The organism is Streptomyces scopuliridis (genome assembly GCF_042790125.1).
Taxonomy (GTDB): Bacteria; Actinomycetota; Actinomycetes; order Streptomycetales; family Streptomycetaceae; genus Streptomyces; species Streptomyces scopuliridis_A.
Genome location: NZ_JBHTZS010000021.1, coordinates 54,238 through 107,351, shown reverse-complemented (window position 1 = coordinate 107,351; position 53,114 = coordinate 54,238). Strand labels below are relative to the sequence as shown.

Below are 53,114 nucleotides of genomic sequence, written 5' to 3'. Positions count from 1 at the left end.
ACCGCGCGCCCGGTCCACCCACTCCCGGCGGCCCCACCGGCCCACACCCCCCCGCCGCCCCCCCCCCCGCCGCGCCGGGCCCGGCGCACGGGCCCCCCCCCCCCCCGAGCCGCGAGATCACGCCATCGGCCGGTCTCGCGGCGGACCGACCACGCACAAGACCCCATCCACCTGGCCGGACTCCGCATCGCCGACGTCTTCCTCTGGTCCGCTCGGCGTTCGATGGATCTCGCCGTCTTACGAAAGAAATGCACATGTCCACATCCCCGCGTGGCCGCCTCTGGACGGTCGTCGCCTCCAGTCTTGCCGTCGTCTCTCTGCTCGTCGGCGTGAACTTGAGCGCCAACGCCGCACAGCGGGACACCGCGACGAACGCACAGGCTCAGACCTCGGCGAAGTGCGCGATCCAGCTGTCCTCGCCGCTCCCCATGCCGGCCCCGAAGGCCGACGGCCGTGGCGCGGTCATGGACGGGATGCAGCCGGACTACGCCCGCTCCTACGCCCGCGATCCGGAGCTGGCCGATGAGGTCGTCGCCTACCGGCGCTGGCAGTGGAGCACGATGTACCGGTCCCTCGACGCCCGCCAGAAGGCGGCCCCAGACGACCTTGACGTGTACCGCCTCCAGGCCGACGCTTACCTGGTGAACAGCTCGTACGACCAGGCCCTGGCCCAGCTCGACCAGATCGTGCGACGCGAACCCGATGACATCCAGGCTCTGGCGGTCACGTCGCTGATCCAGTCGTTCATGGGCAACGGCGACGACGCACGGTGCCGCGTCGCCCACCTCAAGAGGCAGTCGGCGGCCGCGGCAGACGATCTCAGCCGCTTCATCAAGACCACCGACGCCAATCAGTACGCGACCTACGGCTCCGAGCCGTCGGCCCATGCCGTCCCCGACGCGATCGCGGTGTTCGGTCAGTCCCCGAACGCCGACGGAACCCCGTCCGAGGGATTGCTCACGCGACTGACGAAGACCAAGGAGATGGCCGACCGCTTCCCCGACGCGTGGATCGTCGTCAGCGGGGCCGCGGTCCGTACCCAGTACGCCGAGGCCGACGTGATGTACGACTGGCTGGTCCAGCAGGGCGTCGACCCGGCACGCATCATCAAGGACGACCGGGCCCGGGACACGGTCGGCAACGCCATGGGCATGGTCGCCGCCTTCCAGCAGTACGACCTGCACAACATCCTCGCCGTCGGCACCGTGCAGCACCTGCCCCGGGCCGTGACGACGCTCAAGGCCCTGGCCGACCGCTACCAGTGGAAGATCAAGGTCGACGCCGCCGGAGGGGGTACGGCGCCCGAGCCGTCGACCCAGGTCGGCGAGCGCCGCTACACCTATGTCACGGCCGCCCGAGCCGCCGGCCTGTTCGAGCTCGACGACTTCGCGAAGTACACCAAGCGGTGAGCCCGCGGCGAGATGCAGCGCCCGAGGTGTGACGGACAGCCGACGACAGGCAGTTGATGAAGAGGGTCCTTCCTCGCAGGAGGAAGGACCCTCTTCGTGCGGAGCGCCGGGCCTGTCGGCCCAACTCGCTTCTCTCGACGGGCGGCACGCGCGAACTACCTGGAACCGATCCGCCCGCGGTCGTCGAGGTCGATGGCGCACCGTAGGTCGCAGCTCCGGAAGCGGGGGAGGCTGTCCGTCACGCGGGGAGCCGGCCGTTCCTCAATCCGTGTTGTGCGGGGCGTCTCTTTGGGTGAATAACTCGTCGGACTCGCCCGGCGCCCCTCGGGCCACTCCATGGTGAGGCGGAGGAACCACCAACAGGGAGGAACGGAATCATGCATTCGATGCGTATCGGAGCGATCGTGGGAGCGGTGGCGCTCACCATGGTGACCGTCCCGGCGAGCGACGCGCAGGCGGTGACGATCGCCTGCGGCGGGGGTGCGTCGACCGGTCGCGTCTCTGTCCACGGCTGTATCAGTTCGGAGACGGGAACCATTGACCATCCCTTTCGTCACGTGACGGCGTACGTCAAGCTGAAGAACACGGGAAACAGGGCGTTGACCGTCTCGTACGAGGCGTTCGGGATGGTCGAGGGTGCCACCGACTGGACGAAGATGGGCAACAGTCGCACCAACGTCGCGCCGGGCCAGGAGTTCGGCCCCGAAGCGGTGGGGACCGTGACCCGATGGGTGTGCGCACCGGGCAAGAAGGTCACCATCCGCGTACGTGCCCAAGCCGCCGGAGCCGCCTGGAGCGCTTGGTCTCCCGCGTCCACGAAGCAGTGCACCACTTGAGCGCCTGATTCAAGGAAACCTTCACATCACCGACGACCGGAGCTGGGCGCTAGCCGGAGCGTGAGGCCGGCGCTCGGACTCACATGATCGCGAAACGGACGGCACGCGACTGCGCCAAAGCCCTGACACCCCGTCAGGGAAGCATTTGAGCCATTGCCGTACCAGCGGCTGATTCGCCTTGGTCGCCGAGATGTAGTGGGCGTTTTTGTCCTGGAAATGGAGGCGGCGTGGGGCGGGGAAGCGCTGAGGCGGGAAAGTGATTCAAGCCAGACACATGTAAAGCGCAGCAAACTGACCTGCTCACACTCGGGCAGGTAAGGGAGTTTGTATATCTTTTCGGCCAAGCCTTGATCGCCCCCGCTGGACTCCAGTGTGCTGGCGGGGAACTGTCCGGCGCGAAGAACTCCGTCGGCAGGACCATGGTGATCGCGAACGGTGGCTCCCGCGGCACCGGTTCAGTCATCCCGCACCGCCACATGGGCGCCGCATTGCCCGTATCCGCTAATTCTCAGACCGAATCGCGCCCGCTTCGGGTCGATGCACCCGACGAGGCAACGCTCACCCATGGCCAATTCGGAGAATTCGGGATGGGGAATTACATGACACTCAAACCACCCAAGCCGGGGAAAGTTTGATCGTCGAAACCGAATCGAGAGCAGCGTGAACATCCACCGGTGCTCCTCGGTGCCGGGCTTGATTCCAGCCAGCTCGCACCGCATCGTTGACACGATTGGAGGACTTCACCCAGACTCAATTCCGGTAGGGCGGATTCCGGGTATGCGAACTCGGTGCAGCATACCGGTAACCTGTGATGATCCTGGATGATCACGGGCTTCTGTTCTCAACCTCCATGTATCGAGAATTCACTGCACGGCGAAGTGGAGCAGGAGGTCAAGAGGTGTGGTGCCGTGTATACGGCATGCTCAGCACATCCACGAGTGTTTATTGGTTCAATTCACGAGCGACGGGCTGTCGATGCGCCGTCAACCTCAGGCCTGAGCTGTGACCCCTCCGCGAATTTCGGAAAATCGGAGCTGAGTCACGATGAACCCTGCCCGGGCGCCTGGTATTCGTTCTCCGGAGCGGAGAAACTTCATGGCTGAATGGACTGGTTCGATTGAGTGGATCTAACAGATGGGTTGTGCTCATCGGCTCGTTCGTGGCCTACATGTTCGACGCGCTGGAAATCTTGCTGCTGTCGTTCATGTTGCCTGTGATCCGCGCCGATCTGGGACTCACGACGACACAGGGCGGCCTGCTCGCCACTGCGACATTGCTCGGGATCGGGGTGAGCAGTGTGACAGTCGGCTGGCTCGCCGACAACTACGGCCGCAAGCGGGCGTTGATGGTTTCGCTCGCGGTGTTCGGCGTGTTCACCGCGGCGATCTGGGTGGTTCACGGTTTCACGGTGTTCCTGGTGCTGCGTTTCGTGGCGGGTCTGGGACTCGGAGGGGTCTGGGGTGTGGTGTCGACCTACGTGGTCGAGACGTGGCCGGCTGCGCAACGGGGCCGTGCGGTCGCGTTCGTGCTCAGCTCGTTCCCGATCGGCGGGGTGGTTGCCGCGGTGCTGTCGGGCGCGTTGCTGCCCAACTGGCGCCTGTTGTTCTTCATCGGCGGGGTGGGCGTGGTGATCCCGCTGGTCATTGTCGGACTGTTCTTCCGTGAGTCGGCAGAGTGGGCTGAGCAGAAGACCACGCCTGTGAAGGTGACGGAGATCTTCGCTCCGGAACTGCGCAAGAACACTTTGCTCGGTGCGACCGTGGCAACGCTCGCGATGTTCGGGGCGTGGGGCGCGTCCACGTGGCTGCCCACTTATCTGCAGGCCGACAAGGGCATCCCGGCCGCGACGGTCGCGGTGTTCATGACGGTGCTCAATCTCGGGATGTTCGTCGGCTACAACGTCTTCGGGCTGATCGCCGACCGGATCGGCCGTAAGTACGCACTGGTGCTGTCACTGGCCGGTGTGGCGCTGACCTTGCCGCTGTACGTGGTCGCCGCTGACCGCACGACGTTGCTGTGGCTGGGGCCGATGTTCGCCTTCTTCGCCGCCTACGCAGGCGTCTTCGGTGTGTACATGGGTGAGTTGTTCCCGACCAGAGTGCGGACGACCGGTGCCGGATTCTGCTACAACATCGGGCGTGGTGTGTCCGCGTTCGCTCCGCTGACGCTGGGTGTGTTGGCTGTCAACGCGGGGTTCGGTGCCGGTCTGCTGGTGTGTGCGGGCTTCATGGCTTGCGCGGCGATCGCCATGACCTTCCTGCCTGACCTGCGCGCGACCCAGTTGCGAGCCCCAGTGGCACACGCAGCTGACAGTCGGCCGTGAGCCCAGCCGGAAGCGGGTGGCGAAACCGGCGTTCGTCGAGCTGTCGAACGCCGGCGTCGCGCACGTACGACCAGCACTGGCGCCTCGTCAGCCGAGTGGTTCAACCGGCTTCTTCTCCACTGTTTCGTCCGGGTGGGGGTCGCCTGCGCGGAACAGATGAGCCGCCACTTCTCGCGGCGGCTCGACCATCTCACTTCCGGTCCACCGGATCGTTGTCACCGGTCCGCCACAGGTAACTGCGCACCGAGAGCGACGCGGCGCGCATGGCCGCGCGGATGTCGTCGAGGTCTTCGCCGGCGAGCTCGCCACGCGCCGGGGTGAGTGTGGGCAGCATCAGCCTGGCCGCCTCCAGCAGGCACAGCGTCGCGTCCAGTTGTGCGCTGGCCGGCAGTCTGCTCAGGTCCTCGTACAGGGTCTGGATCAGGGCGTCCGGTTCTGCCGGTGCTGCGGTCTCGGTATCGCGCGCGAAGTTCGTCACGGCTGTTCCTCGAAGCTGCTCCACTGTGGACACAAGTCTGAGTCTCCTCCCCGGGGTTGGATGCGCGGGAACTGATGGTCTTCATTTCTCCGGTTACGGTCCTGGCCTAGCCGGCTGGACGGAATGGATGGGTGCCATGGATAATGATCAGAACGGCTACGAAGCGTCCCAGCCGGTCGGTGGCTGGGTTCTCAGCTCGGTACAGGCCAGGATCCTGGAGGGTGTTGCGGCCGGCTTCTCCAGCGGGCGACTTTCGAGAGAGTTGCACCTCAGTTCGAAGACGATTGATTATCACGTCCGCGTCATGTCCGACAAGCTGCAGGCGCCGAATCGTGTCTCATTGGTTTCGAGGGCGTTCGTCCTCCAGATTCTGCGCACGGATTCATGGCCCCCGCGCATTTCGTCTGAAACCGTGGATTAACGCTCGGTGGTTCGCGAGATCGTAAGTAATCCGTACGTCCATGCGCGAACTGTATTTCGTCTCATGTTTCCTGGGCGTTTAATTTATCTCGCCCCTTCGGGCACCTCTCGTCGTCGGACCGGGCGCGGCCGGTCACGCCTCGACGTCCACGCCCATCTCCTCGGCGATGCGTACGGCCTCGGCCAGGAGGGTCTCCACGATCTGTGACTCGGGGACCGTGCGGATCACCTTGCCCTTGACGAAGATCTGGCCCTTGCCGTTGCCGGCGGCGACACCGATGTCGGCCTCACGCGCCTCGCCAGGCCCGTTGACGACACAGCCCATCACCGCCACCCGCAACGGCACCGGGAACCCCTCGAGTGCCGCGGTGACCCGCTCGGCGAGGGTGTGCACATCGACCTGGGCCCGGCCGCAGGACGGGCACGACACGATGTCCAGCCCCCGTGGCCGCAACCCGAGCGACTCCAGGATCTGCGCGCCGACCTTCACCTCCTCGACCGGTGGTGCGGAGAGCGAGACGCGGATGGTGTCGCCGATGCCCTCCGCGAGCAGCGCGCCGAACGCGACCGCGGACTTGACAGTGCCCTGGAACCGGGGGCCTGCCTCGGTCACGCCGAGGTGCAGCGGGTAGTCGCACCGGCCGGCGAGCTTGCGGTACGCGTCGATCATCACCACCGGGTCGTGGTGCTTCACCGAGATCTTCAGGTCGGTGTAGCCGTGCTCCTCGAACAACGAGCACTCCCACAACGCCGACTCCACCAGCGCCTCCGGGGTGACGCCGCCGTGCTTGTGCAGCAACCGCTTGTCCAGCGACCCGGCGTTCACGCCGATCCGGATCGGGATGCCCGCGTCCTTGGCCGCACGGGCGATCGCGCCGACCTGGTCGTCGAACTGGCGGATGTTGCCCGGGTTGACCCGTACCGCGGCGCAGCCGGCGTCGATCGCGGCGAACACGTACTTCGGCTGGAAGTGGATGTCAGCGATCAGCGGGATGCCCGACTTGCGGGCGATCACCGGCAGCGCGGCCGCGTCGTCCGCCGACGGCACGGCGACCCGCACGATCTCGCAGCCCGCCGCGGTGAGTTCGGCGATCTGCCGCAGCGTGGCGTCGATGTCGGCGGTGGACGTGGTGGTCATCGACTGCACCGACACCGGCGCGGCGCCGCCGACCGGCACCGTGCCCACCATGATCTGGCGGGACGTCCGCCGTGTGGCCACCGAGAGCGGGACCTCGTCCTTGCGTGGCGAGGGCATCCCCAAATCGACGGTTGTCAATGTTCCTCCCCTGAGTGAACCGGCCAGGTGCCGGGGTCGTCGATGCCTGCCGACGCCGGTGCGGCGTCGAGGCCGGTCAGCAGCTCCACCACGACCCTGGTGATGTTCTGCGCGGTCAGCCCGCAGGCGGCGAGTACCTCGGCCCTGGAGCCGTGGCTGAGGAACCGCCTCGGGATGCCGAACTCGCGCAGCGGGGTGTGCACGTCGGCGTCCCGCAGCGCCTGCGCGATCGCGGAACCGACACCACCCGCACGGCTGTTGTCCTCGACCGTGATCGCGAGCCGGTGGCGGCGGGCCAGGTCGGCCAGCGCGGGGTTGACCGGGGTGACCCACCTCGGGTCCACCACCGTCACCCCGATGCCCTGTGCCCGCACTCCGTCGGCGACGGTGAGCGCGAGCCCGGCCAGCCCACCTACCGCGGTGATCAGCACGTCCAGCCGGCCGGAACGGCGCAGCACGTCAATCCCGTTGAACGTGGCGGTGGCGGGCAGGTCCTCACCGGCGGGGCCTTTGGGGAACCGCAGCAGTGTCGGACCCTCGTGCCACGCCACCGCCTCAGCCAGCAGTTCGGCCAGCCGCGTGCCGTCCCGCGGCGCCGCGATCCGCAGCCCCGGCACCACCTGCAGCACCGACAGGTCCCACATGCCGTTGTGGCTCGGCCCGTCGTCGCCGGTCACCCCGGACCGGTCGAGGACGAACGTCACCGGGCGGCGGTGCAGCGCGACGTCCATGAGCAGTTGGTCGAAGGCGCGGTTGACGAACGTGGAGTAGATGGCCACCACCGGGTGCGCGCCGCCCATGGACAACCCGGCGGCCATCGTGACCGCGTGCTGCTCGGCGATGCCGACGTCGATCACCCGGTGCGGAAACCTGCGCTGGAGCGGCAGGAGCCCGGTCGGCTCGGTCATCGCGGCCGTGATCGCCACGAGGTCGTCGCGCTGCTCGGCCAGTTCGACCAGCTTCTCGCCGAACACCGACGTGAACGACGGGGGCGACGCCTTCAGCGCCTGCCCGGTGTGCGGGTCCATCGGTTTGACGGCGTGGCCGAGGTCGAGGTCGTTGGTCTCGGTGTGCCGGTATCCCTTGCCCTTGGCGGTGATCACATGCACCACCACCGGCCCGCCCAGTGCGACCGCGTGGCGCAGGGAGTCCTGGACGGCGGAGAGGTCGTGACCGTCGACGGGGCCGAGGTAACCGAGCCCGAGTTGTTCGAACACGCCCGGCCCGCGCCCGGCGCGCAGGCCGGCCAGATGCTCGGCCAGCCCGCCGACGGTCGGCGCGTAGGAGCGTTGGTTGTCGTTGAGCACGATGACGAGCGGCCGCTCCGGCCCGCCCGCGATGTTGTTGAGCGCCTCCCAGGCCATGCCGCCAGTCATCGCGCCGTCGCCGATGATCGCGACGGTCGCCCGGTCGCGTCGGCCGAGGTGGGCGTCCGCCCTGGCCAGCCCGTCCGCATAGGACAGCGCGGTGGACGCGTGCGAGTTCTCGACCAGGTCGTGTTCGGACTCCTCCCGGCTCGGGTAGCCGGAGACCCCGCCAGACGTACGCAGCCGGTCGAACCCGGCCTGGCGGCCCGTCAGGATCTTGTGCACATAGGACTGGTGCCCGGTGTCCCACAGCAACCGGTCCCGCGGGGACTCGAACACCGTGTGCAACGCGATGGTCAGCTCGACCACACCCAGGTTGGGCCCGAGGTGTCCTCCGGTCGCGGAGACCCGCTCGATCAGGAACGCGCGGATCTCCCCGGCGAGGCGGTGGAGTTCCCCGGCGGTCAGCTCACGCAGCCGCGCCGGGTCGCGCACGGTTTCCAGCAGCGCCATGTCGAACAGTGCTCCTCACCCGGTGTGATGGGCGGCCGCTGCCGCCCTCTCGGTCAGTACGGGCCGACTGCCCGGCGCGATGCCGGTTCGGCCGGCGGCCTCGTGTGGTGGCTGGCACCTGGAAGGACCCTCATGGCATGTGGTGGCCGCGACTGGTCGGACACGTCGGAACGAGGGCCGACGCGGCTCACCGACGGCGCGCTCTCGCCGGCAGAGTTCTTGCCGGCGCCATCAGCGACAGGGGCCGCCCGGTCTCGATCGGTCACGGCACGTCCGCCACTCCGGTCAGCCGCGTGGGCGGGGAGAACACGATGTCCTCGGTCGCCACCCGTTCCACGGACGTGTCCGCGTAACCCAGTTCGGCGAGCCGGTCGAGCAACTGGTCGACGAGGATCTCCGGCGCGCTCGCCCCGGCGCTCACGCCGACCGTGCTCACGCCGGCCAGCCACGTGGGGTCGAAGTGGGTCACGTCCGGCACCAGTTCGGCCCTGCCGCCGAGCCTGCGCGCCACCTCGACCATCCGGATCGAGTTGCTGGAGTTGGTCGAACCGACCACCAGCACCAGGTCGCACCGGTCCACGATGGCCCTGATGCCGTCCTGGCGGTTCTGGCTGGCGTAACAGATGTCGTCGGTGGCGGGCCCGCGCAGGTCGGTGAACCTGCGCTGGAGCACGGCGATGATGTCCCTGGTCTCGTCCACCGAGAGCGTGGTCTGGGTGAGGTAGGCGACCGGCGCGTCGGGGGAAAGGTCCAGTGCCTCCGCGTCGGCAACCGTCTCGACGATGACCGTCTGGTCGGGGGCGTGCCCGTAGGTGCCCTCGACCTCCTCGTGGTCCGCGTGCCCGACCAGCAGCAACGTCCGCCCGTCGCGGGCGAACCGGCGGGCCTCCTGGTGCACCTTGGCCACCAGGGGGCAGGTCGCGTCGAGGACGTCCAGCCCGCGTGCGTCCGCGTTCCGCCGTACCTGCGGGGAGACACCGTGCGCGGAGAAGACACACACCGCGCCCTCCGGCACCTCCTGCTCGGAGTCGACGAACCGGACACCCCGGCGCTGGAACTCGCGCACCACGTAGTGGTTGTGCACGATCTCCTTGCGGACGTAGACCGGCGCGCCGTGCTGTTCCAGCGCGAGGTCGATGATGGCGATCGCTCGGCGTACACCGGCACACAAACTCCGCGGCTCGGCCAGCAGGACCTGCTTACTGTCACTCATTCCCACTCCGTTCCGTGCCATGACGTCCGCGTCGGAGCGCCTGGCCTGCGTCGCCGAACAGGGCATCCGCGCCGGTCGGCAGAAACCGAGTCCTTCTCAGGAAGTCTTGTCCGCCGTTGGGTGTCGGCTTAATAGCCGGACTCGAATACGGCCTTGGTGCCGTCCAGCAGCCATCATTCCGCAGGGTGGTCCAATCCAGGCCTTACGCCGTCTTCTTTGGGGTTTTTCCTAAAGTCGAAGATGCTCACGCCGCGTCGTTGACACGATCAGGGTTTTCCTCCAGGCTGGAATCCAATAGCGGCCACCCAATTTCAGGGCGACTCAGGATTCCGGATCATGAGGGCGGCTCTGTATTTCCTGCCTTGGTTCCGGGTGACTCCCGTATGTGGGAGGTGCCGGCGCGGCAGATGAACATGGAATCCGGTCCGGCGATAGCCGACGTCGTCGGCATCCGAGCTCTGGAGGAGTGACTGTGTCGAATCTGGATGAAATCTCAAGCTCACCTCAAACAGTGCTGGAGTTTCAGGATGAGGTGAGAACAGTTGGCCAGTACTACGACGACAAAACGGCCAGGCTTGTTCGTAAATACGGGCCTGGACCCAGGGTTCACTATCATGTGGGTTACTACACTTCCTCCGAAACGCCGCTGTACGCGGACGATGTGACGCCGGATGATATTCGCCGCAGCATACGGCTTCATCAAGAGGGTCTGCTCCGGTACGCGGCCAAGATCTGGGGCGCTGAACACCGGCTGGCGGGGAGAATCCTGGACGTCGGCTGCGGTCTCGGCGGGGGCTCGCTCTTCTGGGCACAGGAATACGGCGCCGACGTCACGGCGGTCACCAATGCGCCGGAACACGCGCCGATAGTCGACGGGTTCGCACAGGAGTGCGGTCTGGGCGGGAGGGTCCGGACACTGGTCAGTGATGCGATGCGTCTCCCCTTGGACGGCGGCCCGTACGACGCGGCGGTGGCAGTCGAGAGCAGCGGATACTTCGACCGTCCGGTGTGGTTCGAGCGTCTGGCGCGCGTGCTTCGTCCGGGCGCGAGTGTGTGCGTCGAGGAAGTATTCACCACCCGCCCGCACGGGGCCGATGTGTGGGCCGAATACTTCTACACAAAACCGGCTACGGTGCTCGACTACGCGGAAGCCGCGGAGTCCGCCGGTTTTGAATTGGTCGATGACGTCGACGCCACGTCGGAGACCTCGCCGTTCTGGGATGAGAGTGCCGCCTGGACGAAGGCGGTACTGGACAGTGACAGCACCCTTTCAGCAGTTGACCGCAGGCAGCTGAGGATATCTCTGCTGGCGAACCAGGCGCTTGGCGCTGAATGGCGAGCAGGGGGCTTGCGGCTGGGATTCTTGCGCTTCGAGCTCAAGTGAGCGAAATGGCGCAGGATACCGGAAAATGACGCACGTGGTCGTCAGTGGATCACCCAGGCGCTCGGCCGGGGTTGCCCAGCCGAGCGCAGCCGGTTTCCGCCCGCCTTTCGACTCGACGCGGCCGCCGACTTCCCGCCACGTTCACTTTCACAGATACGGATTTTCTCATGACGCTCGATCAGTTTCCCGCTCCCAGCGACGTAGCCGGCATGTACGACGGGATCGGTCAGATCTACGGTTCCGCGTGGGGCCCCAACAAACACTACGGTTACTGGGAGAACGACGCCGACGACAGCAGCGTCGAGGAAGCCACCGACCGTCTGACCGACATGATGATCTCGGGCATCGCCGCGCGGGCCGGCCAGCGGGTCCTGGACATCGGCTGCGGCATCGGCCACCCCGCGCTGCGGCTCGTCCGCGCTTGTGACGTCGAGGTGTTGGGCATCTCCGTCAGCCACGTCCAGGTGGCGCGGGCCAAGGAACTCGCGGCCGCGGCTGGGCTCGCCGACCGGGCCACGTTCCAGTTCACGGACGCGATGGACATGCCCTTCCCCGACGGCTCGTTCGACGCGGCCTGGGCGTTTGAATCGATGTGGCACATGCCCGACCGCGGCCAGGTGCTCTCCGAAACCGCCCGCGTCCTGCGCCCCGGCGGCCGCCTCGCCATCGCCGACGTCATCGAGCGCGGCCCGGTCAGCCCTGAGGGACGCGTGGTCCTGGACCACATCTGCGAGAACTACGCGGTGCGCTCCTTGGGCACTGTGGACGAATACCGGACGGCGTTGGCGGCCAACGGTTTCGTCGACGTGGAGATCCGTGACATCAGCGACAACGTCTCCCGTACCCTCGCGGTCATGGCCGACGCCGTGGAGACCGTCCGCGACAAGCTGGCCGATCTGGTCGGCGAGGAACAGGCCACCTCGCTCATCGACTTCATGCGGTTGTCCGCGGTCACCCCGGAGAGCGGCTACCTCTTCCTGACCGCGGTCCGCGAGTGATGACGCCGGACAGGCCCTGGGTGCGGCGGCCCGCCAGTTGAACTGACGGGCCGCCACGAAATGCCGAGGCGAGCCGGCATCCTGATCCGCGGAACCCGGGGTCCTCACCCTCAATGCCGTCGGACACGTGAGTCACGTGAGTTCCGCAGGGGTCAACGTGTCGTCCAGGTCTCCCGACGACCGCCCCGCTGTCCGTCCCCGCTGCCGCACCCGCAACTCGGTCAGCGCCCGGAGCGGAAACACTGGCCGGTGACGCGGCGGCGGCCCTGGTGCCATAGCCAGATCCGGCATCCTGGTGGCGATGGCCTGTATCGCGATCTCCAGCTCCAGGCGGGCGAATCCGGCTCCGAGGCAGAAATGGATGCCGTGCCCGAACGCGAGATGCGTGGCAGACCCACTGCCTGGACTGAACCCGGCCGGACATGTCCGGGAGCGACTGTCCCGGCCGGCCGCTCCGTACAGCAGAAGCAGTCGGCTCCCCGCGGCCAGGTGGACGTCGCCGACCACTACGTCATGGAGCGCGGTCCGGTACATGCCCGCCAGTGGACTGTCGAACCGCAACCCCTCCTCGACAAGGTCCCGTGGGGCGATCGTCCCGTCGACCACCTCGGCCCAGCCGCCGGGTGACCGAAGCTGCTGGAAGAGGATCGTGCCAAGTGCCTCGGCGCAGGTCATGTGTCCCGCGAAGATCAGCGTGGGAATCTGGACAGCGGCCTCGTCGGCGGTGAGCGTGTTGCCTGCCTTGCCGTCGTGGAGCAGTTCACTGATCAGGTCGTCCTGCGGCGAGGCGAGTCGCTCCTGTACGAGTGATCGGGCGAACGCTCCGAAGTCCACCAGCCCGCGGGCGTATTCACGCAGCCGGTCAGGATCGGTGTCGCGCTGCAACATCATGAGCTCGATGCGTTGCTCGGACCAGGTGCGGCAGCGGTCGAGGTACTCGTCCGGGATCCCGAGGCGCCGGCAGATCACCTCAAGGGCGTACGGCACGGCGAACTCCGTGATGAAGTCGAACTCCGCCGTGACCGCGGCCCGTTCGACGAGGTCGGTGGCGATCGCACGGATCGTGGGTTCGAACGCTCGGAGGCTGGCCGGCGTGAACCCGACGTTGAGCACTTCCCTGATCCTGGCGTGCTCGGGAGGGTCGAGTGAGCCGACGGCCAGAGCACCGGCACCACGCCATGTGCGGAGCATCCGGCTCACGTCGTCGGGCAACGCGACCGTGGAGCGGGGGTTGTGGTCGCGCGCCGTGAAGTTGCGGTCGTCTCGTAGCACGGCGACCATGTCCTCGCGCCGGGTGACGCACCACGCGTCGAGCAGGGGGGCGTAGAACACCGGCTCCGTCGCGCCGATGTCGGCCAGAAATGAATACGGGTCGTCGCGATGTGCGCCGTACGGGTCGAACGTTCCGCTTGCGTGCGATTGCCCAGAATCAACTGACATAGCCGTTCTGCCTCTCAAGCCTTCCAGTGGACCATTGAGCGGTCTTGGTACTTGCTCTGTCGTTGGGTGCCGGCTTAATGGACGGACTCAAAAACGGCGTTGATGCCGCCCCGCAGCTACCATTCCGCAGAACAGTCCAATCCAGGCCCTACTTCGTCTTCTTTGGGGTTTTTCCTAAAGTCGAAGAGGCTCACACCGTGTCGTTGACACGACAGGAGAGGGTCGTTCAGGATGGCGGTCAGAACGGTCATCAGAACGGTCACGCACATTCCAGTGCCTTCGTCATCGTCGGTTCGCCGAGGTTTCACCGCACGGCGAGGTGAGGCAAGGGCTGAGAAGACATTTACGCAACATATCCCGCGCAGTGATTTTCAGTGGTGCAATTCGCGAACCCCATGCGCATAGTTCTGACCAGGAATTGGGAAGGCGTGCGACCGGAGGAGAATCTCGATGAGCGCACTCGACACCTCGTCGACCGGGCTCCAAGCCTTCCTCCCGCCGAGGATGGTGCAGTCCACGGTATTGTCCGTTATGCGGCAGCGGGTTTCCGCACTGGAGCCGACTCTGGCCCGGATCTGCTCTTACCACCTCGGCTTCATCGACGAACACGGTGACCCCAGCGGTGCGGCGCGCGGCAAGCTGACCCGCGCCGCCCTCATGATGGCGGCGGCTGATGGAGTCGGCCTGCGGCCGGAGGACGTGCGGTGCCAGGCGGCAGCACTGGAGTTGCTGCACAACTCGACCCTGATCCACGACGACATCATCGACGCGGACGAACTGCGCCGCGGCCGTCCGGCCGCGTGGAAGGTGTTCGGCGCCAGTCTGGCCATCCTGGCCGGGGACGCGTTGCAGGCTCTTGGGCTGCGGATGGTCGTCGACGATCCCGGCCCCGGCCGTGCGGAGATCTCCAGTGTGTTCACCGAAGCCCTCAGTCTGGTTCTCGCGGGCCAGGCTCGCGAGCTCACCGTCCGGCTGGGTCCGGGCACCGGCATCGCGGAGTACGACCGCATCGTGGAGGAGAAGACATCCGCGCTGCTGGAGTGCGCACTGGTGACGCCCGCACTGCGGGCGGGCGGACCGGAGCACGTCCTGGCTGCCCTGCGCGGCGCGGGCAGGCATCTGGGCCTCGCTTTCCAGATCTCCAACGACGTCGAGGACATCTGGGGCGACCCCGCCGTGACCGGCAAGCCCGTCCGGAGCGACATCCTGCGGCGCAACCCGAGTTTTCCGGTGCTGGCGGTCTTATCCGCCGACAGCCCGGCCGGCGAACGACTGCGCCTGCTGTGGCGCGCCGACGGCACCACGGCAGCGCACCTGCGGGAGATGGCCGACCTCGTCGAGGAATCCGGCGGCCGGCACACGGCCGAGCAGCTGTCCCGCAAACATCTGGACTCGGCCCTGGAGTATCTCGGACGAGCCGCGCTGTCCCCGGCCGCGTCCACCGAACTGACCGCGTTGTTCGACCGCATCGTCCATCGCAGCAGGCCCACGACGTGACCAGGACCCAGGACCCGATCAACCCGCCGCTGGGCGACTTTCTGCCCCGACAAGGTGGTCCGAACCTCGATTCCGGCGGAGGCCGTCAGTGAGTACCCCAGCTCAATTGCCTTTCGAGCAGACGAATGTGCTGCGACTCGCGCCAGAGCTGCGCACGCTCCAATCCCAGGGCGCGGTCCATTGGGTTCGTACCGCCGAGGGCGACGAGGCGTGGCTGGTCACCGGTCATGCCTGGGTGCGGCAGTTGCTCGACGACGACCGGCTCGGCCGCTCCCATCCCGATCCGGAGGCCGCGGCGAAGGACAGCGGGTCGGCGCTTCTCGCCGGCCTGCTGGGCGGCTTCGCCACCGACCACGCCCGGTTGCGTGCGCTGCTGGAGCCGCACTTCTCACCCGAGCGGATGCTGGCGCTGCGGCCATCCGTCGAGAAACTGACCGGGCAACTCCTGGACGGACTGGCCGGGCAGAAGCCGCCGGTGGACCTGCGCCAGGCGTTGGCGCTGTCGCTGCCGATTCAGGTGATGTGCGAGTGGCTGGGAGTGCCCCAGGAGGACAAAGACCGGTTCGGCGGCTGGACCCAGGACGCCGCCAACGTCGGGGACCCGGTCAGATCCAAGCAGGGGATGGGCGAGTTGTTCGCCTATTGCAGGCAACTTGTCGCTGACAAACGGCGAAGTCCGGGCGATGACGCGATCTCCAGGATCTGCGCGACCGAGGGGATCAACGACAACGAGGTCATCGGGCTGACGGCGTTGTTGCTGTTCGGTGGTTACGAGACCACGGTGGCCCGGATCGGCACCTGTGTGTCGCTGTTGTTGGCCAACCCCGACCAGTGGCAGGCGTTGCTGCACGACCCGAGTCTCATCCCCGGCGCGGTCGAGGAAACCCTGCGGATGTCGATGCCGAACCCGCACAACGGCGGCATGCCCCGTTATGCGCTGACGGACTTCGAGATCGACGGGGTCACCATCCGAACCGGCGACTTCGTCCTGCTGAACATCATCGCGGCCAACCACGACGAGACGGCCTTCGCCGACCCCGGCCGGGTCGATGTCACGCGCGACACCACGGGCAGCCTCATGTTCGGGCACGGTGCGCACTACTGCGTCGGCGCGCTGCTGGCCCGGATGCAGCTGCAGGTGGTGCTCACCCAACTCGTCGCGCGATTCCCGACCATGCGTCTGGCGGTCGGTGTGGAGGAGCTGAGGCTGCGCCACCACACGCTGATCGGCGGGTTGATCCAACTTCCGGTGACATGGTGATTGGATCCTGATGCTGTACAAGATATCTACGGGCGTCGTCACGAAGAGCCCGGATTCGATCCGCGCGTATCTCCTGTTGATGCGACTGGACAGGCCCACAGGGTACGTGCTCTACCTGCTTCCGGGGCTGTGGGCCCTCGCCCTCGCCCCCGGGCAACGACCGGACCCGCTGACGGTGGTGGTGGTCGCTGTCGCCGCGGTGCTGGTGCGCGGCGCGGCCTGCGCGGTCAACGATGTGGTCGACAAGGACGTCGACGCCCGGGTCGCCCGCACCGTGTCGCGTCCTGTCGCGTCGGGGACGATCAGCGTCGGGAACGCGCTCCTGTTCGCCGCCGCACAGGCCGTGGTCGCACTGCTGGTCCTGGCGGTGGCGAACGTGGAGACGGCCCTGGTCGCCGGTGCCTCGTACCCGTTGATCGTCGCGTACCCCTACATGAAGCGCGTCTTCTTCTGGCCCTCGGCGTTCCTGGCCCTGGTGATGAGCGTCTACGTGCTGATCGGCTGGACGGCGGTGACCGGGAGCGTCGACTACCCGCCCGCGGTGTACGGCCTGTACGCCGGCGGGGCCTTCTGGACCCTGATTCACGACGCGATCTATTCCCATCAGGACAAGGAGTACGACCGGAACATCGGTGTGAAGTCTTCCGCCCTGCTCTTCGGCAGAGCCACGAAGGCGTGGCTGGCGATTTTCGTCGTGCTCAGCGTCGGCGGCGTGCTGTGGGCCGGTTCCCGGACGCCGATGGGGTGGGCGTTCTACCTGATCGTCGTGGTCGCGGGAGTCTTTCTGTCCTCTCTGCTCGTACGTGTGGACCTGGATGATCCGAAATCGTGCTGGGACGCCTTTGTCGCCAACACCTACTTCGGCTGGATCGTTCTCGCGGCCGTGGTCGCCGGGCAGTTCACATGAAGGATGAGTCACGTGTGACAGATTCGATGTGGCGGGGGAGTGGCGTCGACCTGGACGCCTACCTGACCCGCGTGGGCTACCAGGGCGCCGTGGCTCCGGACCTCTCCACCCTGCGGGGCCTGCACGCCGCCCACGTCGACGCGATCGCCTTCGACAACCTCGACGCGGTGCTCGGGCGCACGGCGGTGCCGCTGGACCTGGAGAGCGTCCAGGAGAAGATCGTGCGGCAGGGCCGCGGCGGCTGGTGCCTGGAACAGGTCGTGCTGATGGCGGCCGTGCTGGACCGCATCGGGTTCACGTTCTCGGCGTTCGCCGGCCGGACGCGGATCCGCACCGGGAGCAAGTTCGGGCCGGCCCTGCACGTGGCCCTGTGCGTGGAGCTCGACGGCGAACGCTGGCTCCACGACGTGAGTTTCGGGGGCTACGGGCTGCACGAGCCGATTCGGCTCGCGGAGAACGCGCGGCTGGACGGCGACTGGCCGTTCGATCTCGTGCGGGAGCCGACCGGTGAACACGTGCTGCGGTTCCTGCGGCCGGAGGGACCGGCGGAGCTCTACGGCTTCACCACGGACGTGCGCTATCCGTCGGACTTCGAACTCCTCCACCACTTCTGCCTCACGCATCCGCGCTCGCCGTTCAACCACCGGATCGTCCTCCAGCGCACACAGCCCGAAGTGAGGCACCTCCTCGTCGGCAGCACTCTCACGGAAATACGTCCCGCGAAGCCCGCGACCTTCCGGGAACTCGATGTGGACGAGATGCTCTCCGCTCCCGGGGAGATCTTCGGGATCACCTTGGAACCGGGCGACGTCCAGGCGCTCTGGAAAATCTTGGACGGTCCATGATGCGTACCTTGCTGCTGGACAACTACGACTCGTACACCTTCAACCTGTACCAGTTGATCGCCGACATCAACGGCCAGGAGCCCGTCGTCATGGTCAACGACGATCCGATGTTGTCCACCCTGCGGCTGGAGAACTTCGACAACATCGTGATCTCACCCGGCCCCGGACGGCCGCAGAACCCGCGTGACGTCGGCCTCCTCGGCGATCTGCTGCGCCGCGCCACGCTGCCCGTGCTGGGCGTCTGCTTCGGCCATCAGCTGATCGCGCACCTGGCCGGAGCGTCGGTGGCCGCCGCGCCCGAACCGAAACACGGGCACCTCGCCAAGGTCTCCCACGAGGGAGATCCGCTGTTCGCCGGGATTCCAGGTGAGTTCGTCGCGGTTCGCTACCACTCGCTGTGCGTGCGGGAGCCTCTGCCCGAGGAATTCGTCGCCACCGCGTGGGCCGACGACGGTGTGCTCATGGCGCTGCGTCACCGCGATCTGCCGCAGTGGGGCGTGCAGTTCCACCCCGAGTCGATCGCTTCCCAGTACGGGCGTGAGATCCTGCGGAACTTCGCCGAACTGACCCGCCGGACGCGGCACGGACAACGGCCGTCCGTCACCGACATCGACACCGTCACCGCACTGTCCGAGGAGACGCCAGGCGCGGTCGAGGGACTGGGAATCATCAGCACGGTCGTGTCGACCGCCGCCGATTCCGAGGCCATTTTCCTCAAGCTCTTCGACAACATCCCGTACTGCTTCTGGCTGGACAGCAGCCGGGTGGAGGAAGGCCTGTCCCGGTTCTCGTTCCTCGGCGACACGTCAGGTCCGCTCAGCGAGGTCCTGACCTACCGCACCGGCAGCGGATCAGTGGAAGTGCGCGATGCGAACGGCGTCCGCCGCGTCACCGGCAGCGTGTTCGACGTCCTCGATCAGCGGCTGCGCGAACGGCGCATCCCCGACTCGGACCTGCCCTTCGACCTGACCGGCGGCTACGTCGGCTACTTCGGCTACGAACTCAAGGCCGAATGCGGGGCCACGGCCCGCCACACCGCCGAAACGCCAGACGCCATCTGGATGTTCGCCGATCGCGTCATCGCGATCGACCACCAGGAGGGACTGACCTACCTGGTGGCCGTTCACGACGAGAAGACCCGGCGCGACGCGCAGGAGTGGGTGGAACGGACGTCCGCGCTCCTGACGGGCCCGAACCCGGCCGACGCCGAGCCGCCGCGCGAACCTGCCGCCGGCCCGCCCCCGAACACCGAGAAGTACCTCGGCCGCGGCCGGAGCCAGTACCTGGCGGACATCACGGAGTGCCAACGGCAGCTGAACCGGGGCGAGAGCTACGAGATCTGCCTGACCAACACGTTGCACATGCCGTTCCACGACGACGACACGTCCTTCTACCTCAGGCTGCGCCGGGCGAACCCGGCACCGTACGCCGCGCTCCTGCGCCTCGGCGACATCACGGTCTTCAGCTCCTCGCCGGAGCGGTTCCTGCGCATCGAGCGAGACCGCACGGTCACCAGCAAGCCGATCAAGGGCACAGCCCCTCGCTCCGCCGACCCGGCGCGCGACGCCGAACTGGCGGCCACCCTCGCCTCGAGCGCCAAGACTCAGGCCGAGAACCTGATGATCGTCGACCTGTTGCGCAACGACCTGGGCCGGGTGTGCGAGGTGGGCAGCATCGAGGTCGACCCGTACCTGGCCGTCGAGAGCTACGAGACCGTGCACCAACTGGTCTCCACTGTTCGTGGACGGCTCAATGCCGGGGTCAGCGCGATGGACTGCGCCCGGCAGTGCTTCCCGGGCGGGTCGATGACCGGGGCGCCGAAGCTGCGCACCATGGAGATCATCGACCGCTTGGAGACGGAGGCCCGGGGTGTCTACTCCGGCGCCCTCGGCTACTTCGGCCTCTCCGGCGGCACGGACCTGAACATCGTGATCCGTACCGCGGTCCGCGTCGGTGACCGGTTGACCATCGGCGCCGGCGGGGCGATCGTGCTCGACTCCGACCCATGGGAAGAGTACGAGGAGATGCTGCTCAAGGCGGCAGCGTCGCTCCGCGCCTGGCGTGCGCCGGCGGTGTCGGACGTGGGCGGCTCCCAACGATGAACACAGCGATGAGCACAGCGACCGCCCAGGGCGTCCGCCGGTGGTGGGACGCCGATGGCGGATGGTCGACGGCCGACGCCGCCGGGACGGTGCTGGCCATCGACTCCTGGCTCGTGGACGAAGGGCGGGTGCGGGGACTCGACCGGCACGCCGAACGCTTCGGTTCGGCCTGCGACCGGCTCTCCGGACCGGGAGCGGAACAGACGAACCGGTTCCTGCGGGCGGTCGCCGAGTCGTTGCCCGCGCGAGGCCGATGGTTTCCTCGCGTCGAACTCGTGGAGACCGGGTCGGGAACGCGGCTGCGGATGTGGCTGCGCCCCGCGCCACCGCGCACCGCGACCGTCCGGTTGTGGACCGTGGCAGGACCCGACCGTCGTCGACTGCCGGCCGTCAAGGGCACCGACCTGGACCATCTGGCTTCCCTGCGCGCTGCCGCGGCTACGGCGGGAGCTGACGAGGCGCTGCTGGTCTCGACGGAAGGGCACGTGGTCGAAGGGGCGTCCACGAGCATCGTCTGGTGGCGGGGCGACACGCTGTGCGGGCCACCCCCCGGCCCCGGCCTGCTCCCCGGGATCACCCGCGCCCTGCTCGGCGCGCTCGCCCGTACGGCAGGGCACCAGGTCGTCACCGAGCAGGCCACCGCGCCGGATCTCGCCGGCCTGCCCGTCTGGACGCTGAACGCCCTGCACGGCATCCGGCCGGTCACCGAGGGGCTGGGCCGGTTCCAGGACACGGACGCCGCAGTGGCCGAGCGCTGGCAGTCGCGCCTGGCCGCGCTCGCCGTTCCGGTCGGCGCCTCCCTGATTCCTGTGGTGCACCCATGAAGGAGGTTTCCCGATGACCTCGGCACGTGAAGTGCCCGAGTTCGAGCGTGACTTGCTGGTGCGGTTGACGCTCCGCTGGGGGAAGCGGGTGGCCGTCAAGAAGGACGAGCTCGACCTCGACGGTCACTTCGACGCGGCGCTGCCGGACTTCCCCGAACACCTCGTCCCGGTGCTGGGCCTGCCGGGCGCCGACCGGCTCGACCGGGACGCTCGCGGGCACATCCTGTCCGCGGCGTGGATCGCCTACAACGCCAAGACCGCGGCCATCGAGGACGAGATCATCCTGCCGGCCTGCCGGCTGATGCTCCAGGAACGGATCCCCGTCCGCCGCGACGACGTCGCCGTCGACGCGCTGCACCAGACGATCATCGATGAGCACTACCACATCCTGATGTGCCACAACGCCGTCGGCGTCACCCGCAGGCGGCGCGACCTGGCGGACATGCGGTTCGCGCCGGGCGTCTGGTCGGTCGTCCAGGGACTGGACGCGGTCCGCGCCGGGCTGTCCGGGTTCGACCGCGACATCGTCGACATCGCGTTCTCCCTGGCCGCCGAGACGACGATCAGCGGGTTCCTCTCCGCACTCGCCACCGCCCAGGAGATCCAGCCGATGAACCGGATCACCACCGATCTGCACCGGCGGGACGAGAGCGGACACGCGGTGGTGTTCCGCGAGTTGTGCGGCTCGCTCTACCGGAACCTGGACGGCGCGCAGCAGCGGACGTTCCGCGAAGCACTCGTCACCGGGCTGACAGCGTTCCGCTCCCCGGACCTGGACCCCTGGGTGACCGTGGCGGCCCAGGGCGGCTTCGAGATCGACACCGGTCAGCTGAGCGAGTGGGCCGCGTCCCGTCCCGTGCCCGCGCGGGACACCGGACCGTTGCAGCTGCTCCTCGACGACCTGGGCATCAGCCACGACCTCGTCGAGATGGTCCAGCGCTGACGGCCCCGCACCGTCGAGCCATGAGAAGCGGACGGAGACCACGTTGACCCTCACCGGCGAAGCCGCCGCGCACTGGCGGACACTCGTCGCCCACCAGCGGCCGGAGTGGCCCAGCCTGGCTGAGCTCGGCGACGTGGCGGATCACCTGGCGGCCCTGCTCCCGTTGGTCACGCCACAGGAGTGCGACACGCTCACCGCACGACTCGCCCAGGCGGCGGAGGGCAAGGCGTTCCTGCTCCAGGGTGGCGACTGCGCCGAACGTTTCGACCGCCTCTCGGAACAGGCGATTCACAGCAAACTGCGCCTCCTGCGGCAGATGGCCGTGATCCTGACGTACGCGTCGGCGGTGCCGGTGGTCACGGTGGGCCGGATGGCCGGGCAGTACGCGAAGCCCCGGTCCCGGCCGACCGAGACCGTCGACGGGCGCACGCTCCCGGTCTACCGGGGCGACGCGGTGAACGGCATCGGCTTCAGCCAGGCCGAACGCCGGCCGGACCCGGCCCGGCTGCTTCGGATGTACGACGCTTCGCGCCACACCCTGGACGTCATGCGCGCATGCGCCCGCGGCGGCACCGATCTACTCCAACTGCACAAGGAGAACCAGGACTTCGTCTCACGCTCGCCTGCCGGTGAACGCTACGACGCACTCGCCGGCCGAATCGGCCGGGCACTGTCGTGCGAAAACGCGTGCGGCGGCGGCGATCCGTCGCGCACCACGGAGTTGTTCGCCAGCCACGAGGGACTGCTGCTCGACTACGAGGCCGCGCTGACCCGCTACAACCCGCGTTCCGGCCGAAGCTGTGCGAGCAGCGGCCACATGCTGTGGATCGGCGACCGCACCAGACAGCTCGACGGCGCCCACGTCGCCTACTTCGCGACCATCGACAACCCGATCGCGGTGAAGCTGGGCCCTGCCGCCACGCCCGAGCAGGCACTGGCCCTGATCGACCGCCTCGACCCCGACCGGCGGCCGGGCCGGCTCACGTTCATCGTGCGCATGGGGGCGCACCGCGTGCGGTACCTGCTGCCGGAGCTCGTGCAGAAGGTCACGGCTTCCGGCGCGCCGGTGGTGTGGGTGTGCGATCCGATGCACGGCAACACCTTCGAGGCGCCCAGCGGGCACAAGACCAGGCGGTTCGACGACATCCTCGCCGAGGTCGCCGGCTTCTTCGAGGTGCACGCGGCGCTCGGCACCCACGTCGGCGGACTGCACGTGGAGCTGACCGGCGAGGACGTGACCGAGTGCGTCGGCGGCGGCGCCGAACTCGGTTTCGACGACCTGCACCGCAGGTACGAGTCGGCGTGCGACCCGCGCCTCAACGGAGACCAGGCGCTTGACCTGGCCTTCCTGGTCGCCGAGATGTTCAACCCAGGGGCGACCGGCGCCGTGGCGCCGGACGCGGCGGTGAATGCCGCGGCCTGGCGCGCATGTCACAGCAATTCTCCCGCCTCGTCCGGCGCGTGAACCCAACAACATAATCGAGGATGCGCCCATGGATCAGGACTCCACCCCTCTGGAACTCGACGACGCGTTCGTGCAGGACCCTTACTCGGTGTACGCGAAGCTCAGCGCCGAAGGCTCCGTGCACCGGGTGAAGATGCCTCCCGGAGTCCCCGTGTGCGGCGGACTGCCGGTCTGGCTCGTCATCGGATACGAGCCGGTGCGCTCCGCACTGGCGGATCCCCGGTTGAGCACCGATCTGAACAGGATGGACAGGCTGTTCGCGCAGAACGAGCCGGACAGCAACAGACGCGCCGGTTTCTCACCGGTCATCGCCAGCCACATGCTGAACGCCGACCCGCCGGACCACACCCGGATGCGCAAGCTCGTGAGCAAGGCCTTCACCAGTCGCGCCATCGAACTGCTCCGGCCGGAGATCGAGCAGATCACCGGCGGGCTGATCGATGCCCTCTCGGACGACGACACGGTGGACTTGCTGGACGCCTTCGCGTTTCCGCTGCCGATCCGGGTGATCTGTCTGCTGCTGGGTGTGCCGATCGAGGAGCAGGAGAACTTCAAGTCCTGGTCCAAGGCGCTCGTCTCCGGCGACTCCCCCGAAGCGGCCGCCGCCGCCACGACCGAGGTGGTCGCGTACCTCGGCGAACTCATCGAGCGCAAACGCCGCGTGCCGACCGACGACGTGCTCGCCGCCTTGGTCTCGGCACACGACGTCGACAACCAGCTGACCGGGCTCGAACTGGTCTCGACGGCCTACCTGCTGTTCATCGCCGGTTTCGAGACCACCCTCAACGCCCTGGGCAACGGCACGCTCCACCTGATGCGGAACCTGGACCAGTGGGAGGCGCTGCGCGAGGACCGTTCCCTTCTCCCCGGCGCGGTCGAGGAATTCCTGAGGCTGGAGAGCCCGCTGAAGCACGCCTCCTTCCGGTGTGCGACGGAGCCCCTGACCATCGGTGACGTCGAGATCCCGGCCGGCGACTTCGTGCTGCTGGCGATCGCCTCCGCCAATCGTGATCCACAGCGCTACGCCGATCCGCATTCGCTGGACGTCCGCAGGCCCACTGACGGCGGCCATCTGGCCTTCGGACATGGCATCCACCACTGCCTCGGGGCGCCGCTGGCCAGGGTGGAGGTGCGGGCGGCGTTCGGCGCCCTGCTCGACGCGTTCCCCGCCATGAGGCTCGCCGTCGACCCTGAGGAACTGCGGTGGCGTACCAGCACGATCATTCGCGGGCTGGACTCACTGCCGGTACGGCTGAACAGCCGCCAGTGGTAGCGGTCAATACGACATTCCAGGCTGCTATGCGGCCAGAAAGGTGTGGCTGACCACATGCTCATATGCGGGATCAAGGCATCGCACGACGGCGGGGTCGCCGTCATCGAAGACGGTCGCCTTCTCTTCAGCTACGAGATCGAGAAGCTGAACAACGGCGAACGCTACAGCTCCCTCGGAGACCTGGAACGTGTGACCGAGATCCTCGCCGCGGAGGGTCTGTCACCCGCCGACATCGACCAGTTCGTGGTCGACGGCTGGTACACGAAAGACGCCGCGGGCGAGCACGCCGTCAAGGTGAACGCCGGCGGCCTGCCGGTACAGTTGCGGGTCGCGCCGTACCTTGAGAGCCCTGGCGACGACGGGCCGCTGCAACGCCACACCTTCAGCGGCCATGGTTTCGACAACTACGCCGGCTATACCCACGTCGCCAACCACCTCATCGGCACGTACTGCTCAAGCCCGTTCGCCGCCAGGGGCGAAGACGCGTTCGTCCTGGTCTGGGACGGCCTCATCACGCCGCGCCTCTACCGGGTGCGGGCCGCGACCCGTGAGGTGATCTTCGTCGAGTCTCTGCTGCCCGCTTTCGGGGGCAGCTTCGCGGCCTTCTGCTCGCGGTTCGAGCCGTACGTGCTCAACACCGACGACATCACGTCGGACACGTACATCCGCCAGCACCTGTCCGTCGCGGGGAAGGCCATGGCGTACGCGGCCAAAGGCCGGGTCGAGACCGGTGCCTTCGCCGTCTTCGACGACCTCATGGCCGAGTTCCGCGACCTTCCCGTCGACAAGGTGGGCGTGCTGGGCGACAAGGTCGCCGCGAACAGGGACGAGCTGATGCCGGGCCTGTCCAACGCGGACCTCATCGCCACCTATCAGGCCTATATCGGCCACCACCTGCTCGCGCGGCTCACCTCGGCGGTACGGAGCCGCTTCCCGGACGGCGGCCACAACCTGGTGCTCGGCGGCGGCTGCGCGCTCAACATCAAGTGGAACACCGCGATTCGGGCCGGCGGGGTCTTCCAGGAGGTCTTCGTCCCGCCCTTCCCCAACGACGCGGGGGCGGCGATCGGTACAGCGGCCTGCGAGATGTTCCGGCGCGGCCGGACGGCGCTGGAGTGGGATGTCTACAGCGGACCGCGGATCACCACGGGCACACTTCCCGACGGGTGGCGGGCACAGCCCTGCGACGAACGGCAGCTGGCCGCGCTCCTGCACACCGAGGGCGAACCGGTGGTCGTCCTTTCCGGCCGGGCGGAGCTGGGCCCGCGCGCTCTGGGCAACCGGAGCATCCTGGCGCCCGCGACCGACACCCGTATGAAGGACCGGCTCAACGACATCAAGAACCGCGCCCCGTACCGGCCCGTCGCGCCCATCTGCCTGGAGGAGCGCGCGCCGGAGGTCTTCGCCCCCGGCACGCCCGACCCCTATATGATCTTCGAGCACCGCATGCGGCCCAGTTGGGCCGAACGCGTCCCGGCGGTCGTTCACCTGGACGGCACCGCCCGGCTCCAGACCATCGCGTCCACTCAGGACACCGACACCGCTCGTATCCTCACCGCCTACGCGGAGATCAGCGGAGTTCCCGTGTTGTGCAACACGAGCGCGAACCTTGAAGGACGGGGTTTCTTTCCCGACGTCGAGTCAGCGGCCGGTTGGGGCGGCACTCGCTACATCTGGTCCGAGGGGACGCTTTATACGAACCCCCGCGAGGAGTCCGCCAACTATGCGACGCGGAGATCACAGTGCGACTCGCGCAAGTAATGGCACATGCCTTTGAGCGCTATGGGGACCGGCCCGCCGTCGGTGAGCGTGCGAAGGAGTTCGTACGGGACGCCGGGACCGGGCGCGTCTCGGCCCGACTGCTGCCGCGCTACGAAATGACCACCTACAGGCAGCTGTGGAGCCGTATCCGCGCAGTGGCGAGCGAATGGCACCACCACCCGCGGCGCCCTCTCGCCGCGGGCGACCGTGTGGCCCTCCTCGGCTTCACGAGCCGGGACTACGCGACACTGGACCTGGCGTGCGGCTATCTGGGCGTCGTCAACGTTCCGTTGCAGATCAGCGCACCGAACGAGGATCTGATGTCCATCATGGCGGAGACCGAGCCGCTCCTCGTCGCCGCGAGCATCGAGCGACTGGACGCCGCGACCGAACTGTCATTGCGCACGCCCTCAGTCCAGCGGCTGCTCGTGTTCGACTGCCATCCGCGCGCCGAGGACCGGGCGGAGCGATTCGCCGCCGCCCGCGACCGCCTGGCCGAGGCTGGACGGGACGTGGAGGTCGTGGCCCTGTCGGCGGTTCTCGACCGCGGCGCGGACCTGCCCGAGGCGCCGCTGTACATTCCCGGCGACGACGAGGATCCCCTCGCGATGCTCGTCTACACCTCGGGGAGTACGGGAACGCCGAAGGGCGCGATGTACACCGAGCGGCTGGCCAGGGTGATGTGGGAGGACCGGGCGAAGCGGACCGGCACGGACGTAGTCACCATCAACTACACGCCGCTGAGCCATTTCGCGGGCCACTTCCTGCTGACGAACGCACTGGCGCGCGGCGGCACCAGCTACTTCACCGCGGGCAGCGACCTGTCGACACTCTTCGAGGACATCGCCCTCGTACGGCCCACCGAGCTGTACCTCGTGCCGCGCGTGTGCGAGATGCTCCACCAGCTCCACCAGAGCGAACTGGACCGGCGGACCTCTGCGGGCACCGACCCGGAGCGGGCCGCGACCGAGGTACGCAAGCAGCTCCGCGAGGAGGTTCTCGGAGGGCGCGTGAGCAGGGCCAGCTGCGGTTCCGCGCCGCTGTCCGCCACACTGACCGAGTTCACCGGGGCCGTCCTCGGCGTTCCCCTGCACATCATGTACGGCTCCACGGAGGTCGCGGGCATCGCTGTCGACGGCGAGTTGCTGTGCCCACCGGTGATCGACTACAAGCTGGCCGACGTGCCCGAGCTCGGCTACTTCCGCACCGACCTCCCACACCCGCGCGGCGAGCTCCTGCTGAAGGCCGACGGCATCCCCGGCTACTACAACCAGCCCGAGCTGACGGCGGATCTTTTCGACGAGGACGGCTACTACAGGACCGGCGACATCGTCGCGGAGCTCGGTCCACGCCGTATCGCCGTCGTGGACCGCCGCAAGAGTGTCCTGAAGCTGTCCCAGGGCGAGTTCGTGGCGATCTCCCGGCTGGAATCGATCTTCGCCGCCTGCCCGTTGGTGCGGCAGATCTTCCTTTACGGCAACAGCGAGCGCTCTTACCTGCTCGCTGTCGTCGTGCCCACCCCGGATGCCCTGCGGCGGTACGGGGACGACCGGGAACGTCTCGAACAACTGCTGAGCGAATCGCTCCGGCGGATCGCGAAGGACACAGGTCTGAACGCGTACGAGATCCCCAGGGGACTGCTGCTTGAGGCCGAGCCGTTCAGCCAGGCCAACGGCCTGCTGTCGGACCAGCGAAAGTTGTTGTGGCCCAAGCTCGTGGAGCGCTACGGCGAGCGACTGGAGCAACTGTACGCCGGGATATCGGCCCACGAGACCCAGGAGTTGCTCGATCTGCGCCGCACAGGCGGCGACCGGCCGGTGCTGGAAACGGTCCAGCTGGCCGCGCGGGCGCTGCTGGCGGGCTCGATGACGGAGGTGAGTCCCACCGCGCACTTCCGGGACCTCGGCGGCGACTCGCTGTCCGCGGTGTCACTGTCGAACCTGTTGCACGACACCTTCGGTGTCCGGGTACCCGTCGACGTCATCATCAGCCCCGCGCACGACCTGCGGCGGCTGGCCGCCTACGTCGAGTCCAAGCGCACGGCCACCGCGACGCGCCCCACCTTCGCGTCGGTGCACGGCGAGGACGCCACCGAGACGCACGCCAAGGACCTCGTCCTGGGCCGGTTCATCGATGCGGCGACTCTCGACGCCGCCCGCCACCTCCCGCGCCCCGCGGGGGAGCCGCGCCGCGTTCTGCTGACCGGCGCGAGCGGATACCTGGGGCGCTTCCTCACCCTTGAGTGGCTCGATCGGCTGGCCCCGGCCGACGGCAAGCTGATCGTCGTGGTCCGCGGCAAGGACCCGGACGCCGCCAGACGGCGACTGGCGGATGCCTTCGGCAGCGACGACTCCGAACTGACGTGCACATTCGAGGAGTTGGCCGCAGAGCACCTGGAAGTGCTGGCCGGAGACATCGCCGAGCCAAGGCTGGGCCTGGACGAGGCGACGTGGGAACGGCTGAGCGGTGAGGTGGACCTGATCGTCCACGCGGGCGCCCTGGTGAACCATGTGCTGCCCTACCGCCACCTGTTCGACGCCAACGTCCTCGGAACCGCGGAACTCATCCGGCTGTCCCTCACCCAACGGCTCAAGCCGTTCACGTACATCTCCAGCGTGGCCGTGTCCAGATCCCGGAGGGGACAGCCTCTCGACGAGGACACCGACGTGCGCGCCGCGCTGCCGGTCCAGCCTGTCGACGACGGGTACGCCGGCGGGTACACGACGAGCAAGTGGGCGGGGGAGGTGCTGCTGCGGGAGGCGCACGACCTGTGCGACCTGCCGGTGACGGTGTTCCGCTCCAACATGATCCTCGCGCACAGCCGGTACACCGGGCAGCTGAACGTGCACGACATGTTCAGCCGGCTGCTGTTCAGTCTCCTCGCGACGGGCGTGGCCCCGAACTCCTTCTACCGGACCGACGGCGACCAGGGGCCGCGGGCCCACTACGACGGCCTGCCCGTCGACTTCACCACGGCATCGGTCGTCACGCTGGGACGGAGCACCTCCGGGTACCGGACCTTCAGCCTGGTGAACCCGCACGATGACGGCATCTCACTCGACACGTTCGTGGAGTGGCTCATCGAGGACGGCCACGGTATCGAGCGGATCGCGGACTACGGTGACTGGCTCGTCCGCATCGAAGCAGCCCTGCGCAACCTGCCCGGGGCACAGCGCCAGTACTCCGTCCTTCCCTTGCTGCGGGGCCTCCAGGAACCGGGAGAGGCCGTGCCCGGTTCGGACGTCCCGTCGGTCCGCTTCCGGGAGGCCGTCCAGGAGGCCGGCATCGGACCGGATCGGGATGTGCCGCGCCTGTCACCCACCCTCATCCGCAAGTACGTGACGGACCTGCGGCGCCTGATGACCGCCTGACCGCGTGCGGGCAACGGGACGGCCGGGGCCGGCGGGAGGTGCCTGCTGAACCGCCGCGGCGGCGCGACGCGCCCCGGGGGGCGAGCTATGGACCGTCGTTGCCGTCGCGCAGGGAATGGATCATGCTCTGCAGGATCCGGAACGCGCCGGCCTGCTCGGTCTCGGTCATGCCGGCCAGCATTCTGACCTCGACGGACCGGACCGCTACGGTCGCCTTCTCCAGGCTCCGTCGGCCGCGAGGCGTGAGCCGTGTGGGAAGGACCTTCCCGACGGGTGCCTCCGCGGGCCGGATTACGTAGCCGTCCCGTTCCAGTGCCTGGAGCAGCACGTTCATCGACTGCCGTGTCACGAAGGCGCCCCGCGCCAGCTCGGAGTTCGACAGGCCCGGCCGCTGAGCCAGCAGCTCAAGGCAGGAGTAGTGCGTCACGCTCATCCCGAGTGGCCGCAGCACCTCCTCCATGGCCGAGCGGAGGACGCTCGACGCCTCTTTCAGGAGGTAGCCCAGTGACGTCTCCAGGTCGACACCGTCTTGATTCATGTCAGAAGTCTGACATAGATTGCCTGTGTCAGAAACCTGACACGAAAAGAAGGAGCATCATCATGCCCGCAACCGGCCCCGACTTCATCTCGCTCCAGGCGCGCGACCTCGACGCTTCGCAGGCGTTCTACGAGCAGTACCTCGGCCTCGTCCGCTCGCAGGCCGGACCTCCGCACGCCGTCGTCTTCGAGACGAAGCCGATCGCGTTCGCGCTCCGCGACGTCATTCCCGGCACCGATCTCGCATCCGTTGCTCAGCCCGGCATCGGTGCCGCGATCTGGCTCCACGCCACAGACGTCCAGGCCATTCACGACGCTCTCGTCGCCGACGGTCACACCATCGTCTCCGCACCGATCGACGGCCCCTTCGGCCGGACATTCACCTTCGCCGACCCCGACGGCTACCAGGTCACTCTCCACGACCGCACCTGACCGGCCAGACCCACCAGTGTGCTGCCCCGACTGGCGCACGTCCCGCTCGGCCGGCGGGCGACCGTCCTGGACGTCACCGGGTGGACAGGGCGGGCAGGGTGGGCAGGCCGGTTTCCACCGCGCCGAGTAGTGCGAGGGCTTGCCGGGAAGCGCTGCCGGGTTCGGCCTGGTACACGACGAGTTGCTGGTGACTCGCGTTGTCGACGGTGAACGAGTCGTAGGTCAGCGTCAGTTCGCCGACCTGAGGGTGGTGGAAGCGCTTGGCCTCGTGGGCCTTGCCCCGTACGTCGTGCCGGGCCCACAGGATGCGGAACTCCCGGCTCTTCAAGGACAGTTCATCGATCAGCTCGGTGAGCCGGGGATCGTTCATCAGGTCACCGCTGTCCGCGCGCAGAGCCGCGAGCCCGGACCTGGCGACCCGTTCCCAGTCGGGGTAGAAGTCCCGGGCGCCCGGGTCCAGGAAGATGAACCGGACCAGATTGGTCTCTCCCTGTTGCAGCATCCCGGCGAAGAGAGCGTATCCGAGACGGTTACCGGCCAGGACGTCCAGGCGGCGGTCGAGGATCAGTGCGGGGGTGTCGAGCCAGCCGTCCATCAGGCGCAGCAGACTCGGTCCGACGGATACACCGCCGCCGCGCCGGACTGGTTCACCTGTCGCTCCTGCCAGCCGGTGCAGGTGCGCTGTTTCCTCGGTGTTCAGGTCGAGGGCGCGGGCCAGGGCGTTCACCACCTGCGCGGACGGGTTCCTTTCACGTCCCTGTTCCAGCCGACGGTAGTAGTCGGTGCTGACTCCGGACAACTGGGCCACTTCCTCCCGTCGCAGGCCCGGTGTCCTGCGATGGCCCGACCAGACCAGCCCGGCCAGGGCCGGGCTGGTCATCTCTCGCCGGGCGCGCAGGAATTCGCCCAGCGGATTGCGAGTGTCCATCCCTCTACGTTAGACGCGCACGCGATCGGTTGCCTGGGAGTGGCGCACCCCGGGTGAGACCGGGCCTGGCTGGCCTCCGGTGCGGCGCACATGCTCGGCCTCATGACCAACAACCTTGCAGAAAACCTCTCCGTGCCCGCTCCCGGTGTGTCCGCGGGGCCGCTCGCCGGCCGGGTCGCGGTGGTCACCGGGGCAAGTGCCGGGATCGGCGCCGCGACCGCACGCCGCTTCGCCTCGGCCGGAGCGGCGGTCGCTTTGCTCGGCCGACGGTCCTCGCTGCTGGACGATCTCGCCGCGGCTCTGCGCGAGGAGGGCTCCGCCGATGTCCTGCCCCTCGGTGTCGATGTCACCGACCCCGCCGCGTTGGCAACCGCCGCGGCGACGATCCGCGCTGCTCTGGGCCGACCCGACCTGGTCGTCGCCAATGCCGGGGTGATGCTCGGAGCGCCGTTCGACGAGGCGGACACCGACGAGTGGGACCAGATGATCGACGTGAATCTTCGAGGACTGCTGGCGACCGGCCGGGTCTTCGTCGCCGACCTTCTCGCCGCGGCGGACGCCGGACAGGCCGCCGACCTGGTGAACCTCGGTTCGATCGCGGCCGAGGTGATCTTCGCTGACTATCCGGTCTACGGTGCGACCAAGGCCGCGGTCACCCAGCTGACCCGCAACCTGCGCGCCTCGCTCGGGCCTCGCGGCGTACGGGTGCGCTCCGTCGACCCGGCGTTCGCCGTCACCGAACTCGGCGCCTCCATGGCACACGAGGCCACTCGGGTGGGGCTGGACGAGATACGGTCGGCGATCACGACCATCACCGCCGAAGACGTGGCCGACGCGATCACGTACTCGGTGGCGGCCCCGGCCCGGGTCAACATCGCCGAGTTGACGGTCGTTCCCACCCAGCTCGGCTGAGGAACCGGGAACGGCGGGCCGGGGGCGGAAGACACCGCGGTACGACACCGGGCTCGGGCGGTCGCCACCGGCGAGGTGCGAGGGTCTGCCAGATGCGCGGTGAGGGAACCGGTACAGGCCGAGCGCGGCCCTCCCAGGACCGAGCCGGTGTATGAAGTCAGTCGGCCTCGTACACCGGCAGCCTTCCGTCCAGATCCCCTGCGGGCAGAACCCGGGTCGAGTTGTGTTCGCGGACGATCCGCCACCCCTCCGGCCTTCGACGCCAGAGCAGCGAGGTGGTGGTACGGATGTCCGTGACACCGTCAGGCGTGGTGATCCGCGCGACGAACACCAGGGTCGACGCGGCCAGATCATGGCTCGCGATGACATGCGGGCCGTCGTCCACGGCATGGTGAGCGGAAATCATCCGGTCGAAGTGGGGCTCCCAGATCGAGCCGTAACCGGCGGCTGTCGTCGCGACACGCTGCCCGGGGTCGAAATCGTCGTAGAGGCGGAGGTCCGCAGAGCCGAAGTCGTAGAACTCTCCGAAGGCGCGCCGGAAGTCGAATGGCGCGTCCCCCTCGTCGCGCTCCCAGCCGTACACCCATCTGCTGTGCAGATCCGCGATCAATCGCTCATCGTTCATGACTCGACGCTAGGCTCGCGGACGAGGCGCAGGAAGGGCCTGCCACACCCACCCAGGCAGGGGCTCCCGCCCCTATCCCGCCGTGATCGGCGGCCGTTTGGCCAATGCGCGCCCCTGGCACTGAGCCCCACTGAACCCCTGGCTCGTCAACGTCATCGGCCAGCGGCAACCGTAAACGCCCGATGGCGCGTTCAGCAGCACCCTCCACCGGGGCAGGGTTCGGCGGGAAGCCGGAGCCGACGACCTTACGCAGCGCGACTGGTGACGGCGGAAGGTCACGCCGGAAATAGTGCCTGGGGCTCTATGCGGCAAGGCGTCAAAAAGGCCCCTGGGTGACCCTCTGCCGCATTTTCAAGGAGTCGAGTCAGGGGGGATTGGCTTGGGTGGTGCGGGAGTTGCACGGCGGCGCATGGAGGTGTTCTCGCCCCATCTCTCGGGGGCGTCTCCGCTATCTTGGGCAGCGACCCGGTAGTCGAAGGTCCCGAGGCCCGTGAGCCCCGGACCCTGTTTGGGCTGCCGCGCCCTGTCCCCGCCAGCTGTCCGCCCGCTCCCGCGCCGTATGGGAGCGCGGTCCGCCATGCCCGAAAGAGAACATCTGTGACCACTTACGACACTCGCACCGCCGGCGCTACCCCCGAATCCCAGCAGCCCGGCCATGCCGGGGCGGCGTCGTATGACGCCAACGCGATCACTGTTCTGGACGGCCTGGACGCGGTGCGCAAGCGGCCAGGGATGTACATCGGCTCCACCGGAGAGCGAGGGCTGCACCACCTGGTGCAGGAGCTCGTGGACAACTCCGTGGACGAGGCACTCGCGGGGGTGGCCGACCGGATCGACGTGACGGTCCTGGCCGACGGCGGGGTGCGGGTGGTCGACAACGGCCGTGGCATCCCGGTGGGCACGCACCCGGTGGAGAAGCGGCCGGCCGTCGAGGTGGTGCTGACCGTGCTGCACGCGGGCGGGAAGTTCGGGGGCGGCGGATACGCAGTCTCCGGCGGTCTGCACGGTGTGGGCCTGTCGGTGGTCAACGCGCTGTCGTCCCGGCTGTCGGCGGAGATCCGGACCGACGGCTACCGGTGGACGCAGGACTACAGGGACGGCGCTCCCACCGCCCCGCTGGTCCGTCACGAGGCCACCCACCGGACGGGCACCTCGCTGACGTTCTGGGCAGACGGCGGCATCTTCGAGACCACCGAATACTCCTTCGAGACGCTGGCCAGGCGTTTCCGGGAAATGGCCTTCCTCAACCGCGGGCTCACCCTGACCCTCACCGACGAACGGCCCTCCGCGCGCGCGACGGCCGCGGCCGACGCGGCCGACTCGGACCCGGCGGCGAAGACGGTCTCTTACCGCTACGACGGCGGCATCACCGACTTCGTCGCCTACCTCAATGCCCGCAAGGGCGAGCCGGTCCATCCCTCGGTCATCACCATGGCCGCCGAGGACGCGGAACGGCTGTTGTCGGCCGAGGTGGCCCTGCAGTGGAACGGCCAGTACACCGACAGCGTGTACTCCTACGCCAACGCCATCCACACCCATGAAGGCGGCACCCACGAGGAGGGCTTCCGCACGGCACTGACCACCGTGGTCAACCGCTACGCGCGGGAGAGGAAACTGCTGCGGGAAAAGGACGCCAACCTCTCCGGCGAGGACATCCGCGAGGGACTGACCGCGATCATCTCGGTCAAGCTCGGCGAGCCGCAGTTCGAGGGCCAGACCAAGACCAAACTCGGCAACACCGAGGCGCGCACCTTCGTGCAGAAGGTCGTCCACGAGCACCTGGGTGACTGGTTCGACCGCAACCCGAACGAGGCCGCGGACATCGTGCGCAAGGCCATCCAGGCGGCCACGGCCCGGCTCGCGGCCCGCAAGGCGCGCGACCTGACCCGCCGCAAGGGCCTGCTGGAAACGGCGGCACTGCCGGGCAAGTTGTCCGACTGCCAGTCGAAGGACCCGGCGATGTCGGAGATCTTCATCGTCGAAGGAGACTCCGCCGGCGGCTCGGCCAAATCCGCCCGCGACCCGCAGTACCAGGCGATCCTCCCGATCCGCGGCAAGATCCTCAACGTGGAGAAGGCCCGCATCGACAAAATCCTGCACAACCAGGAGATCCGGGCGATCATCTCCGCGTTCGGCACCGGCGTGCACGAGGACTTCGATATCGCCAGGCTCCGCTACCACAAGATCATCCTGATGGCAGACGCCGACGTCGACGGCCAGCACATCAACACCCTGCTGCTCACCTTCCTGTTCCGCTTCATGCGGCCACTGATCGAAGATGGCCACGTCCACCTCTCCCGCCCCCCGCTCTACAAGATCAAGTGGAGCCGTGACCACGTCGAATACGCCTACTCCGACCGCGAACGCAACATGCTTCTGGAACGGGGCCGGCAGGACGGCCGCCGGATCAAGGACGACTCCATCCAGCGCTTCAAGGGCCTGGGCGAGATGAACGCCGAGGAACTGCGCGTCACCACCATGGACCCCGGCCACCGGGTCCTGGGCCAGGTCACCCTCGATGACGCGGCCGTCGCCGACGACCTCTTCTCCGTCCTGATGGGCGAGGACGTCGAAGCCCGCCGCCACTTCATCCAGCGCAACGCCAAGGACGTCCGCTTCCTCGACATCTGACCCTGGGCACCGCTCCCGCCCCCTCCGGACGCCCGACCCGGAACCCCACCACTGTCCTCCGTTGTCCAGGAGAGCACCGCGCGGCACACGGACTCGTAAGGCATGGCCCGCCCTTCCCAGTGCTCGGCGGACGAGCCGGCTAACGCGCCACGCGGTAGCGGAGGTAGACGACTTTCGCGTTGAAGGTGCGGGTCTCGACGAGTTCGAGATCCACCCGGCGCTCGCGTTGGGGAAAGAACGGAATGCCACCGCCGACCAGCACCGGGTAGACCACGGCCCGGTACTCGTCGATCAGACCCGACGCGGCCGCCTCGGCGGCGAGAGTCGCGCCGCCGATCGCGATGTCGCCCTCCCCGGGCTCGGCCCGCAACCGCTCGATCTCCTCCGCGACGCCGCCGGAGGCCAGGCGGGCATTGCCCTGCAGCGCCGACAGCGTGGTGGAGAACACCACCTTGGGGAGCGGCTTCCAGAGCGCGGTCCACTCAAGCTTGGAGTCGTCGAGCGAGGCATCCTGGTCGGCGGTCTCCCAGTACAGCATCGTCTCGTACAGCCGTGGTCCCAACAGGTGGACGCCGACCTCGCGAATCTCGTCGATCCAGAAGCCGCCGTCCGGCCCGACGATGTAGCCGTCAAGTGAGACGTTCATCGAATAGGTCACGCTGCGCATCAGAAGTCCTCCTCGGTAACGGGTTCGACCGTACGACCGTCGGACGCCGCGGAACTCATCGCGGCTCGCGGGATCCCCTGGGCCGAGTCACCTCACGAGTCGCCGCGAAAACCCGTTGGCGGACCACCGCGACCGCTGTTACCTTTCCGGAGGCCGTGCAAGAGAAGGAGGAGGTGGTACCCGTGAACTCAGTATCGACATGGGTGCTCCCCTCCGGGGTCACGGCCGGGCGATAGGTCGTCCGGGAGCGCCGCTCTGAGCACTCCCGAAAGGCACGACCATGCGATTCACTTCCGAGCAGCGCCTCGACAACGGCGTCCTCGAACGCGAATTCACCCTCGGCGAGATCCCCGGCACCCTGTGGACGCCTGAATCCGCCGCACCAGCCCCGCTGATCCTGATGGCCCACAACAACGGTCTGCCCAAGGGGGGAGCCCGGCTGGTGGCCAGGGCCCGGCAATCCGCGGCGTACGGCTACGCGGTGGCCACCATCGACGCCGCCGGGTGCGGTGACCGGCCCCGTTCCGCCGTCGATGAGCAGGCTCGCGCGGACCTCCGCCGGGCGATGGAGGCCGGCGAGCCGGTCGATGAGATCTTCGAGTCCTTCATCGGCCCGCTGGTCGAAAAGGCGGTCCCGGAATGGCGGACCACCCTGGACGCCCTCCTTGCGCTGCCCGAAATCGGCGGCCCGGTCGGGTACTCGGGGTGGACCGCCGTCGGCATTCGGCTGGCGGTGGTCGAGCCGCGTATCGCGGCCGCCGGTCTCTTCGCCGGGGGTTACGTGCCCCGCGCCCAGCGCGAGGAGGCCCGACAGGTCAGCATTCCGCTGTTGTTCCTGCTGCAGTGGGACGACGAAGGGAACCCCAGGCAGCGGGCCCTGGACCTGTTCGACGCCTTCGGCACCAAGGAGAAGACGCTGCACGCCAATATGGGCGGGCACACCGGTACCCCGTGGTTCGAGGTGGAGGACGGGAACCGGTTCTTCGGCCGGCACCTGAAGTGAGGCCGGGCCGTCAGACCGGCGGCAGACGGTAGTCGGCGTCGGCGTCGGTGTCGGCCAGGATGCCGCTCATCGAGGACGGGTCCCTGCCCCCCTCGATGACGGTGGCCGGCATAGGCACAACCGCCCCGATCGCGCCGGTACCGGCCATCGCCGGTACCGGCCGGCCGGGGCGGGCGCTCGGCCATCAGCGCCTCCATGGGCTGGGCCCACACCGTGAGGCCCCCGGCCCGTACCTCGCCGACCGAGCCCAATGGATCACACGCACGCGGAGATCGAGGTTATGCAGGCGAGGGATCAGAGCGTGAGCACCGGTCGGGTGGACAAGTCCTCGTGCATGTCTTCTCCGTCCGGTCCGTACACGAACTCGACCATAGAAGGGTTGCGGTGAGCGGTGGCCAGGGGCAGCCAGGCCAGCAAGTGGCCGTAGCCGCCGCACACCGACTCGCCCCCGTCGCCGCCGTGGACCGCAGTGACATCGCTCGTCAGCTCCGTGCGGTAGGTGTCGTAGGCGATGTGCAGGCCGAAGGCGTTCAGCTGGTTCTGCGAGCCGCCGTCCCCATAGGGGAGGCGGTCGAGGGGGAAGTCGTTTCCCCACCGGAACAGTGTCCGCCCCGGCGCCACAGGCGTGTTCCCACTCGTCGGAGCTCGGCATCCGCAGGCCACGGCCTGAGAGAACAGCCGGCATGTCAGCAGGAGGCTCAGTCAGATTCTCGTCCTCCACTGCCATGAGCACGGTGGCCAGGTGAACGCTCCGGCGAGCGCTGAGTACCTGCGCGAGGTGGGCCCGCAGATCGGGTCCGTAACCGAAGCCCTGCTCCAGGCTCTCGGCGTAGTCGGCGGCCTGCTCCGGGGTCGGCTGCCAGTTGTCGAGATCCATGCCCAGGGACGCCGCGCCTCCGGGTATCAGAGCGAATTCCTGCCCGTTCCGCTCGATCCGGACGCGGTGCAGCGGGGCACCGAGGTGCTCTATCGTCTCGACGAGTGTCACCCGGCCGCCCACATGATCGGCGGCTTCCTGGGCGGCGCGGCTGGCGGTGGGCGGGTCGAAGCACCGCCATTGGTGGAGAGTGAGCTCAGCAAGTGACATGGTCGGCAGTGTGGCACGTGGGGCTGACAGCGGAGAGTTGCCGGTCTACGACTCCCGTTCTCACATGTATAGCCGCTCAGCCAGGGGGGTTGGGACGTGAGGTGCGGCAGGCGGGAGCGGATGCCGGCGGTGTCGGCGTCGCCGCCGGCGACACCGCGGATGTAGACCTGGTAGATGACGGCGTTGCGCCACCAGGGAGTGATGGCGGTGGTGGCGGGCACGGTGTTGTTGCTCCTTGGTCGTTTCATGTCCGACTCGGACCTGTCGGTGTGTCTCAGGCGGGCGTCGGCAGTGTGTGGCGACCCGCGTCGTCCGTGTGCGGTGCGAGGCCGTGGTAGATCCGGGGCGCGCCGTCGAGCGTCAGCGTTGCGCTGCCGTTGATCACCGGGATCTGGGTGACCTGTCCGATCGCGTCCACCTGCAGTACGGCGGTCGTGGCGGCGACCGCGAGCGGGGACTTGGTCGGCCAGGGGTCGTTCCACACCTCGGGGGCGGGGAAGTGCCAGTCGGTGCGCTGGCCCGCGGTGTTCAGCAGGTAGCCGTCGGCCCGGTTCCACAGCACGACCGCGGGGCCGTCGGGTGTGTCGAACCACAGGCCGAACGCCTGGGGGTCGGTGAAGGTCAGCCAGCCCCGGAAGGTGGCCTGGTCGAGCGTGCGGGCCGCGGTCGCGTACGCCAGGAGCGACGGCTTCGGGCTGAGGTCGCGGTTCATCAGGCCGTAGTGGTACTCGACGTTGTCCGGATCGGCGACCTGGGGCATACCGAGCACGCTGTCGTGGAACTGGTACCAGCACACCCCCCGGATCCCCTCGGCCTTGGCCAGGGCGAGGGTGAGCAGCACGTTCTCCGCGGCATGCCGGTAGGTGTCGTGCCACCAGCTGTTGGGCTTGGTCGGTGCGTACGCCTCGGTCAGCCAGATTTCCTTCTCGCCGTGCTCGGCCATCAGCTCCTTCAACTGGCGTAGTCCGCCGTAGAAGTTCCAGTAGGTGCCGTCGCCGTCGGTGGTCCAGTTGTCGCCCGGCGGTATGTAGTCCGGGGTGAAGCTGCCACGTCCCGGGTGGTAGGCGAAGGCGTCGATCAGGTCCCAGCCACCGGCCGCGATGAAGTTCTCCACCCATGGCTTGTCCATGCCGGCCAGTCCGTTGTTCATCAGTTTGACGGTGTCGCCGCTGACCGCCCGCCGGTCGAAGACCGGCCGTAGTGCCTTGTCCAGGTATGCCTGCGCGGCGTCGCCGGTGTTGAACGGTCTGTTCAGCTCGTTGCCGACCTCGAAGTATCCGGCCCCGGCGGCGACCGCCACCGCCAGTTTGTCCGCGGCCCAGGTGGCCGCGTCGGCGTCGGTCACGTCCAGGGACGGCTGGAGTTCGATGTTGTGGCGCATGCCGCGGGCGTCGAAGTCGGCGGGCGGCAGCCCGGGTCCGCCGTCGTAGGCGATCCGGACCAGGCTGATGCCGGTCTTCTGCCACAGGTCCAGCAGGGCGTCGGCGCTCGGCCGTTGCAGCCAGGGGTAGTTGGCGATGCCGAACATGCTGTCCGTGCCTGCCTGGTAGGCGTACGCGGGCAGTACCGCGAGGTTGGTGCGGGCGAACGCCTCGTCGTCGCCGGAGCTGACGGCCACTTCGGCCAGGGCGATCCCGCCGGCCGGCGCGGCCACGATGAAGGTGTGCTGCCAGGTGCCGACCGCGTCGACGCTGCCGGTCACGGTCGTGGCGGCCAGCTGCGCGCCGTCGAAGTCGCGCACCCACAGCGCCAGGTCGACCGTTTTGGCCGCGCTGCCGCCGTTGGCCACCAGCGCGGTGAGTTCCATCTGTTCGCCGGCCGACGCGTACAGGTTGAAGTCGCGGTTCGTGGTGAGTTCGAGGCCGAGTTCACGGCCCCGGCCGATGGTGGCGGTGGCGGACGGCCGGGTCTCGGAGAAGAAGAAGTCGGCCCGGCTGGTCCAGCCGCCTGCCGCGTCGGCCACGCCCGGCGCGTGCACCCAGGTCGCGTTCGTCCATGCCTGACGGGAGCGGTCGAGCAGGAACAGGCCGTGCAGCGCGGCTGACCAGGTGGAGGTGTGGGCGACGCCAAGGGTGTCCTCGTAGGGGATGCCGCCGCCCGCGTCGCGGACCCATTCGGTGATCGGGACGTAGTCGTCGGGCGCGGCCGGTGCCTGGATCGCCCGGCTGAACAGGAAGCCGTCCGGGACCAGCGTGTCCGCGCCGGTGACGCGCCACTCCAGCACGGCGTGGGAGGTGCCGACGCTGAACCAGCCGGTGACGGCGGTCGGTCCGGCGGCGGCGTCGAAGGTGTAGTCCATGCGGATCGCCGGCGTCCCGTCCGCGAGCGCGCTCAGCGTCGGGGTGCCGCCGGTGGATACGTGGATGCCGGTGACACTGTCCTTGACCTGGAATTTCGCCCCGGCCGACCGGGTGACGCCGCCGGCGTCACGGATGGCGAGCCTGCCGCCCACACTGGCCAGCAGGCTGATGCCGCCGGCGGACAGGGTGACGTCGCCGGCCGCGGCGTGCGCTGCGATCGGGGTCGACTCCGCGACGAGTACGACACCGGCGGCGAGGGCCGCGCCGAGGAAGCCCCGGCGGTCGAGTGTGGGTCGGGAGAAGGCTTCGGAGGTCATCGTCTGCTCCTGTCCGGCGCTCAGCGACGCCGACGTGATAATGCCTATCTTCAGCTCCGTGAACGACACGTTTCCAGGTCACTACATTGCTGTCAACGGGTTCTTGCCTAGATAACCTCTCGTGGAATACGGTCATCATCCAGAGATGAAGATAGGCATTATCACTGCTGGAGGAAAGATGTCGTCGAGACCTCGCCGTGTCACGCAACGCGAGATCGCGGAGCTGGCGGGCGTCAGTCAGACCACCGTGTCGGTGGTGCTGAACGACCGCGACGGCTCGAACGTGCGGGTCCCCGAGGCCACCCGGGCGCGGGTCAAGCAGGCCATGGAGCAACTCGCCTACGTCGCCGACCCCGCGGCCCGCCGGCTGGCCGGCCTGGACAACCAGATCATCGGCGTCTTCACCTACGAGGCCGCGCTCTCCCCCGAGAGCATGGACTTCTACGGTCCGCTGCTGAACGGGATCGAGCGGGCCGCCGAGCAGATCGGGTGGGACCTGCTGTTCTTCACCTCCTCACCGGTCGAGAACGGCACGCGGAGCCTTTTCCACCGCAAGACCCGGCTGCGGCTGACCGACGGCTGCGTGCTGCTCGGCCAGCAGATGGTCGCCTCCGAGCTGGAGCGGCTGGTCGCGGAACAGTTCCCGTTCGTCGCGATCGGTCGCCGGGACGAGACCGCCGCCTCGGTGCCGTACGTGGCGATCGACTACACCACGCCGACCACCGCGCTGCTCGATCAGGCGGCGGCCAGCGGGCACCAGCAGGCGCTGTATGTCCACCGAGGCCGTGACACACCCACCGCGCGGGACCGGCGCGATGCCGTCGAGGGCGCCTCGGCAGCGGGCAGGCTGGCTTTCCTGCTGGTCGGCGAGGAGAGAGTCGCCGACCTGCCCCGGCTGGCGCGGGCGACCGGAACCACCCTGATCATCGCGGAGGACGCGTTCCTGGCGGAGGACGTCACGCACGCGCTGTCCGGCGCCGGGGTCGCCGTGCCGGACGAGGTCTCGGTCGCCGCCCTCGGAGAGGTGCGCGGCCATCGGGTGGACGGCCGGATGCTGGCCGGCTTCCACGTCCCCAGACAACAGCTGGCGGCAGAGGCCCTCGATCTCCTCCACCTCCTGATCAGCACGGACCCGCAGGAGTGGGCTGGTCTGGACCGCGAGAGGCTGCTGGTCGCCGAGGTCGAGCCGGGGGACACGATCGTCGCGCGGACGCAGTCGCCGTCATGACCGGCAGGATCACGGCCGAGGTGGCGGTCATCGGCGGCGGGCTCGGCTCCGTCGCCGCCGCACTGGCACTGCTGGAGCGTGGCCGCCGTGTGGTGATGACCGAGGAGTACGCCTGGCTCGGCGGGCAGCTCACCTCGCAGGCCGTTCCGCCCGACGAGCACATCTGGGTGGAGCAGTTCGGCGTCACCGCGCGCTACCGGGCGTTGCGGGAGGACATCCGCCGCTACTACCGCGAGCACTACCCGCTGACGGCCGCCGCCCGCGCCGACCGGGAACTCAACCCGGGCCGTGGCCGGGTGAGCAGGCTGTGCCACGAACCGCGGGTGGCCGACGCGGTGATCACCTCCCTGCTGGCGCCGTACCGGTCGACCGGGCGGCTCACCGTCCTGCAGCCCGCGGTGCCCGTCGAGGCCGAGGTGCGCGACGCGGTGGTCCGTTCCGTCACTGTCGCGGACCTGCGGACCGGAGCGGAGACCGTGATCACCGCCGAGTACGTCCTGGACGGGACCGAGACCGGCGACCTGCTACCGCTGACCGGGACCGAGTGCGTCGTCGGCGCCGAGGCGCGGTCCGACACCGGTGAGCCGAGCGCTCCCGAGGTGGCCGATCCGGGCAACGTGCAGTCGATCGCGTGGTGCTTCGTCTTCGATCACGTCGCTGGCGACCACACCACCGCCCGGCCGGACGACTACGACTACTGGCGCTCGTTCGAACTGCCCTTCTGGGGCGCGCCGATGCTGTCCTTCACCGCGCCGAACCCCCGCACCCTCGTGCCGGAGGACCGGACCATGAACGTCAACCCGGCCGCCGACGCCACCGGGGACCCCCGGTTCGACGCCGGCGACCAGGATCTGTGGCAGTTCCGGCGGATCGCCGCCCGGCAGAACTTCACCGACGGCTTCTACGACAGTGACATCGTGCTGGCCAACTGGCCGCAACTGGACTACGTGGGCGGCTCGATCATCGACACCGACGACCGCCAGCTCCACCTGGACGCGGCGAAGGCACAGTCCCGTGCCTACGTGTACTGGCTGCAGACCGAGGCGCCCCGCCCGGACGGCGGCCGAGGCTGGCCCGGACTGCGGCTGCGCGGTGACCTGGTCGGCACCGCCGACGGTTTCGCGCAGGCCCCGTACATCCGCGAGTCCCGCCGGATCAGGGCCCTCACTACCGTGCGCGAGCAGGACATCTCGGTCAAGGCCCGCGGGGACGCCGGACCGGCCCGGTTCGACGGCTCGGTCGGCGTCGGGATGTACCGGATCGACCTGCATCCCTCCACGGGAGGCGACAACTACATCGACGTTGAGTGCGCCCCGTTCGAGATACCGCTCGGCGCGCTGGTCCCGGTGGCCACCCAGAACCTGGTGCCGGCCGCCAAGAACATCGGCACCACCCACATCACCAACGGTGCCTACCGGCTGCATCCGGTCGAGTGGAACGTGGGCGAATCGGCCGGGGAGTTGGTCGCGTACTGCCTCGAACTCGGCCTGAGCCCACGGCAGATCGCGACCGACGACCACCTCGTCGGCCGACTCCAGGGCAGGTTGACCGCGGCCGGGATCGAACTCCACTGGCCGCGGATCGCCGGCTATTAACCCCAACCCGCAGGCGCGAGCGTGCGCCGAGACCACGAAAGACGCACACCATGAACAGAACAAGAAAGCTGGTCGGCGCTCTCGCGCTGACCACGGCCCTGACACTGACGGCGGCCTGCGGCTCTTCCCCCGGCGGGTCCGGGGTTTCCGATGCCAAGAACGTCAAGCTGCGCATGACGGTCTGGACCTCGAACCAGGACCAGCTCAAGCTGTTCGACTCGATCGCCGACGCGTACCGGGCCAAGCACCCCGAGGTCTCCTCGATCACCTTCGAGAGCCTGCCCTTCGAGGACTACAACACCACCCTCACCACCCAGATCGCCGGCGGCAACGCGCCCGACCTGGCCTGGATGGGCGACCTGTCGCGGGACCTGATGGCCTCCGACGCGCTGGTCGGCCTGACCGACAAGCTGAAGGCGACCCCCGGCTGGCAGTACGACGACCTGGAGGCCAGCGCGACCAAGGAGTTCAGCCGGGACGGTACGCTGTACGCCTACCCGTTCTCCACCTCGCCGTTCGCGCTGTACGTCAACACCGACCTGCTGGCGAAGGCCGGCCAGAGGATCGACCCGAAGAACCTGACCTGGGACCAGGTCGCCGCCGCCGGCGCGGCCGTCCACGCAGACACCGGCAAGGCCGGATTCGTCGTCCGGGACTTCGACTACAAGTCGTGGAACATGCTGGCCACGGTGTGGACCGGCTTCGGCGCGTCCGCCTGGAGCGAGGACGGCAAGACCTGCACCTTCACCAGCCCCCAGATGCAGAAGGCGTTCACCTTCCTGCACGACGCCGTGTTCAAGACCCAGGCCATGCCCGGCCCCGGTACGACGGCCGACTTCTTCGCCGGTGACGCCGCCTTCACCGTGGCCCAGGTCTCCCGTGCCTCGCTGCTCACCGACACGTTCACGTACGCGCTGCACCCACTGCCGACGGGCCCGGCCGGCGAGTACTCCGTCATCGGCCAGGCCGGCGTGGGTGTCCTCGCCGCGGGCAAGCACCAGGCCCAGGCCGCCTACTTCCTCGCCTACCTGACGAATCCGGCGAACTCCGAGAAGCTGGCACGGTTCTTCCCGCCGCCGCGCAAGTCGATGCTCACCGGCGAGAAGCTCGCCGCCGACAACAAGGACCTGACCGCCACGCAGCTCCAGGAGGCCGTGGTCGACCAGCTGCCGAACGCCGTCACCCTGCCCAACCACACCAACCCGGCCGAGATCGCCCAGAAGGGCAAGACCGCGCTGGACGCGATGTGGAAGGCCGACGCGGACATCCCCGCCGTCCTGAAGTCGGTCTGCTCCGCGATCCAGCCGATCCTGGCCAAGTGACCATGGCCGGCCTCACGAAGACCCGCACGAGGGCACCGGACACCTCCCGGACGCCGGCCACGGTCCGGAACACCTCCACAGCGCCGTTCTGGACGACCCGGCGCCGAGACGTACTCGCGGGCTACCTGTTCATCACGCCGCAGCTCGTCGGGGTCGTGCTGTTCGTGCTGATCCCGGTCGGCCTGGCGATCTGGTACAGCCTCAACGACTGGAACGTCTTCTCCGGCGAGCAGATTTTCGTCGGACTCGACAACTACAAGGCCCTGGCCGACGATCCGCAACTCCCGTCGGCACTGCGGGCGACCGCCGTCTTCTGCGGCGGGGTCGTGGTCTTGAACATCGGCCTGGGCCTGCTGCTCGCCGTACTGCTGAACCGACGGTTCCGCGGCGCGACCTTCTTCCGCACCCTGTTCTTCTCCCCGGTCGTCGTCTCCGTGGTCGCCTGGACCCTGGTCTGGGGTTTCCTGCTCCAGGACAACGGCGGTATCAACGGGGTTCTCGGTGCGGTCGGCATCGACGGCCCGAACTGGCTCCAGCGCGGCGACACCGCGATGGTGTCGGTGATCGTCACCCAGGTGGTCCGCAGCGTCGGCGTCAACATGGTGCTCTTCCTGGCCGCCTTGCAGGGTGTGCCGACACAACTGTACGAAGCCGCCCGGCTCGACGGCGCGGGGAGCAGGGTGATCTTCACCCGGATCACCCTGCCGCTCATCTCCCCCACGGTGCTGCTGACCGCGATCATCACCGTCGTCGGAGCATTGCAGTCGTTCGCGCAGATCGCCGTACTGACCAGCGGTGGCCCGGAGCTGAGCACCACCGTGCTCGTCTACTACGTCTTCCAGCAAGCATTCGAGTTCAACCACATCGGCTACGGCTCGACGCTGGCCCTGATGCTGCTGTCCTTCGTCATGCTGCTGACGCTGGTGCAGTGGCAGTTGCGCCGTAAGTGGGTGTTCCATGAGGAGTAAGCCACGTTCAACCGTCCTCAGGCGGGTGGCCCTGCTGACCGCGCTCGCCGTCCTGGCGATCCCGTTCGTGGTACCGACCGTCTGGATGGTGGCGGCCTCGGTGAAGCCGCTGCCCGAGATCTTCGAATCCTCGCCGTCCCTGTGGACCAGCGACCCGACCCTGTCCGCGTACAGCGAGGCGTTCAGTTTCCAGCCGTTCGCCCGGCAGTACCTGAACAGCGTCTACCTCGCCGTCCTGGTCACCCTGATCACCCTGCTGGTCTCCAGCCTCGCGGGATACGCGTTCGCCCGGATCCGCTTCCCCGGCGCGAACGCCCTGTTCCTGGTGGTGCTGGTCGGCCTGCTGGTGCCCAGCGAGGTGACGATCGTGCCGCTGTTCCAGATGTTCAAACAAGCGGGGATGATCAACACGCACTGGCCGCTGATCCTGGTCACCGCACTGGCCGGACCGTGCGTCCTGGCCACCTTCATCATGCGGCAGTTCTTCGTCGCCCTTCCGGCCGAACTGGAAGAGGCGGGCCGGCTGGACGGTCTCGGCCGTCCCGCGATCTGGTGGCGGATCTGCCTCCCACTGGCCAAACCGGCCATGTCCGCGGTCGCGATCCTGACCTTCCTCACCTCGTGGAACCTCTACCTGGAACCCACCGTCTACCTCACCTCGCCGGAGCTGTTCACGCTGCCGCAGGCCCTCACCCGGTTCACCGACTCCTACGGGGCCGAGATGTGGAACACCCAACTGGCCGCCGCCACCATGACCGTGCTGCCGGTCCTGATCGTCTTCGTCATCGCCCAGCGCCAGTTCGTCGAGGGCCTGGCCCACTCGGGCCTCAAATAAGGCCCGCGCGGCCCCCGCTCGCGCACCGGGCCCGGACACCGGCGCCGGGTCCGCCCGCTCCTCGCGTGGGGCCGTTCCCACCCCCCCCGGAGGCAGACACGTGGAGATCTACCGGCCGTCACCCGAACCCGGCCCAATCACCCCCATGACGATCACCACGGGTGCCGCGCCCCCCGCGCGGAACACGCCCCTCGACCTCGCCCGGGGACTCCTGACAGGCGGTGTGATCGGGGCGTCACTGGCGGCGCTCGTCGTCGGCGCCATCATCGAGAGCGTGCCGCTGTTCGTCACCGGACTGGCGCTGCCAGCGGTCTACGGCCTGCTCTTCTTCCTCTCCGGTGCGCCGAGACGCGCCCGGGAGGCGGCGATCGCCCCCTGTACGGCGCTCGCGGTGGTCGAGAGCGTGGAGGCCGTTGAAGGCGAGGCCACCAGCGACGTGGCGAGGCGGTTCGAGCTGACGGTCGCGCCGGACAACCTCCCGGCCTACCGCGTCGCGTTCACACAGGACATCAACCTCGCGGACCTGCCCGACTACCGGCCGGGCGGCGTCATCGTGGTCCACTATCCGCCGGACAGGCCGTGGCAGGTGAGGATCGTGAAGCGGCCGACGCCGCAGTGGGAGGAGCGGGCGGCCGGCGCCCGCCTCGACTCGGCGCCGGGGCCGGTCCTGGTGAGCGAGCCCGCCGAGGGCTGTGCCGTCGGCTTCGTCACGCTGCTCGCGCTGCTGCTCGCCGCGGCCGGTGTGGTCCTGCTGTTCCGCACCGACCTGTTCGACGAGGACTCCTCCGCACAGCCGCCGTCCTCCACCCAGCCGTCGGCCTCCGCTTCCTCCTCGTCGACCGCGGCGGTGTCGTCGGTCTCCGGCACGGTCACCCTCGGCCCGTACCAGTCCTTCCTCGACAAGGGCGAGCTGCGCAAGGCCATCGGCTCACTCTCCAAGGGCACGGACGCGCACGCGGCACTCACCGTCGTCGTACAGGACCGGCTGCTGTCGGTCGTGTACGCGTCCACCGGCTCGCAGGCCCCGACGTTCGACCCGGACTCCCTGCCCTACGACCGCTTCCCCGCCCTCGTCGAAAAGGCGCGGAGCAGCCTGGGCGTCGGTACCCCGCAGACCTGGCAGCTCACCGTCGAACGCCTCACCGGCTCCCTCACCGTCAGGGTCAGTGTGACGGGAACCGGGGGAGCGGCCTCGCTGGAGGCGGACGGGGACGGCAAGGTGGTCCGGCGCACCCCGGCGCACTGACGGATACCGCGCCGGCCGCATATCACCGAGGAGAAGGAAGAAAAGGGAAACCGTATGAGTCCGCAGGCATATCTGGCGCTGTGGTGCGTGGTGTTCGGCACCGTCGCACTGGTCGGCTACGCCCGGTCGCTGGCCGGAGTGACCGCGGCCCAGCGGGCGGTCCGGGTCATGGGGCGGATCGAGCAGGTCCGCGAACCCAGGCACGGAAGCTCGCAACGCGACGGGATACACGCGGTCGTCTCCTTCCAGGACCCCTCCAGCGGCGAGGAGTTCACCGTGACGAACGACCGCGACCACGGGGAGAGAATCACAGCGGCCTGGACGGGCCGGGAGATCGGGGTCCGCTACCCGCGCGGAAGACCGCACGCCTACCAGTTCTTTACCGGCGACCTCTCGGCAGGCCGACGCGGCCTCGGGTGGCCGAACTTCGCGCTCTTCCTGATCTACGTCGGACTGGTGGTCTTCGCAGCGATCGACTGGAGCTGGTCATGGGCCCTGATCGGCTTCGGTGTGCCCTGGACCCTGTCCGGCGTGTGGTACATGCCGCCGAACGCACGCGCGGTACGCCGCCGTACCGACGCGCTGACCTCCCAACCCCCCGTTCCGGGCCGCGTCATTGCCGTGCTTACGGACACCGGCACCGACAGCGAGGGCGGCACCTTCACCAGCCACACGCCGGTCATCGCCTTCACCACCCACGAGGGCACGACCGTCACCGCCTACTGCGCCGACGAGTTGCCCGACCCCACGAACTCCCGTGGCCGCGACGTCACGATCCACTACGACCCCGACGACCCAGCCGTCTTCACCGCGAACCTCGCGTCCGAAGACCGTTCCGGCGCACTCGACATCACCTGCGGCACCGTGGCACTGCTCCTCGGAGTGGCGGCGGTCGTCGTCGGGGTGGCGCTGCTGTGACGCCCGACGGCCGACGTGAACTGGAGTCCGCCATGGACCCGCTCACGTTCGACTACGAAGACCTGCATGTGCGCGTGGACCGGGGGGTGTTCGAACTCCGCTGAACAGCATCGAGAGCACGCTCCGGGTCCCGATGCGGTCCGGGTGCCGCACGGCGACGAGCCCCTCGAGCGGGCGCAGGGACAGCTCACCCAGGCCGCCGCGCAGCACGTAGGCGTAGGCGGCCTCCAGCAGCTCGTTCCGGCGGGGGAGCGGTTCGTCTCGGCAGGCGGCTCGGGTCACACGGGCCCTTGCCCCGAGGTGGAGTCGATGGCCGCCTGTACCGCTTCCAGCAGCGCGGCCAGGCCACGGGCCTGCTCCCATTCCGGGGCCGTGTACCTCCAGATGTGGCACCCGCCAGAGTATTCCGGCCGACCATGCCCGATCTCCACAATCCGCTTCCCCTTCCGGTCGGGGCCGGTGACGCGTACGTACATGTGCCGTATGTGGAAGCGGATAGTGTGGTCACGGCCGAAGATCTCCAGTATTCGGCCGTCGAACGAGTAGAACTCTCTACCGACCGTGGTCATGATTTCGTCGCCCATGGGGGAACCCTATGCACGGTGATCTTTTGGTACCAGGCCCTTGTCACCTGCCACTTGCCGCATCGCCACCGCGCCCATGCGCGTCTGCGAAGGTCCACGTCGGAGCGTCTCGGCAGCGGGAACTCCCGGCCGTCCTGGGCGATGAACCTCGGCCGTGGTGAGGCTCGCGTGGATCTGCCACGCATCTCCAGGAACCGGGCAGGCACCAAGCGGCCGCCACGAGGCGAACAGCGTCGGCCGACAGTGCCGAACCCCGCCTGCTGTCAGGGGAGTTGGTCGACCCGCAGGCGGGGCTCCTCGCCCGGCTCGGTCACCGGTGCCCGATGTTCAGACCGTACGTTCCCGGTCGTCGACATACCCGGGCGAGAGATTGCGCGCGAGCTGCTGATGTCCTCCGGCTGCTCGGGCCGGCTCCATTTCGGTGCCCAGATGCCGTTGTTGGGTCGGGCAGGACGGGCGGAGGTGAGGTGGCGACGCAGGGTGGCCAGGGAGGGGTGCGGGTTGTCGGTGCGCCAGATCAGTGAGTGTGGGTAGAGCGGGGTTGGGTCTTTGACGGGGATGCGGCGCAGGTCGTGGCCGACGGGCCAGACGAGTGGGGTCTGTTCGCTGACGAAGGTGGCCAGTGTCGTGGAGTTGGCGATGGTGTCGAGCAGGGGCTCGATTCCGAAGTCCGGGCCGATTGAGTCGATGATGACGCCGAAGGTGGCCGCGAGCTCCTCGTAGTAGGCGGCCCACTCGGTGCCGGGCAGGTTGCCGGGCATCCAGATCCGGCGGCCGGCGAGCTGGGCGGGAGTGATCGCGGGGGCGTTCGCGAACTCGTGCCCCGGTCCGGTGAACAGGTGCAGCGGTTCGTCGAAGACGGGAGTGGCTTCCACTCCGCGGGGGAGCTGCCGGCCGGGCATGGTCACGGCACGGAACGTCGCGTCGATGGTTCCGTCCCGGACGGCGGCGATGGCCGTGTCGGAGTCGAACAGTGTCACGACGTCCAGGTCGGTTTCGGGGTGGGCCCGGTGGAAGCCGCGTAGCAGACCTGCGAGCGAGAGCTGGCGGCCGATCACGTCGACGCGCAACGCCCGGCTGCCTGGCCGCACTGAGGCGACGGCCTGCTCGGCGGCCTGGAGGAACCCGCGGGCGTGGGGCAGGAAGGCCTGCCCGTCGATGGTGGGCCGCGCTCCGCGCGCGTCGCGGGTGAAGAGCTGGACGCCGAGTTCCTTTTCCAATGCGGCAATGCGTTTGGACACCGCCTGCGGAGTGATCGAGAGGTCGGTGGCGGCCTCCTGGAACTGCCCCGCGTCGACGACGGCGACGAAGGTGCGCACGGCAGAGACGTCCATGCCGCTCATCCTAGGCGGACAACCAACCGTTGATCGTTCCCGTCCTGATCGTTGTTTGATTCCAGTGCCACCTGGTGGCTTTCATGAGTCCGGTCAACCTGTGGTTGATCAGCCGTCATATCCGGCGGTATCACTCCACGCCAACGGCTCCGGCCCGAGCGCCCCCTCGTGAGGAAACCCCATGCCTGATCAAGACCGCCTCTACGTCCGCACTCCCGAGTTCGCGCAAGTGGCCGAGCGCATCGAGCACGTGACCACGCTTACGTCGCGGCTCAACGTCCTCCCCTTCGACGACAAGGCCACGCGTGCGGCCCTGTTGTCCGAGATCGTCGGCAGGCCGGTGCCGGGCTCCGTCACCGTTTATCCGCCCTTCTACACCGACCACGGGCTCGGCATCGAATTCGGCGAGCACGTCTTCGTCAATCAGGGCTGCACCTTCCTGGACCAGGGCGGCATCCGTCTCGGCGACGGTGTCCTGATCGGCCCGAAGACCAGCCTCATCTCCTCGGATCATCCGCTCCCGGCGTCCGAGCGGAGCGAGTTCATCACCCGGGCGCCCATCACGATCGAGGCCGACGTGTGGCTCGGTTCGGCGGTCACGGTTCTCCCCGGTGTCACGATCGGACGTGGTGCGGTGGTGGGTGCCGGAGCCGTCGTCACGAAGGACGTGCCACCCAACACCCTGGTGACCGGACCGGCCGCGTTCGAACGTAAACGATGGAATGGCTGAGCCGACAGGCCGGCAGCAGCCCCGATGAGTTCGACCTCGGGACTGGTGGTGGAATCGCGAGCAGTCACCCAACGTGTCGGTCACGCTGTGCTCCGGTTGCTCGCTGCCCGCGTGGATACCGTCATCCCGTCGAGGTCTGGTGCCCGCGCCCGTGGCCCGGCAGCGCACGCCCGGTCGTACGGAACGATAGGGCCCGGCCCGGTTCCCCCGCCGGTGATCCGGAGGCGCGGGCTTCCCGCGCCCGAAGCCGCGGGAAGCCCTGAACAGTGGGACAAGCTCAGATGAGGACCACGATCTTTCCCCGCGTGTGTCCGCGCTCGGCGTACGCGTGCGCTTCCGCGATCCGTTCCATGGGGTACGTCCGCTCGATGCGCGGTGTGTAGCGGCCTTGCCGCCCGAGTTCGCCAGCTTCGGCGAGGAGCGTGGAGTCGTTCTCCGCGTTGGCCAGATGCACACCCAGGCGCTGCGCATTGGCGTAGTCGGCGATCGTCGACACGCGAGCAGGGTCGCCCACGATCGCGATGAGATCGGCCAGGGACCCGGAGGCCGCGGTGTCGAGCGCGATGTCGACACCGTCCGGAGCCAGGGTGGCGAGGCGCTCCGAGAGGCCGGTGCCGTAAGTGGTGGGAACGGCTCCGAGGGAGGTGAGGAACTCGTGGTTGCGCTCGCTGGCCGTCCCGATCACGGTGGCGCCCTGAGCCACCGCGATCTCGACCGCGGCACTGCCCACGCCTCCGGCGGCGCCCTCGATGAGAAGGGTGCGCCCCCGCAGGGGACCGAGCGCCTTCAGCCCGCCCATCGCGGTCACGGATGCCAGACCGGCGCCGGCGGCCTCCTCGTCGGTCCACGTGGTGGGGGCGTGGGCCCAGGCCGAGAGCACGGCCAGCTCCGCTGTCGCGCCGGTGACGCCGCCCAGCCCGAAGAAACGGTCGCCGATGCTCACCCCCTGCACGCCCTCACCGGTCTCGTCGACCACGCCGACGGCGTCACGCCCAGGAATCGCGGGCAGGTCCACGGGGAGCGCCTCGCGCACCGCACCGGAACGCACCTTCCAGTCCACGGGATTGAC

General features: G+C 68.4%; 42 protein-coding genes and 2 pseudogenes (1 of these 44 running past the window's edge). 30 read left to right on the top strand and 14 right to left on the bottom strand.

Annotated features, from left to right (window positions below; translation table 11 throughout):
- Nucleotides 1-254 precede the first annotated feature (254 nt).
- From ACFRKB_RS27375 to ACFRKB_RS27360, 4 genes and pseudogenes are all read left to right on the top strand, one after another.
- Nucleotides 255-1,409, top strand: coding sequence for a YdcF family protein (locus tag ACFRKB_RS27375; protein WP_383109139.1), 1,155 nt, complete (start codon nucleotides 255-257; stop codon nucleotides 1,407-1,409).
- Nucleotides 1,410-1,786: 377 nt separating this feature from the next.
- Nucleotides 1,787-2,245, top strand: a complete 459-nt coding sequence (locus ACFRKB_RS27370; protein WP_383109138.1) for a hypothetical protein — start codon at nucleotides 1,787-1,789, stop codon at nucleotides 2,243-2,245.
- 371 nt (nucleotides 2,246-2,616) lie between these two features.
- Nucleotides 2,617-2,718, top strand: a pseudogene (locus ACFRKB_RS27365) (IS5/IS1182 family transposase); the annotation flags it as partial.
- 668 nt (nucleotides 2,719-3,386) lie between these two features.
- A complete protein-coding gene (locus ACFRKB_RS27360; protein ID WP_383109136.1) occupies nucleotides 3,387-4,568 on the top strand; it encodes an MFS transporter in 1,182 nt (393 codons plus the stop codon).
- Nucleotides 4,569-4,758: 190 nt separating this feature from the next.
- Here the strand turns inward: ACFRKB_RS27360 and ACFRKB_RS27355 are convergent, their stop codons facing one another.
- Nucleotides 4,759-5,046 (bottom strand): hypothetical protein, encoded by a 288-nt coding sequence (locus ACFRKB_RS27355; protein WP_383109135.1) that lies wholly within the window; start codon nucleotides 5,044-5,046, stop codon nucleotides 4,759-4,761.
- 136 nt (nucleotides 5,047-5,182) lie between these two features.
- On the opposite strand from ACFRKB_RS27355, the gene ACFRKB_RS27350 reads away from it, so the two are divergent.
- On the top strand, nucleotides 5,183-5,467 hold the full coding sequence (locus ACFRKB_RS27350) for a LuxR C-terminal-related transcriptional regulator (RefSeq protein WP_383109134.1): 285 nt from the start codon (nucleotides 5,183-5,185) through the stop codon (nucleotides 5,465-5,467).
- 132 nt (nucleotides 5,468-5,599) lie between these two features.
- Here the strand turns inward: ACFRKB_RS27350 and ispG are convergent, their stop codons facing one another.
- The 3 genes from ispG to ispH form a co-directional block, all read right to left on the bottom strand.
- A complete protein-coding gene (ispG, locus tag ACFRKB_RS27345; RefSeq protein WP_383109133.1) occupies nucleotides 5,600-6,742 on the bottom strand; it encodes a flavodoxin-dependent (E)-4-hydroxy-3-methylbut-2-enyl-diphosphate synthase in 1,143 nt (380 codons plus the stop codon).
- Nucleotides 6,739-8,562, bottom strand: coding sequence for a 1-deoxy-D-xylulose-5-phosphate synthase (locus tag ACFRKB_RS27340; RefSeq protein WP_383109131.1), 1,824 nt, complete (start codon nucleotides 8,560-8,562; stop codon nucleotides 6,739-6,741). The genes ispG and ACFRKB_RS27340 overlap by 4 nt, the downstream gene beginning before the upstream one ends.
- Before the next feature lie 262 nt (nucleotides 8,563-8,824).
- Nucleotides 8,825-9,775: a 4-hydroxy-3-methylbut-2-enyl diphosphate reductase gene (gene ispH / locus ACFRKB_RS27335; RefSeq protein ID WP_383109130.1), complete on the bottom strand. Its 951-nt coding sequence runs from the start codon at nucleotides 9,773-9,775 to the stop codon at nucleotides 8,825-8,827.
- A 472-nt stretch (nucleotides 9,776-10,247) separates the two neighbouring features.
- On the opposite strand from ispH, the gene ACFRKB_RS27330 reads away from it, so the two are divergent.
- Both ACFRKB_RS27330 and ACFRKB_RS27325 read left to right on the top strand, forming a co-directional pair.
- Nucleotides 10,248-11,159, top strand: coding sequence for an SAM-dependent methyltransferase (locus tag ACFRKB_RS27330; protein ID WP_383109128.1), 912 nt, complete (start codon nucleotides 10,248-10,250; stop codon nucleotides 11,157-11,159).
- Between the two features lie 167 nt (nucleotides 11,160-11,326).
- Entirely contained in the window at nucleotides 11,327-12,157 is an 831-nt protein-coding gene (locus ACFRKB_RS27325; RefSeq protein WP_383109127.1) for a methyltransferase domain-containing protein, read from the top strand.
- Between the two features lie 132 nt (nucleotides 12,158-12,289).
- Here ACFRKB_RS27325 and ACFRKB_RS27320 read toward each other — a convergent pair whose 3' ends face one another.
- Nucleotides 12,290-13,597: a cytochrome P450 gene (locus tag ACFRKB_RS27320; RefSeq protein WP_383109126.1), complete on the bottom strand. Its 1,308-nt coding sequence runs from the start codon at nucleotides 13,595-13,597 to the stop codon at nucleotides 12,290-12,292.
- Between the two features lie 450 nt (nucleotides 13,598-14,047).
- Here ACFRKB_RS27320 and ACFRKB_RS27315 point away from each other — a divergent pair, with 450 nt between their 5' ends.
- The 11 genes from ACFRKB_RS27315 (at nucleotide 14,048) to car (ending at nucleotide 29,846) form a co-directional block, all read left to right on the top strand.
- Nucleotides 14,048-15,094 (top strand): polyprenyl synthetase family protein, encoded by a 1,047-nt coding sequence (locus ACFRKB_RS27315; protein WP_383109124.1) that lies wholly within the window; start codon nucleotides 14,048-14,050, stop codon nucleotides 15,092-15,094.
- 88 nt (nucleotides 15,095-15,182) lie between these two features.
- Nucleotides 15,183-16,355, top strand: a complete 1,173-nt coding sequence (locus ACFRKB_RS27310) for a cytochrome P450 (RefSeq protein ID WP_383109123.1) — start codon at nucleotides 15,183-15,185, stop codon at nucleotides 16,353-16,355.
- A 10-nt stretch (nucleotides 16,356-16,365) separates the two neighbouring features.
- Nucleotides 16,366-17,262, top strand: a complete 897-nt coding sequence (locus ACFRKB_RS27305; RefSeq protein WP_383109122.1) for a UbiA family prenyltransferase — start codon at nucleotides 16,366-16,368, stop codon at nucleotides 17,260-17,262.
- Nucleotides 17,263-17,276: 14 nt separating this feature from the next.
- Nucleotides 17,277-18,107 carry an arylamine N-acetyltransferase family protein gene (locus ACFRKB_RS27300; protein WP_383109120.1) on the top strand — a complete coding sequence of 277 codons (831 nt, stop codon included), beginning with the start codon at nucleotides 17,277-17,279 and terminating at the stop codon, nucleotides 18,105-18,107.
- Nucleotides 18,107-20,209 (top strand): aminodeoxychorismate synthase component I, encoded by a 2,103-nt coding sequence (pabB, locus tag ACFRKB_RS27295; RefSeq protein ID WP_383109170.1) that lies wholly within the window; start codon nucleotides 18,107-18,109, stop codon nucleotides 20,207-20,209. The genes ACFRKB_RS27300 and pabB overlap by 1 nt, the downstream gene beginning before the upstream one ends.
- An 8-nt stretch (nucleotides 20,210-20,217) precedes the next feature.
- Nucleotides 20,218-21,033 carry an aminotransferase class IV gene (locus ACFRKB_RS27290; protein ID WP_383109119.1) on the top strand — a complete coding sequence of 272 codons (816 nt, stop codon included), beginning with the start codon at nucleotides 20,218-20,220 and terminating at the stop codon, nucleotides 21,031-21,033.
- Nucleotides 21,034-21,046: 13 nt separating this feature from the next.
- Nucleotides 21,047-21,976: an AurF N-oxygenase family protein gene (locus ACFRKB_RS27285; protein ID WP_383109118.1), complete on the top strand. Its 930-nt coding sequence runs from the start codon at nucleotides 21,047-21,049 to the stop codon at nucleotides 21,974-21,976.
- A 43-nt stretch (nucleotides 21,977-22,019) separates the two neighbouring features.
- Complete coding sequence (locus tag ACFRKB_RS27280; RefSeq protein WP_383109116.1) at nucleotides 22,020-23,441, top strand: class II 3-deoxy-7-phosphoheptulonate synthase; 1,422 nt, start codon at nucleotides 22,020-22,022, stop codon at nucleotides 23,439-23,441.
- A 28-nt stretch (nucleotides 23,442-23,469) separates the two neighbouring features.
- Nucleotides 23,470-24,714, top strand: coding sequence for a cytochrome P450 family protein (locus ACFRKB_RS27275; RefSeq protein WP_383109115.1), 1,245 nt, complete (start codon nucleotides 23,470-23,472; stop codon nucleotides 24,712-24,714).
- 54 nt (nucleotides 24,715-24,768) lie between these two features.
- Nucleotides 24,769-26,475 carry a carbamoyltransferase N-terminal domain-containing protein gene (locus tag ACFRKB_RS27270; RefSeq protein WP_383109114.1) on the top strand — a complete coding sequence of 569 codons (1,707 nt, stop codon included), beginning with the start codon at nucleotides 24,769-24,771 and terminating at the stop codon, nucleotides 26,473-26,475.
- Nucleotides 26,475-29,846 (top strand): carboxylic acid reductase, encoded by a 3,372-nt coding sequence (gene car / locus ACFRKB_RS27265; protein WP_383109112.1) that lies wholly within the window; start codon nucleotides 26,475-26,477, stop codon nucleotides 29,844-29,846. Before ACFRKB_RS27270 ends, car begins: the two co-directional genes overlap by 1 nt.
- A gap of 85 nt (nucleotides 29,847-29,931) precedes the next feature.
- Here the strand turns inward: car and ACFRKB_RS27260 are convergent, their stop codons facing one another.
- Nucleotides 29,932-30,384, bottom strand: a complete 453-nt coding sequence (locus tag ACFRKB_RS27260) for a MarR family winged helix-turn-helix transcriptional regulator (protein WP_383109111.1) — start codon at nucleotides 30,382-30,384, stop codon at nucleotides 29,932-29,934.
- Between the two features lie 62 nt (nucleotides 30,385-30,446).
- On the opposite strand from ACFRKB_RS27260, the gene ACFRKB_RS27255 reads away from it, so the two are divergent.
- Nucleotides 30,447-30,815: a VOC family protein gene (locus ACFRKB_RS27255; protein WP_383109110.1), complete on the top strand. Its 369-nt coding sequence runs from the start codon at nucleotides 30,447-30,449 to the stop codon at nucleotides 30,813-30,815.
- A gap of 73 nt (nucleotides 30,816-30,888) precedes the next feature.
- Here the strand turns inward: ACFRKB_RS27255 and ACFRKB_RS27250 are convergent, their stop codons facing one another.
- Nucleotides 30,889-31,743, bottom strand: coding sequence for a helix-turn-helix transcriptional regulator (locus tag ACFRKB_RS27250; protein WP_383109108.1), 855 nt, complete (start codon nucleotides 31,741-31,743; stop codon nucleotides 30,889-30,891).
- A 102-nt stretch (nucleotides 31,744-31,845) separates the two neighbouring features.
- Here ACFRKB_RS27250 and ACFRKB_RS27245 point away from each other — a divergent pair, with 102 nt between their 5' ends.
- Nucleotides 31,846-32,655 (top strand): SDR family oxidoreductase, encoded by an 810-nt coding sequence (locus ACFRKB_RS27245; protein WP_383109107.1) that lies wholly within the window; start codon nucleotides 31,846-31,848, stop codon nucleotides 32,653-32,655.
- Between the two features lie 157 nt (nucleotides 32,656-32,812).
- Here the strand turns inward: ACFRKB_RS27245 and ACFRKB_RS27240 are convergent, their stop codons facing one another.
- Nucleotides 32,813-33,280: a nuclear transport factor 2 family protein gene (locus tag ACFRKB_RS27240; protein WP_383109106.1), complete on the bottom strand. Its 468-nt coding sequence runs from the start codon at nucleotides 33,278-33,280 to the stop codon at nucleotides 32,813-32,815.
- A 597-nt stretch (nucleotides 33,281-33,877) separates the two neighbouring features.
- Between ACFRKB_RS27240 and gyrB the strand changes: the two genes are divergently transcribed.
- Nucleotides 33,878-35,911, top strand: coding sequence for a DNA topoisomerase (ATP-hydrolyzing) subunit B (gyrB, locus tag ACFRKB_RS27235; RefSeq protein WP_383109105.1), 2,034 nt, complete (start codon nucleotides 33,878-33,880; stop codon nucleotides 35,909-35,911).
- Between the two features lie 139 nt (nucleotides 35,912-36,050).
- On the opposite strand, the gene ACFRKB_RS27230 is transcribed toward gyrB, so the two are convergent.
- Entirely contained in the window at nucleotides 36,051-36,578 is a 528-nt protein-coding gene (locus ACFRKB_RS27230) for a dihydrofolate reductase family protein (RefSeq protein WP_383109104.1), read from the bottom strand.
- A 280-nt stretch (nucleotides 36,579-36,858) separates the two neighbouring features.
- On the opposite strand from ACFRKB_RS27230, the gene ACFRKB_RS27225 reads away from it, so the two are divergent.
- Nucleotides 36,859-37,581 (top strand): dienelactone hydrolase family protein, encoded by a 723-nt coding sequence (locus ACFRKB_RS27225; protein ID WP_383109103.1) that lies wholly within the window; start codon nucleotides 36,859-36,861, stop codon nucleotides 37,579-37,581.
- Between the two features lie 294 nt (nucleotides 37,582-37,875).
- On the opposite strand, the pseudogene ACFRKB_RS27220 reads toward ACFRKB_RS27225, so the two are convergent.
- Both ACFRKB_RS27220 and ACFRKB_RS27215 read right to left on the bottom strand, forming a co-directional pair.
- Nucleotides 37,876-38,668, bottom strand: a pseudogene (locus ACFRKB_RS27220) (hypothetical protein).
- A gap of 274 nt (nucleotides 38,669-38,942) precedes the next feature.
- Nucleotides 38,943-41,285: a hypothetical protein gene (locus ACFRKB_RS27215; protein WP_383109101.1), complete on the bottom strand. Its 2,343-nt coding sequence runs from the start codon at nucleotides 41,283-41,285 to the stop codon at nucleotides 38,943-38,945.
- A 178-nt stretch (nucleotides 41,286-41,463) separates the two neighbouring features.
- Between ACFRKB_RS27215 and ACFRKB_RS27210 the strand changes: the two genes are divergently transcribed.
- The 7 genes from ACFRKB_RS27210 (at nucleotide 41,464) to ACFRKB_RS27180 (ending at nucleotide 49,397) form a co-directional block, all read left to right on the top strand.
- On the top strand, nucleotides 41,464-42,513 hold the full coding sequence (locus tag ACFRKB_RS27210; RefSeq protein WP_383109100.1) for a LacI family DNA-binding transcriptional regulator: 1,050 nt from the start codon (nucleotides 41,464-41,466) through the stop codon (nucleotides 42,511-42,513).
- Nucleotides 42,510-44,108 (top strand): FAD-dependent oxidoreductase, encoded by a 1,599-nt coding sequence (locus ACFRKB_RS27205; protein WP_383109099.1) that lies wholly within the window; start codon nucleotides 42,510-42,512, stop codon nucleotides 44,106-44,108. Before ACFRKB_RS27210 ends, ACFRKB_RS27205 begins: the two co-directional genes overlap by 4 nt.
- Before the next feature lie 50 nt (nucleotides 44,109-44,158).
- Complete coding sequence (locus ACFRKB_RS27200) at nucleotides 44,159-45,430, top strand: ABC transporter substrate-binding protein (RefSeq protein ID WP_383109097.1); 1,272 nt, start codon at nucleotides 44,159-44,161, stop codon at nucleotides 45,428-45,430.
- A gap of 2 nt (nucleotides 45,431-45,432) precedes the next feature.
- Nucleotides 45,433-46,398, top strand: coding sequence for a carbohydrate ABC transporter permease (locus ACFRKB_RS27195; protein WP_383109169.1), 966 nt, complete (start codon nucleotides 45,433-45,435; stop codon nucleotides 46,396-46,398).
- Nucleotides 46,388-47,233, top strand: coding sequence for a carbohydrate ABC transporter permease (locus ACFRKB_RS27190; RefSeq protein ID WP_383109096.1), 846 nt, complete (start codon nucleotides 46,388-46,390; stop codon nucleotides 47,231-47,233). Before ACFRKB_RS27195 ends, ACFRKB_RS27190 begins: the two co-directional genes overlap by 11 nt.
- 145 nt (nucleotides 47,234-47,378) lie before the next feature.
- The gene (locus tag ACFRKB_RS27185) at nucleotides 47,379-48,479 is read left to right on the top strand and encodes a hypothetical protein (RefSeq protein ID WP_383109095.1); all 1,101 of its coding nucleotides are present in this window, start codon (nucleotides 47,379-47,381) and stop codon (nucleotides 48,477-48,479) included.
- Nucleotides 48,480-48,533: 54 nt separating this feature from the next.
- Nucleotides 48,534-49,397 (top strand): DUF3592 domain-containing protein, encoded by an 864-nt coding sequence (locus tag ACFRKB_RS27180; RefSeq protein WP_383109093.1) that lies wholly within the window; start codon nucleotides 48,534-48,536, stop codon nucleotides 49,395-49,397.
- A gap of 278 nt (nucleotides 49,398-49,675) precedes the next feature.
- Here ACFRKB_RS27180 and ACFRKB_RS27175 read toward each other — a convergent pair whose 3' ends face one another.
- The gene (locus tag ACFRKB_RS27175) at nucleotides 49,676-49,981 is read right to left on the bottom strand and encodes a hypothetical protein (RefSeq protein WP_383109092.1); all 306 of its coding nucleotides are present in this window, start codon (nucleotides 49,979-49,981) and stop codon (nucleotides 49,676-49,678) included.
- Between the two features lie 263 nt (nucleotides 49,982-50,244).
- Nucleotides 50,245-51,315 (bottom strand): LysR family transcriptional regulator, encoded by a 1,071-nt coding sequence (locus tag ACFRKB_RS27170; protein WP_383109091.1) that lies wholly within the window; start codon nucleotides 51,313-51,315, stop codon nucleotides 50,245-50,247.
- A gap of 181 nt (nucleotides 51,316-51,496) precedes the next feature.
- On the opposite strand from ACFRKB_RS27170, the gene ACFRKB_RS27165 reads away from it, so the two are divergent.
- Nucleotides 51,497-52,045: a DapH/DapD/GlmU-related protein gene (locus ACFRKB_RS27165; protein WP_383109090.1), complete on the top strand. Its 549-nt coding sequence runs from the start codon at nucleotides 51,497-51,499 to the stop codon at nucleotides 52,043-52,045.
- A 277-nt stretch (nucleotides 52,046-52,322) separates the two neighbouring features.
- On the opposite strand, the gene ACFRKB_RS27160 is transcribed toward ACFRKB_RS27165, so the two are convergent.
- Nucleotides 52,323-53,114, bottom strand: partial view of an NADP-dependent oxidoreductase gene (locus ACFRKB_RS27160; protein WP_383109088.1) — the 3' portion only. 114 nt of this gene lie beyond the right edge of the window; the window shows 792 of its 906 coding nt (coding positions 115-906); its start codon lies beyond the right edge, outside the window — the gene reads right to left on this strand; the stop codon is at nucleotides 52,323-52,325.

Coding starts and splice junctions, on each gene's coding strand:
- ACFRKB_RS27320 (WP_383109126.1), bottom strand. CDS start 13,597: ATGTCAGTTGATTCTGGGCAATCGCACGCAAGCGGAACGTTCGACCCG.
- ACFRKB_RS27350 (WP_383109134.1), top strand. CDS start 5,183: ATGGATAATGATCAGAACGGCTACGAAGCGTCCCAGCCGGTCGGTGGC.
- ACFRKB_RS27315 (WP_383109124.1), top strand. CDS start 14,048: ATGAGCGCACTCGACACCTCGTCGACCGGGCTCCAAGCCTTCCTCCCG.
- ispH (WP_383109130.1), bottom strand. CDS start 9,775: ATGAGTGACAGTAAGCAGGTCCTGCTGGCCGAGCCGCGGAGTTTGTGT.
- ACFRKB_RS27240 (WP_383109106.1), bottom strand. CDS start 33,280: ATGAACGATGAGCGATTGATCGCGGATCTGCACAGCAGATGGGTGTAC.
- ACFRKB_RS27225 (WP_383109103.1), top strand. CDS start 36,859: ATGCGATTCACTTCCGAGCAGCGCCTCGACAACGGCGTCCTCGAACGC.
- ACFRKB_RS27195 (WP_383109169.1), top strand. CDS start 45,433: ATGGCCGGCCTCACGAAGACCCGCACGAGGGCACCGGACACCTCCCGG.
- ACFRKB_RS27230 (WP_383109104.1), bottom strand. CDS start 36,578: ATGCGCAGCGTGACCTATTCGATGAACGTCTCACTTGACGGCTACATC.
- ACFRKB_RS27375 (WP_383109139.1), top strand. CDS start 255: ATGTCCACATCCCCGCGTGGCCGCCTCTGGACGGTCGTCGCCTCCAGT.
- ACFRKB_RS27325 (WP_383109127.1), top strand. CDS start 11,327: ATGACGCTCGATCAGTTTCCCGCTCCCAGCGACGTAGCCGGCATGTAC.
- ACFRKB_RS27285 (WP_383109118.1), top strand. CDS start 21,047: ATGACCTCGGCACGTGAAGTGCCCGAGTTCGAGCGTGACTTGCTGGTG.
- ACFRKB_RS27290 (WP_383109119.1), top strand. CDS start 20,218: ATGAGCACAGCGACCGCCCAGGGCGTCCGCCGGTGGTGGGACGCCGAT.
- ACFRKB_RS27190 (WP_383109096.1), top strand. CDS start 46,388: ATGAGGAGTAAGCCACGTTCAACCGTCCTCAGGCGGGTGGCCCTGCTG.
- pabB (WP_383109170.1), top strand. CDS start 18,107: ATGCGTACCTTGCTGCTGGACAACTACGACTCGTACACCTTCAACCTG.
- car (WP_383109112.1), top strand. CDS start 26,475: ATGGCACATGCCTTTGAGCGCTATGGGGACCGGCCCGCCGTCGGTGAG.
- ACFRKB_RS27180 (WP_383109093.1), top strand. CDS start 48,534: ATGAGTCCGCAGGCATATCTGGCGCTGTGGTGCGTGGTGTTCGGCACC.
- ACFRKB_RS27175 (WP_383109092.1), bottom strand. CDS start 49,981: ATGGGCGACGAAATCATGACCACGGTCGGTAGAGAGTTCTACTCGTTC.
- ACFRKB_RS27275 (WP_383109115.1), top strand. CDS start 23,470: ATGGATCAGGACTCCACCCCTCTGGAACTCGACGACGCGTTCGTGCAG.
- ACFRKB_RS27340 (WP_383109131.1), bottom strand. CDS start 8,562: ATGGCGCTGCTGGAAACCGTGCGCGACCCGGCGCGGCTGCGTGAGCTG.
- ACFRKB_RS27165 (WP_383109090.1), top strand. CDS start 51,497: ATGCCTGATCAAGACCGCCTCTACGTCCGCACTCCCGAGTTCGCGCAA.
- ACFRKB_RS27215 (WP_383109101.1), bottom strand. CDS start 41,285: ATGACCTCCGAAGCCTTCTCCCGACCCACACTCGACCGCCGGGGCTTC.
- ACFRKB_RS27305 (WP_383109122.1), top strand. CDS start 16,366: ATGCTGTACAAGATATCTACGGGCGTCGTCACGAAGAGCCCGGATTCG.
- ACFRKB_RS27260 (WP_383109111.1), bottom strand. CDS start 30,384: ATGAATCAAGACGGTGTCGACCTGGAGACGTCACTGGGCTACCTCCTG.
- ACFRKB_RS27250 (WP_383109108.1), bottom strand. CDS start 31,743: ATGGACACTCGCAATCCGCTGGGCGAATTCCTGCGCGCCCGGCGAGAG.
- ACFRKB_RS27255 (WP_383109110.1), top strand. CDS start 30,447: ATGCCCGCAACCGGCCCCGACTTCATCTCGCTCCAGGCGCGCGACCTC.
- ACFRKB_RS27185 (WP_383109095.1), top strand. CDS start 47,379: ATGACGATCACCACGGGTGCCGCGCCCCCCGCGCGGAACACGCCCCTC.
- ACFRKB_RS27245 (WP_383109107.1), top strand. CDS start 31,846: ATGACCAACAACCTTGCAGAAAACCTCTCCGTGCCCGCTCCCGGTGTG.
- ACFRKB_RS27205 (WP_383109099.1), top strand. CDS start 42,510: ATGACCGGCAGGATCACGGCCGAGGTGGCGGTCATCGGCGGCGGGCTC.
- ACFRKB_RS27270 (WP_383109114.1), top strand. CDS start 24,769: ATGCTCATATGCGGGATCAAGGCATCGCACGACGGCGGGGTCGCCGTC.
- ACFRKB_RS27200 (WP_383109097.1), top strand. CDS start 44,159: ATGAACAGAACAAGAAAGCTGGTCGGCGCTCTCGCGCTGACCACGGCC.
- ACFRKB_RS27370 (WP_383109138.1), top strand. CDS start 1,787: ATGCATTCGATGCGTATCGGAGCGATCGTGGGAGCGGTGGCGCTCACC.
- ACFRKB_RS27210 (WP_383109100.1), top strand. CDS start 41,464: ATGTCGTCGAGACCTCGCCGTGTCACGCAACGCGAGATCGCGGAGCTG.
- ACFRKB_RS27170 (WP_383109091.1), bottom strand. CDS start 51,315: ATGGACGTCTCTGCCGTGCGCACCTTCGTCGCCGTCGTCGACGCGGGG.